This is a genomic window from Streptococcus sp. 596553, assembly GCF_900411395.1.
GTDB classification, from domain to species: Bacteria; Bacillota; Bacilli; order Lactobacillales; family Streptococcaceae; genus Streptococcus; species Streptococcus mitis_BA.
Window position 1 is genome coordinate 114,278 of the sequence record NZ_OXCQ01000001.1, and the last position, 57,303, is coordinate 171,580.

Sequence of the window (57,303 nt, forward strand, 5' to 3'; positions counted from 1 at the left end):
AAATGACGGGATAACGAATTCAGAAATAAATAAAGAGTTGATTTATATTAATCAAACAGGTGCTAACCTACAAAATAAAGTGAATAGAACAAACTATCATCTTTTAGATAATAAAATAGCAACCATCTATATTCCTGAGAAGTGGAAAGAAAACCAGAAATCTATTGAGAATACAGTTGTAGCAGAACAATTTATTGGAACAAACTATACAAAAGAACAGCTTGCAGTACAAATAATTCCTGATGGGGAAAAAATTTTTTATTTTAATGAAGATGCTGATAATAATCTTAAAATGAAAGATATTTTACCGCTGGCAAATGTAGCAGATAGCAAAGATAATATAGTTGTTGTGTTAGATACGGACAAAATGATGGAAAATAATAAGTTTTCTTTGGCTAGTAACATACTATATAAATCTCTTTTTAGTCCTGAAGCGGTAAAAAAAATAAATGAGATGACTGTCCCGTTGAATTTCTCAATGAATCCAGTAGATGTTTACCAAATTGTGAAATTAAAGATTCAATCCTTAGAGCACCAAATTTTACTTTCACAAATCTTGCAGAAGATAATTTACAGTATTGTCTTTATACTCATTTATCAATATGTCCAACTTTTTATTACTCTAAAACAGAATGAATATGTGAAAAAAATCATTTTGGGTCTGTCAAAAACATATATAGCAATTTCAAGTCTCAAATATTTTATGATGACTATTACAATGGTTATTCTATTTACATTTCTTATGACAGGGCAAATAGAGTTGCTATATATTGGAGTGGCTTCTCTGCTAGTTTTGATGTTGTCAATCATAATGAGTTTTAGGAAATTATCTGAAAGCTACACTAAAATTTTAAAAGGAGATGAATCATGACAATTGACCTTTTGAACGTTTCAAAGAGTTTCGGCTCAAAGAAGATCTTTACAGACTTAAATTTAATATTTGAATCTGGAAAAAGCTATGCATTGATTGGAGGTTCTGGCTCCGGTAAAAGTACCCTTCTTAATATTATAGGAAGATTAGAAAAAATTGACAGTGGGAATGTTTTAGTTGATAAACAAGATATTTGGAAGATAAAAGAAAGAACTTTTTTTAAAAATACTGTTGGATATGTATTTCAGAATTATTCTTTAATAGATAACAAAACAGTATATGATAATCTGAGCCTTATCACTAAAGACAAAAAAACAATAACTGACGTACTTGAAAAAGTAGGACTGTCAAGTGACTATTTACATCAAAAAATATACGAATTGTCTGGTGGGCAGGCTCAACGTGTAGCTATTGCCAGAATGTTAATGAAACCACGTAAAATTATTTTAGCAGATGAGCCCACAGGAGCTTTAGATGGTGAGATTGGAAAAGAAATCATTCGTTTGTTATTAAATGAAAAAGATGAAGACAAATATGTTATAATAGCGACGCATGATCCAGCTGTCTATAACGAAGTTGATGTGATAATTGACATGAAAGATATAGGGTATAATGTATGAAAAAGATAATTTATATTGCTTTGATCTTTGTAGCTGGGTTACTTGCCTTCTTCTTTTTTGGAAAACAAATGATTACAAAAGAAAATATCAATAAGCCAACGGTAGAGTTAACAGTCTATACGCTTTCTTCTAGTGATACAGAAAAATGGAATAAAGTGAGACAAGTAGAAACGGAAGAAGCTATATACTTCATAACTGTGAAAGAAGTATCATCTTCAGAAGAAGTATTTTCAAACATCATTGCAAATGGAGCTGCTACGGGGTTCGGAGTTCGTGAAGAAGAAGTGAAGCAATTCAATAATGGTTTAGGAGACACTATAGAGGACTCTAAGCATAATAAACTAATTGAAATAGAATTTTTTACTTTTTCTGATGATGGCGAGGGATTTGTGGTAGCAAACTTTGACTACGGTAAAGAAGAGTTGAATTCTCAGAAAAAAGATATAAAAGAGTTATATAAAAAAATATATGAATCTTTTAAAGAAAAGAATAAATGATTGTATTATAATCCTTGTATTTTGCTATGGTTTGTTAATTGATTTTTGCATATCTTACTTCAACATACTATAAAATAAAACATAAGAAAACGAGTATCTCCAACTACGGAAATACTCGCTTTTTGCTATTTAGAAGTGTTTTTTGCTTTGCTTCTTTTATTTCGATTAACGCATAGTTACAAATTCTTCAGATGCAGTTGGGTGAATCGCCACAGTTGCATCAAAGTCAGCCTTGGTTGCTCCCATTTTGATAGCAACAGCAAATCCTTGAATCATTTCATCAACACCGTATCCAATTCCATGAAGTCCGACAACTTTTTCTTCTGAACCAGCTGTGATCAATTTGAAACGAGTTTCTTGACGGTTGAAAGTGCAAGCAGAGTACATAGACGTAAAGCTTGATTTATAAACCTTGATTTGGTCTTGACCGTATTCTTTAATAGCTTGCTCTTCGGTCAATCCAACCGTTCCGATAGCAGGGTGTGAAAAGACAACAGTTGGAATAGTTGAGTAGTCCATTTTTGCAGTTGTTTTTCCGTTAAAGAGACGTTCAGATAGGGTACGCCCAGCCTTGATAGCTACTGGAGTTAGTTCTTTTTCGCCTGTTACATCACCTAGAGCGTAGATTCCCTCAACAACAGTATTTTGGTATTCATCCACTTGGATAAAGCCACGTTCGTTCAGAGTTACTCCAGCTTTTTCAAGTTGCAAGCCCTTAACGTTTGGACGGCGACCCGTAGCCCAGATAACTTGGCTAGCTGTGTGACTAGTACCATCTTCGAAATGAATGGTAATGCCGTCAGTAGTTTTTTCTAACTTGGCAGGGACTTTGTGAGTATGAAGTGGTAAGTTTGTTCTTTCCATTTCCTTGACCAGACCTTCAACGATGTAAGAATCAAAACCACGTAAAGGACGATCGCGGCGAACAAAGAGGTCTGTCTTGACACCAAAAGTGTGGAGTACGCCAGCCAATTCAACGGCGATATAACCAGCGCCTAGAATAGCAACTGATTCTGGCAATTCTTCCCAGGCAAATACATCATCAGAAGAGCCACCTAGCTCAGCACCAGGAATATTTGGAATACTTGGATGGGCACCTGTAGCAATCACGATATGTTTAGCACGAATCAACTCACCATTTACGCTAACAGTATGAGAATCTACAAATTCAGCATGACCTTCAATCAAGTCTACTCCGTTGCGTTTAAAACTGCCATCATAAGAAGAACGAGCGCGATCGATGTAGGCTTCACGATTGCGACGTAGGGTTGCAAAGTCAAAGTTAAGATCAGTAGTTTTAAAACCATAGTCTTCTCCAAATTGATGGAAAGTCTCAGCGATTTGCGCCCCGTACCACATGATTTTTTTAGGAACACAACCGACATTGACACATGTTCCGCCTAGTTTCTTTTCCTCAATAACGGCCGCTTTGGCTCCGTGTTCACCAGCACGGTTCATGGTAGCAATTCCTCCGCTACCTCCACCGATAGCAATGATATCATATTCTCTCATTGAAAACTCCTTTATACTCTTTTAAATAGTAGAGTGTCATTTTTTGATAGTCATATTCTATCTTTTTTTTGATGTGATTGCAAAAATCTGCTACGTTCAAAAAAATTAAAGAAAAGGCTTGCCAAATAAGTCAAAATAATGTATTATATAACTAGTACAATAGAAAAGGAGAATTTCCGAACGATTGTTTAATCCTGAACTGTCATTATTTCCATCTGAACTGCATTGTTTGCTGGAGGGAAATCTGGTATAATAGCAAAGTATTGTAAAAAAAAAGGAGTTTCATTATGAAGAAAAAGAATGGTAAAGCTAAAAAGTGGCAACTGTATGCAGCAATCGGTGCTGCAAGTGTAGTTGTATTGGGTGCTGGGGGCATTTTGCTCTTTAGACAACCTTCTCAGACTGCTGTAAAAGATGAGGCTACTCATCTTGTTGTTGCCAAGGAAGGAAGCGTGGCATCCTCTGTTTTATTGTCAGGGACAGTAACGGCAAAAAATGAACAATACGTTTATTTTGATGCTAGTAAGGGAGATTTAGATGAAATCCTTGTTTCTGTGGGGGATAAGGTCAGCGAAGGGCAGGCTTTAGTCAAGTACAGTAGTTCAGAAGCGCAGGCGGCCTATGATTCAGCTAGCCGAGCAGTCGCTAAGGCAGATCGTCATATCAATGAACTCAATCAAGCACGAAATGAAGCCGTTTCAGCTCCAGCTCCTCAAGCCTCTGCGCCAGCAGGAGGAGAAGATGCAACGGTGCAAAGCCCAACTCCAGTGGCTGGAAATTCTGTTGCTTCTATTGACGCTCAGTTGGGTGATGCCCGTGATGCGCGTGCAGATGCAGCAGCACAATTAAGTAAGGCTCAAAGTCAGTTAGATGCAATGACGGTTCTCAGTACCCTAGAGGGAACTGTGGTCGAAGTCAACCACAATGTTTCTAAATCTCCAACAGGAGCTAGCCAAGTAGTCGTTCATGTCGTAAGTAATGAAAACTTGCAAGTTAAGGGAGAACTGTCTGAATATAACCTCGCCAACCTATATGTAGGTCAAGAAGTAACTTTTACTTCTAAAGTGTATCCTGATAAAAAATGGACTGGGAAATTAAGCTATATTTCTGACTATCCTAAAAACAATGGTGAAGCAGCAAGTACAGCTGTAGCAGCAGGCGGTAATTCTGGCTCTAAATATCCATATACTATTGATGTTACAAGTGAAATCGGTGATTTGAAACAAGGATTCTCAGTAAGTGTTGAGGTCAAGAATAAGAGTAAAGCCATTTTGGTTCCTCTAACAAGTGTTGTGACTGAAAATGATAAGAATTATGTCTGGGTGCTTGACGAGCAGAAAAAGGCCAAGAAAGTGGAAGTTGGTTTGGGCAATGCTGATGCAGACAACCAAGAAATCACTTCAGGTCTGACAAATGGAGTCAAGGTCATCAGTAATCCAACATCTTCCTTGGAAGAAGGAAAAGAGGTGAAGGCTGATGAAGCAACTAATTAGTCTAAAAAATATCTGCAGAAGTTACCGTAACGGTGACCAAGAACTGCAGGTTCTCAAAAATATCAACCTAGAAGTGAATGAGGGTGAGTTTGTTGCCATTATGGGACCATCCGGTTCTGGTAAGTCTACTCTCATGAATATGATTGGGATGTTGGATACACCAAGTAGTGGAGAGTATTATCTTGAAGGTCAAGAAGTGGCTGGATTGGGTGAAAAACAACTAGCTAAGGTTCGCAACCAACAAATCGGTTTTGTCTTTCAGCAGTTCTTTCTTCTATCGAAACTCAATGCTCTGCAAAATGTAGAATTGCCCTTGATTTACGCAGGAGTTTCGTCTTCAAAACGTCGCAAGTTGGCTGAGGAGTATTTAGACAAGGTTGAATTGACAGAACGTAGTCACCATTTGCCTTCGGAATTATCTGGTGGTCAAAAGCAACGTGTGGCTATTGCGCGTGCCTTGGTAAACAATCCTTCTATTATCTTAGCAGACGAACCGACAGGAGCCTTGGATACCAAAACAGGCAACCAAATCATGCAATTATTGGTTGAATTAAATAAAGAAGGAAAAACTATTATCATGGTAACGCATGAGCCTGAAATCGCTGCTTATGCCAAACGTCAGATTGTCATTCGAGATGGGGTCATTTCGTCTGATAGTGCTCAGTTAGAAAAGGAGGAAAACTAAGATGCAGAATCTGAAATTTGCCTTTTCATCTATCATGGCTCATAAGATGCGTTCTTTGCTTACCATGATTGGGATTATTATCGGTGTTTCATCCGTTGTTGTGATTATGGCTCTAGGTGACTCCCTATCTCGTCAACTCAACAAAGATATGACCAAATCTCAGAAGAATATTAGTGTCTTTTTCTCTTCTAAAAAAAGTAAAGATGGGTCTTTTACTCAGAAACAATCAGCTTTTACGGTTTCTGGAAAAGAAGAGGAAGTTCATGTTGAACCACCAAAACCGCAAGAATCTTGGGTCAAGGAGGCAGCCAAACTCAAGGGAGTGGATAACTACTATGTAACCAACTCAACGAACGCCATTTTGACTTATAAAGATAAAAAGGTTGAAAATGCTAATTTGACAGGTGGAAACAGAACTTATATGGAGGCTGTTAAGAATGAAATTCTTGCGGGACGTAGTCTGAGAGAACAAGATTTCAAAGAATTTGCAAGTGTCATTTTGCTTGATGAAGAATTATCCATTAGTTTATTTGGCTCTCCTCAAGAGGCTATTAACAAGGTTGTAGAAGTTAATGGATTTAGTTACCGGGTCATTGGGGTTTATACTAGTCCAGAGGCTAAACGTTCAAAAATATATGGTTTTGGTGGCTTGCCCATTACTACAAATACTTCCCTTGCTGCGAATTTTAATGTAGATGAAATAGCTAATATTGTCTTTCGAGTGAATGACACAAGCTTGACTCAAACTCTGGGTCCAGAATTAGCACGAAAAATGACAGAGCTTGCTGGCTTGCAACAGGGAGAATATCAAGTATCAGATGAGTCAGCTGCATTTGCAGAAGTTCAACAATCGTTTAGTTTTATGACGACGATTATTAGTGCCATTGCAGGTATTTCCCTCTTTGTTGGAGGAACTGGTGTTATGAACATTATGCTGGTTTCTGTTACAGAGCGTACCCGTGAGATTGGTCTCCGTAAGGCTTTGGGTGCAACACGTGCTAATATTTTAATCCAGTTTTTGATTGAATCCATGATTTTGACCTTGTTAGGTGGCTTGATTGGCTTGACAATTGCAAGTGGTTTAACTGCCTTAGCAGGTTTGTTACTGCAAGGCTTGATTGCGGGTATAGAAGTGGGAGTATCGATCCCAGTTGCCCTATTTAGTCTTGCGGTTTCGGCTAGCGTGGGTATGATCTTTGGAGTCTTGCCAGCCAACAAGGCATCGAAACTTGACCCAATCGAAGCCCTTCGTTATGAATAAGATCAACAAGATGGACACTCGTCTATCTTGTTTTTGTATAGATTTCCCTATCGAAAATCCTTAAAAATGTGATATAATGAAGTGTTAGAAAAACAGGTTTCATTTGCCTGGAAAGGAAAAATTATGTCTGAAAAGAATTTTTATATTACAACGCCGATTTACTATCCATCTGGGAAACTTCATATCGGTTCTGCCTACACAACCATCGCCTGTGATGTCCTAGCCCGTTACAAACGCCTAATGGGCTACGATGTCTTTTATCTGACAGGTCTTGATGAGCATGGTCAAAAGATTCAACAAAAAGCGGAAGAAGCTGGCATTACACCACAAGCCTATGTTGATGGAATGGCAGTTGGAGTTAAAGAACTCTGGCAATTACTAAATATTTCATACGATAAATTTATCCGTACAACTGATTACTACCACGAAAAAGTTGTCGCACAGGTCTTTGAGCGCTTGCTGGCTCAAGATGATATTTACTTGGGTGAATACTCTGGCTGGTATTCAGTATCAGATGAAGAATTCTTTACAGAAAGCCAGCTTGCAGAAGTATTTCGTGATGAAGCTGGAAATGTGACTGGCGGTATTGCTCCATCAGGTCACGAGGTTGAATGGGTATCCGAAGAATCATACTTCCTTCGCCTCAGCAAATACCAAGACCGTTTGGTAGACTTTTTCAAGTCCCATCCTGAATTTATCACTCCAGATGGTCGTCTCAATGAAATGCTACGTAACTTCATCGAGCCAGGTTTGGAAGATTTGGCGGTATCTCGTACAACCTTTACATGGGGAGTGCCTGTCCCATCAAATCCAAAACACGTTGTCTACGTTTGGATTGATGCCCTTCTTAACTATGCGACAGCTCTTGGCTACGGTCAAGACGAACATGGTAACTTTGATAAGTTCTGGAATGGAACAGTCTTCCACATGGTAGGGAAAGACATCCTTCGTTTTCACTCCATCTACTGGCCAATCCTTCTTATGATGTTGGATGTTAAATTACCTGATCGTTTGATTGCCCATGGTTGGTTCGTCATGAAAGACGGCAAGATGTCTAAATCTAAAGGGAATGTGGTTTACCCTGAAATGTTGGTAGAGCGTTATGGACTAGATCCACTTCGTTACTATCTCATGCGTAGCCTTCCAGTTGGTTCAGACGGAACCTTCACTCCAGAAGACTATGTAGGCCGTATCAACTATGAATTGGCCAATGACCTTGGGAATCTCCTTAACCGTACGGTTTCTATGATTAACAAGTATTTTGATGGTCAAATCCCTGCCTATGTAGAAAGTGTGACTAAATTTGACAATGCTCTTGCTCAAGTAGCTGCTGAATCAATTGCTGATTACCATAAATACATGGAAGCAGTTGACTACCCACGTGCCCTTGAAGCAGTCTGGACCCTTATCTCTCGTACTAATAAATACATCGACGAGACAACTCCATGGGTCTTGGCTAAGGATGAAGCACTTCGTGACCAATTAGCAAGTGTCATGAGCCACTTGGCAGCCAGCCTCCGCGTCGTAGCACACTTGATTGAGCCATTTATGATGGAAACCAGTCGTGCAGTTTTGAATCAACTTGGTCTAGCAGAAGTTTCTAGCCTTGAAAACTTAAATCTAGCAGACTTTCCTGCAGGTGTAACAGTAGTTGCTAAAGGAACACCAATCTTCCCACGTCTCGATATGGAAGAAGAAATCGCCTATATCAAGGAACAAATGGAAGGCAACAAGCCAGCTGTCGAAAAAGAATGGAATCCAGATGAAGTTGAACTCAAACTAAACAAGGAAGAAATCAAGTTTGAAGACTTTGATAAGATTGAAATCCGTGTCGCAGAAGTCAAAGAAGTGTCTAAAGTAGAAGGTTCAGATAAGTTGCTTCAATTCCGCTTGGATGCTGGTGATGGTGAAGACCGTCAAATTCTCTCAGGGATTGCTAAGTACTATCCAAATGAACAAGAATTGGTTGGTAAGAAAGTTCAAATCGTTGCTAACCTCAAACCTCGTAAAATGATGAAGAAATATGTCAGTCAAGGGATGATCCTCTCAGCTGAATATGATGGAAAATTAACCCTTCTCACAGTTGATCCAGCTGTACCAAACGGAAGTGTGATTGGGTAAAAGTAGACAGGACTAGTTCATGCTAGTTCTGTTTTTTTATGTACACTCAATGAAAATCAAAGAGCAAACTAGGAAGCTAGCCGCAGGTTTCTCAAAGCACCGTTTTGAGGTTGTAGATAGAACTGACGAAGTCAGCTCAAAACACTGTTTTGAGGTTGTGGATAGAACTGACGAAGTCAGTAACCATATCTACGGTAAGACGACGCTGACTTTGTTTGAAGAGATTTTCTAAGAGTATCAACTATTATGCTTTACAAACTAGTGTGAAGTGGTATATTATAGATGAAGCTACTAGTAAGTATTACAAAATAGATAGAAGGGGGAAGGGATGAAAGAAACTCAACTATTAAAAGGTGTTCTTGAAGGTTGTGTCTTGGATATGATAGGTCAAAAAGAGCGATATGGTTATGAGTTGGTTCAGACTTTGCGAGAGGCTGGATTTGATACTATCGTTCCAGGAACTATTTATCCTTTGTTGCAAAAGTTAGAAAAAAATCAATGGATAAGAGGCGACATGCGCCCGTCGCCAGATGGTCCAGATCGGAAGTATTTTTCATTAACGAAAGAAGGAGAAGAGCGTGTCTCAGTCTTTTGGCAACAATGGGATGATTTGAGTCAAAAAGTAGAAGGAATTAAGAATGGGGATTAAATCATGAAGAAAATGAAGTATTACGAAGAAACAAGCGCTTTGCTACATGAATTTTCTGAGGACAATCAGCAGTATTTTGAGGAACTGTGGGATAGTTTTAATCTTGCTGGATTTCTCTATGATGAAGACTATCTCAGAGAGCAGGTTTATTTGATGATGTTAGATTTCTCAGAAGCAGAACGAGATGGCATGAGTGCAGAGGATTATTTAGGTAAGAATCCTAAAAAAATAATGAAAGAGATTCTCAAGGAAGCACCACGCAGTTCTATCAAGGAGTCCCTTTTAACACCAATTTTTGTCCTAGCGATATTACGTTATTATCAACTACTAAGTGATTTTTCTAAAGGTCCTCTCTTAACAGTCAATTTGCTCACATTTTTAGGGCAACTTCTTCTTTTTTTGATTGGATTTTGGCTTGTAGCCACAATCTTACGATGGAGTTTAGTCCAAGATTCTTCTAAAATGAAAATTGGCACTTATATTGTCGTTGGGATTCTTGTCCTTCTAGTTGTTCTGGGATATGTAGGAATAGGAAGTTTCATACAAGAAGGAGCATTTTATCTTCCTGCTCCCTGGGATAGTTTCCTTGTCTTTACGCTTTCTCTAGTCATCAGTATTTGGAATTGGAAAGAAGCGGTCTTTCGTCCCTTTGTCAGTATGATTGTTGCCCATCTTATTGTAGGCTCTCTGCTCCGTTATTATGCGTGGATGGGCATTTCAAATGTTTTCCTTACAAAATTCATTCCTTTAGCTGTTCTTTTTATTGGCATTTTTCTCTTGTTCCGTGGGTTTAAGAAGATAAAATGGAGTGAAATATAGTCAAAAAGCCGTTGCAAAGCGGTTTTTTGTTATAATGAAGGGAAGAATGTTAGAAATTAAAGGAGAAAAATTTGATGAGATACATAACTCTTGGTCAAGATGACAAAGAATTATCAGAAATTGTTCTCGGAATGATGAGAATAAAAGATAAGTCTGTAAAAGAAGTTGAAGAGCTTGTAGAAACAGCACTTTCTGTTGGAATCAATGCTTTCGACTTGGCTGATATATATGGTCGTGGTCGTTGTGAAGAACTGTTAGGTCTTGTCCTAAAAAATCGTCCAGATTTAAGAGAAAAGATGTGGATTCAGTCCAAATGTGGCATTCGCATAGAAGAATTTACCTATTTTGATTTTTCTAAGGACTATATTATAAAATCAGTAGACGGTATTTTGCAAAGATTGAAGATTGATCATCTGGACAGCTTGCTTCTTCATCGACCAGATGCTTTGATGGAATCTGACCAAGTAGCAGAAGCCTTTGATCTTCTTTATAAACAAGGTAAGGTTCGAGATTTTGGAGTTTCTAATCAAAATCCTATGATGATGGAGTTGCTTAAAAAAGATGTCAAGCAGCCGTTAGCTGTTAATCAGCTACAATTGAGTGCGGCTTTTACTCCAGGATTTGAATCAGGTTTTCATGTTAATATGGAAGATAGTCAAGCAGCTATGCGAGATGGCAGCATTTTTGAATATTGCCAATTACACGATGTGGTCATTCAAGCATGGTCTGTCTTACAATTTGGGTATTTTAAAGGGAATTTTGTTGGAAATGAGAAATTTCAAGCTTTAAATCAAGTACTTGATCGTTTAGCTATTAAATATGGAGTAACCTCTTCAACTATTGCCATTTCTTGGATATTGCGTTATCCAGCAAAAATGCAGGCAGTCGTAGGTACCGCAAATCCTAATCACTTGAGAGAAGTTAGCCAAGCGGCAAACTTTAGCTTAACAAGAAAAGAATGGTATGAAATTTATCTTGCAGCAGGGAATAATTTGCCGTAAGTAGAAGCAGATGTAAATAAATCACAGTCAAAAAGCCGTTGCAAAGCGGTTTTTTTGTTATAATGAAGGGAAGAATTATTGATTTTAAAGGAGAAAAACATGACATTTGAAGAAATTCTACCTGGGTTAAAGGCTAAGAAAAAATATGTACGAACTGGTTGGGGAGGTGCTGAAAACTATGTCCAACTTTTTGACACTATCGAGCAAAATGGGGTTGCACTTGAAGTGACACCTTATTTCCTAATCAACGTTTCTGGGGAGGGAGAAGGTTTTTCCATGTGGAGTCCGACACCTTGTGATGTTTTGGCGACGGATTGGGTAGAAGCGCATGACTAAACGTGTACTCATTACAGGAGTGAGTTCAGGGATTGGTCTGGCTCAAGCTCGACTCTTGTTAGAGAAGGGCTATCAAGTTTATGGAGTTGACCAAGGTGAAAATCCACTCTTAGAGGGTGATTTTCACTTTTTACAGAGAGATTTGACTTTGGACTTGGAGCCTATTTTTGACTGGTGCCCTCAGGTAGATATTTTGTGCAATACTGCTGGAGTGTTGGATGCTTATAAACCCCTATTGGAACAATCAGCGCAGGAAATTCAAGAGATTTTTGAAATCAACTATATGACTCCTGTTGAGTTGACTCGCTATTACTTGACACAAATGCTGGAGAATAAAAAAGGTACCATTATCAATATGTGCTCCATTGCTTCGAGCCTAGCAGGTGGCGGTGGACACGCCTATACTTCTTCGAAGCACGCCTTGGCAGGCTTTACCAAGCAGTTGGCTCTAGACTATGCTGAAACCGGGATTCAGGTATTTGGTATCGCTCCAGGAGCAGTCAAGACAGCTATGACTGCTGCGGACTTTGAGCCAGGTGGATTGGCTACCTGGGTTGCTAGTGAAACACCAATCAAACGCTGGATTGAACCAGAGGAAGTAGCAGAGCTTAGTCTTTTCTTAGCAAGTGGAAAAGCGAGCGCCATGCAAGGACAAATTTTGACAATAGATGGTGGCTGGTCTTTGAAGTAGGAGGATCTGATGGAAATCAAAAGACACTTTGGTGTCTACGCTGTTTGCTTTGAAAATGGGAAGTTACTCTGCATTGAAAAAACGAGAGGCCCTTATCAACATCGGTATGACCTACCTGGAGGCAGTCAGCAACTTGGTGAAGGCCTGACGGAAACGCTGACTAGAGAAGTTATGGAAGAGACGGGATTTACTGTTAGAAGCTACTCTAATCCTCGAATCTACGATGTTTTCGTCAGGGAAGAGTTAAAAAATTTTATGGTTCACCATATCATGGCCTTGTATGATGTTGAAATGAATGAGAGTGCACCTCAAGTTACGATTTCGGAAGCTGTGTCTGATGGTGCGAACGATTCACTTGGATATATTTGGATAGATATTCAAGAGATAACAGAAGAAAATGCATCGCCATTAGTCTTGAAGGTTAAGTCTGAATTATTAGGATTTACAGAACTGGGCAATACTTCTTACATGAATTGGAAGGTGAAGTAGGGGGATAATGGAACTATTTAAAACATGGAAGAAAAATATGGTTCTCTATGGTCTTAAATCTCAAATTGGAACTGTCTACCGAAACAATGATAGGGCAACAAGCTTTTATGATGTTGGGAATTTTCTATACCTAGCAGGGGAGTTGGATTCCAGATTTTGGGAAGATTTTGTTAGAAAATATGGTTTAGATTATAAGATTATTATTTCAGAAAATACTAATTGGCAAGATTTTCTGCATCGGAAAGTGGGGCTAAATTCTTTTACTCGCTATTCTTTTAAAGATAAGGCAAATTTTCAAGTCAAATTTCTAAATGATCTAGTTACTCATTTAGAGGAAGGCTACAATATTGTGCCTATTGATAATCATATTTATAACTGCTTTTCTACGGAAGAATGGTCACAGGATTTACAGGGGGATTTTGAGTCCTATCAGGATTTTGTTTTAAAAGGTGGATTTGGCTTTGTGATTCTTAAAAATAATGAACTGATTGCTGGGATTTCCTCAGGGTTAGTTTACAGTGAAGCAGTTGAAGTGGAAGTTGCAACTAGACCAAACGAACAAGGAAATGGATTTGCTAAAAAGCTTGGTGCTGCAATGATTCTAGAGAGTTTAAATAGAGATATGTTTCCACTTTGGGATGCTCATAACGAGGCTTCCAAAAAAGTAGCAGAATTTTTAGGATATGAGTTAATTGGACCTTATGTAGCTTTTGAACTAGAGAAAAGTGTCATATAATGATAGCTGATATTATATCTTTTAAGATGAGGTGAATGGACATGCAAAATTAACTTGCTCTTAGTGGCGAAAAAATTCTTGAAAAAGTTTATCCTCAACTATTTCACTACATTGGAATGATTCGTGGGGAATACTTGTTGAGAGAGCTTAATCAAAACATCCTATTACCCAGTTGTCAGCAATTTGTAAAAGATTATCTAGAGACTATCTGCTCCCTGTACTCAAATGAAGAAGTTTGGTATCGTTTTTCTGAATTAACGAATATAGAAGCTAATTGTCTAAAGGGGACTAAAGAGTATTTTGATGAACGCCATCCTTTGTTTGGTTATAGAGGGACTAGGCGTTTACTGGCGTGTCTGGATGAATTTCAGGCTGAAGCACATGTCGTTACAGAAGTTTATCAAATCAATCCCAATCTGTCTGTTATCTTTCCTTTTGTCAATGATGCCGATCAATTAAAACAAGCTATTACAGTATTGCGTCGGCATGGCTTTACTGGGAAAATTGCCACGATGATTGAATTACCGTCAGCATATTTTGACTTGGACAGAATAATGGAAACGGGCATTTCAAAGATTGTAGTTGGAATGAATGATTTGACTTCTTTTGTTTTTGCGACTGTGAGAAACAGTCAATGGCATGATATGGAAAATCCAATTATGTTAGATATGTTGAGACAGATGCAGGATAAAGCAAGGACGAAAAAGATTGACTTTGCTGTAGCAGGATATCTGAATGTTTCTTTCATACAAAAAATGAATCAGATGGGTATCGAATGCAATATCCACTATAGTTCTATTCCAGAGATTTTTGATTTAGAGATTGACCATGCAGATCATCTTAAACACATAAAAGAAGAAAGTAAAAAATTACAAAGGAGCGCCCATGACACCGCAAGAAATGTGGAATGCATACAAGAAAATTAACCCCTCTATAGGAGATCAAATCGATGCTTGGGCTTTTGGAGTGGAACCAGACCTTTTAGCAGATTTGGTTTTAAGAGGCGAAAAGACTGCAACAGCATCAGCCTACGACCTCTATGCACTAGAAGCCGAGTCTCTTCCTCAAGAAGGAACTTTTGATGTCATTTTAGATAGTCAAAATCAGGCTGTCTGCATTGTCGAAATTACAAAGGTTTCTGTTAAATCCTTCAATCGAGTATCAGCTGAACATGCCTATAAGGAAGGTGAGGGAGACAAATCACTTACCTATTGGCGTCAGGTTCATGAGGATTTTTTCACAGACTGTTTGGGTGAAGCAGGACTGACTTTTACACCTGAAAGCAAGGTTGTTTTAGAAGAATTTCGCAAGGTCTACCCACTGTAGGCTATTAGAAGGAAGAAAGTTTTGGAAATCGCCGTCCAATCCTTTTTTCTTAAGCAAAACATGATATAATAAGTTTGTTTGAAGAAGAGCTTTAGCTCTTAAACTTAGAATAGGAGAAAACTATGCAAGCAGTTGAACATTTTATTAAGCAATTTGTTCCTGAACATTATGATTTATTTTTAGACTTGAGTCGTGAGACCAAGACGTTTTCTGGAAAGGTGACTATTAGTGGCCAAGCACAGAGTGACCGCATTTCCCTTCATCAAAAAGACTTGGAAATCGCTTCTGTAGAAGTTGCAGGTCAAGCTCGTCCATTTACAGTTGACCATGAAAATGAAGCCCTTCATATCGAATTGGCTGAGGCTGGTCAAGTTGAAGTGGTTATCGCTTTCTCAGGAAAAATTACAGACAACATGACAGGGATTTACCCTTCTTATTACACAGTTGATGGAGTCAAGAAGGAAGTCTTGTCTACTCAGTTCGAGAGTCATTTTGCGCGCGAAGCCTTCCCATGTGTGGATGAGCCAGAAGCCAAAGCAACTTTTGACCTCTCTCTACGTTTTGACCAAGCAGAAGGTGAATTGGCCTTGTCTAACATGCCAGAAATCGATGTTGAAAAACGTAAGGAAACAGGTATCTGGAAGTTTGAGACAACACCTCGCATGTCTTCTTACTTGTTAGCCTTTGTTGCGGGTGATTTGCAAGGTGTGACCGCTAAAACTAAAAATGGTACCCTTGTAGGTGTCTACTCAACCAAAGCTCACCTATTATCTAATCTTGATTTCTCACTGGACATTGCTGTTCGCTCTATTGAGTTTTACGAAGATTACTACGGAGTTAAGTACCCGATCCCTCAATCTCTCCACATCGCCCTTCCTGACTTCTCAGCTGGAGCTATGGAAAACTGGGGTCTTGTGACCTACCGTGAAGTTTACTTGGTTGTGGATGAGAACTCTACCTTTGCCAGCCGTCAACAAGTTGCTCTTGTTGTGGCACATGAGTTGGCTCACCAATGGTTTGGTAACCTCGTTACTATGAAATGGTGGGATGACCTTTGGCTCAATGAAAGCTTCGCTAACATGATGGAGTACGTCTGTGTGGATGCCATTGAGCCAAGCTGGAATATCTTTGAAGATTTCCAAACAGGTGGAGTACCTCTTGCTCTTGAACGTGACGCGACTGATGGTGTTCAGTCTGTTCACGTCGAAGTTAAACACCCAGATGAGATCAATACGCTCTTTGACGGAGCTATCGTCTATGCCAAAGGAAGTCGCCTCATGCACATGCTTCGTCGTTGGCTAGGTGATGCCGATTTTGCCAAAGGTTTGCACGCCTACTTTGAAAAACATCAGTACAGCAATACAATTGGTCGTGACCTTTGGGATGCTCTTGGTCAAGCATCTGGCCGTGATGTTTCAGCCTTCATGGATTCTTGGTTGGAACAACCTGGTTATCCAGTTCTCACTGTCAAAGTTGAAAATGATGTCTTGAAGATTTCACAAAAACAATTCTTCATCGGTGAGCACGAAGATAAGGACCGTCTCTGGGTTGTGCCACTTAATAGCAACTGGAAAGGTTTGCCTGATACACTTGAAACTGAAAGCATCGAAATTCCAGGCTACGCAGCTCTTCTTGCTGAAAACAAAACGGCACTTCGCCTCAACACTGAAAATACAGCCCACTACATTACAGACTATCAAGGAGACTTGTTAGATGCTGTTCTTGCTGACCTAGTTGAGCTTGATAACACAAGTAAACTGCAAATCGTTCAAGAACGTCGTTTGCTTGCTGAGGCAGGGCACATTTCTTATGCTGACTTGCTCCCAGTTCTTGATAAACTTGCTAAGGAAGAATCTTACCTTGTCGTTTCAGCTGTTTCTGAAGTCATTTCTGCCCTTGAGCGCTTTATCGATGAAGGAACAGAAGCTGAAAGAGCCTTCAAAGCCTTGGTTGCTAAATTGGCTCGTCACAACTATGACCGTCTTGGTTTTGAAGCTAAAGACGGAGAATCAGATGAGGATGAATTGGTTCGTCAGTTGGCTGTTTCTATGATGATTCGCTCAAATGATGCAGAAGCTAGTCAAGTCGCTAGCCAAATCTTCGCGGCTCACAAGGAGAATCTTGCAGGACTTCCAGCAGCTATTCGTTCACAAGTCCTTATCAATGAGATGAAACATCATGAGACTAAAGACTTGTTAGAACTTTATCTTGATACTTATACTCACGCAACAGATGCTGTCTTTAAACGTCAGTTGGCAGCTGCTCTTGCTTACAGTACAGATGCGAACAATATCCAAACCTTGATTGCTTCTTGGAAGGACAAATTTGTGGTCAAACCGCAGGACTTGTCTGCTTGGTATTACCAATTCCTAGCTCACCAAGTAACTCAGGAAACAGCATGGTCTTGGGCACGTGAAAACTGGGCTTGGATTAAGGCAGCTCTTGGTGGAGATATGAGCTTTGATAGCTTTGTTATCCTTCCTGCACACGTATTTAAGACTCAGCAACGCTTGGCAGAGTACAAGGAATTCTTTGAACCACAACTTTCTGACCTTGCTCTTAGCCGTAACATCGGTATGGGAATCAAGGAAATTGCAGCGCGTGTTGACTTGATTAACCGTGAAAAAGCTGCAGTGGAAGCAGTCGTTCTTCAATACGGAAATTCATAAATGAGCCTAAAATAAAAAGAAAACTCAGCTATCTCATGTAATACTCTTCGAAAATCAAATTCAAACCACGTCAGCGTCGCCTTACCGTACTCAAGTACAGCCTGCGGCTAGCTTCCTAGTTTGCTCTTTGATTTTCATTGAGTATAAAATGCAGAGAGTTGAGTTTTTTTTAAGGCAAATTTGGTATAATGGTTTTAATAAGGAGGAGTTTCTCATGATAAAAATCTTATTGGTTGAGGATGACCTAGGCCTGTCAAATTCAGTATTTGACTTTTTAGACGATTTTGCGGATGTCATGCAGGTATTTGATGGGGAAGAAGGTCTCTACGAAGCTGAAAGTGGCGTCTATGATTTGATTTTGCTCGATTTGATGTTGCCTGAAAAAAATGGCTTCCAAGTCTTGAAAGAATTGCGTGAAAAGGGGATTACGACTCCAGTTCTGATCATGACTGCCAAGGAAAGTTTGGATGATAAGGGACATGGATTTGAACTGGGAGCGGATGATTATCTGACCAAACCTTTCTACCTCGAAGAACTCAAAATGCGGATTCAAGCCCTTCTCAAACGTTCAGGCAAGTTTAATGAAAACACCTTGACTTATGGAAATATTGTGGTTAATTTGTCAACCAATACCGTTAAAGTCGAAGATACTCCTGTCGAATTGCTAGGTAAAGAGTTTGATTTATTAGTTTATTTCCTTCAAAATCAAAATGTTATTTTGCCTAAGACTCAGATTTTTGATCGTCTATGGGGATTTGATAGTGACACAACGATTTCGGTTGTCGAAGTCTATGTTTCAAAAGTCCGTAAGAAATTAAAAGGAACCACTTTTGCAGAGAATTTGCAAACCTTGCGCAGTGTTGGGTATATTTTAAAAGATGTTCAGTAAACTAAAAAAAACATGGTATGCGGATGATTTTAGTTATTTTATTCGCAACTTTGGTGTCTTCACTCTGATTTTCTCTACAATGACTCTGATTATTTTGCAGGTCATGCATTCGAGTCTCTATACTTCGGTAGATGATAAGCTTCATGGACTGAGTGAAAATCCTCAGGCAGTTATTCAGCTTGCTGTAAATAGGGCAACAGAAGAGATTAAAGATTTAGAGAATGCCGCTACAGATACTAGTAAGACTGAGATAAAACCCAATGTCAGTTCCAATACGGAGGTTATTCTTTTTGATAAGAATTTTACACAGCTCCTTTCTGGAAATCGATTTTTGGGATTGGATAAGATTAAGTTAGAGAAAAAAGAACTAGGCCATATCTATCAGATTCAGGTTTTTAATAGCTATGGACAAGAAGAAATCTATCGCATGATTTTGATGGAAACCAATATCAGTTCGGTTTCAACCAATATCAAGTATGCAGCTATCTTGATTAATACCAGTCAGTTGGAGCAGGCCAGTCAAAAGCACGAACAATTGATTGTGATTGTGATGGCAAGTTTCTGGATTTTGTCTTTACTTGCCAGTCTCTATCTAGCTAGGGTCAGTGTTAGGCCTCTGCTTGAGAGCATGCAGAAGCAACAGTCCTTTGTGGAAAATGCTAGTCATGAGTTACGAACTCCACTCGCAGTTTTGCAAAATCGCTTAGAGACCCTTTTTCGTAAGCCAGAAGCAACCATTATGGATGTAAGCGAAAGCATTGCCTCTAGTTTGGAAGAAGTCCGAAATATGCGTTTTTTGACAACAAACTTGTTGAACTTAGCTCGTAGAGATGATGGCATTAAGCCAGAACTTGCAGAAGTTCCAACTAGTTTTTTCAATACGACTTTCACAAACTATGAGATGATTGCTTCGGAAAATGATCGTGTCTTCCGTTTTGAAAATCGGATCCATCGTCCGATTGTGACGGATCAACTGCTCTTGAAGCAGTTGATGACTATCTTATTTGATAATGCTGTCAAGTATACTGAAGAGGATGGTGAAATTGATTTTCTTATCTCGGCGACCGATCGTAATCTTTATTTGCTAGTTTCCGATAATGGAGTCGGTATTTCGACAGAAGATAAAAAGAAAATTTTTGATCGTTTTTATCGAGTCGACAAGGCTAGAACCCGGCAAAAAGGTGGCTTTGGTTTAGGATTGTCCCTAGCCAAGCAAATTGTAGATGCGCTAAAAGGAACCATTACTGTTAAAGATAATAAGCCAAAGGGAACAATCTTTGAAGTGAAGATTGCCATTCACACACCATCTAAAAAGAAAAAATAAACATATCGCTCCAGACGGGGCGATATGTTTATTTTTTAAGTTTTCGTTTGATAATAGAGCGTTGGACTTTTAAAACAAGTAAGCTGGATACTATTGCTGCAGGTAAGGCGAGCACAGTTGTTAATTTTAATGATAAAAAGATAAAACTAAAGATAGCAATGCAGATACAAAAAACAGCGATATTGACAAAAAATAAAATTTCTTTGAGATTGCTATCAGCTTGTGCTTCAGGTGTATAAGCTTGATAATGAGGAAGTTGCTGGTTTAATTCTTCTTGATAGTCTACTTCATAGGATTGTAATTTTCTTACGGGCATGATTCTCTCCTTAACAGTACATACCTATTTTATCATTTTTTCAGCAGAGAATTATTACAGAAAGGTTACAAAAAGAATAAGGTCCCTTTTCATTTTCAAAGAATAGCTGATTTTGGAGAAATATGGTATAATTTTTCCTATGGAAAAGATTATCATTACAGCAACTGCTGAAAGTATTGAACAAGTTAAACAATTGCTCGAAGCTGGCGTAGACCGTATCTATGTCGGTGAGAAAGATTTTGGCCTTCGTCTACCAACGACCTTTAGTCATGACCAATTGCGTGAAATCGCTAAGCTGGTTCATGATGCTGGTAAGGAATTGATTGTTGCAGTCAATGCCCTCATGCACCAAGATATGATGGACCGTATCAAACCTTTCTTAGACTTTTTGGAAGAAATCAAGACAGACTACATTACGATTGGGGATGCAGGTGTCTTCTACGTAGTCAACCGCGATGGTTATTCATTTAAGACCATTTATGATGCTTCAACTATGGTGACAAGCAGTCGTCAGATTAACTTCTGGGGACAAAAGGCTGGCGCATCTGAGGCTGTTTTGGCGCGTGAAATTCCATCGGCTGAACTCTTCAAAATGCCAGAGATTTTAGAAATTCCTGCTGAAGTTTTGGTGTACGGTGCTAGTGTCATCCATCATTCTAAACGTCCACTTTTGCAAAACTACTATAACTTTACGCATATCGATGATGAAAAGACGCGCAAGCGTGACCTCTTCTTGGCAGAGCCAAGTGACCCAGAGAGCCACTATTCCATTTTTGAAGATAATCATGGTACCCATATCTTTGCCAATAACGACCTTGATTTGATGACTAAATTGACAGAATTGGTGGAGCATGGTTTTACCCATTGGAAATTAGAAGGACTTTATACTCCAGGTCAAAACTTTGTTGAGATTGCAAAACTCTTTATCCAAGTGCGTAGCTTGATTCAAGAGGGCAACTTTAGCCATGACCAAGCCTTCTTGCTGGATGAAGAAGTGCGTAAACTTCACCCTAAAAACCGTTTCCTTGATACAGGATTTTATGACTACGATCCTGACATGGTTAAATAAAGTAAATGATTCGTTGAGAGAAGAAAGATGCAAACATTTCTTCTCTCAATTTTTCTTATTCTCCAATATTTTCAAAAAATAAGTAGGCTAGGATGCTCTATTTATTAGGATTTTTAAGAAAAGTGACCTTCTTGAGTTTGAAAATTATCCTATGTTTGCAGGTGCCAAATGGCCCTTTTTTTGGTATAATTTTTTATAATGAAAACGATTGGTAATCGCTATGTTGTGGTGGATTTAGAGGCAACTAGCACAGGTAGTAAGGCTAAAATTATCCAAGTGGGAATTGTCGTGATTGAGGACGGAAAAATCGTCGATCACTATACGACGGATGTCAATCCACATGAACCCTTGGATGCTCATATCAAAGAACTGACAGGATTGACAGACCAACGTCTGGCGCAAGCACCTGATTTTTCGCAAGTTGCTAGAAAAATCTTTGACTTGGTGGAGGATGGGCTTTTTGTAGCCCATAATGTTCAGTTTGATGCCAATCTTTTGGCGGAAAATTTATTTTTTGAAGGCTATGAACTAAGAAATCCTCGTGTTGACACGGTCGAATTGGCCCAAGTCTTTTTCCCTGAACTGGAAAAATATAGTTTGCCGATATTGTGCCGAGAATTAGGAATTCCTCTAAAACACGCTCACACAGCCCTTTCAGACGCCCAAGCTACAGCGGAATTACTCTTATTTCTACGGGAAAAGATGGCCCAGCTTCCGAAAGGTCTCTTGGAACGCTTGCTGGAAATGGCTGACGCTCTCTTATATGAGTCCTACCTGGTTATTGAGGAAATTTATCGCAACCAATCTATCCTTAGTTCTCCAGACTTGATTGAAGTTCAAGGGCTATATTTCAAGAAAACTGCAGCTCCCAATGAGCCACGAAAACTATCTCAAGATTTTTCTAAAAATATTTCTTTGTTGAACCTTGAAGTGAGGGAGGAACAAGAAAGTTTTGCTAAAGAGGTTGGCTTGCTATTGAAAGATGAGCCTGTCTCTCTGATTCAAGCGCCGACAGGGATTGGGAAAACTTATGGCTATCTCTTACCCGCTTTGTCCCAAGTAAAAGAGCGTCAGATTATCCTTAGCGTTCCGACAAAGATTCTTCAAAATCAAATCATGGAAGAAGAAGGTAAACGCCTCAAGGAAGTATTTCATACATATATTCATTCTTTAAAGGGGCCTCAAAATTATTTGAAGTTGGATGCCTTTTATCGTTCCTTGCAGGAAAATGATGAAAATCGCTTATTTAGACGCTTTAAAATGCAAGTCTTGGTCTGGCTGACTGAGACAGAGACAGGGGATTTGGATGAGATTGGGCAACTCTACCGTTATCAACATTTTCTAACAGATCTTCGTCATGACGGAAAGTTATCTTCTAAAAGTTTATTTGTAACAGAAGATTTTTGGAAACGTAGTCAAGAAAGGGCAGAGACCTGCAAGCTTTTAGTGACCAATCATGCCTATCTTGTAACCAGACTGGAAGATAATCCTGAATTTATCAGTGACCGTTTATTGATTATTGATGAAGTTCAAAAAGTTTTGTTGTCTCTAGAAAATCTGCTTCAAGAGACCTACGATATCCAGTCTATTATCGATTTGCTTGATAAGGCTTTACTGGAGGAGCAAAATAAGGTTCAGCAACGAATACTAGAAAGTATTCGCTTTGAGTGCCTCTACTTGATAGAACAATTTCAGTCTGGCAAATCTAGGAAAAATATCTTAGATTCTCTGGTCAATCTCCATCAGTATTTTTCAGAATTAGAGGTAGAAGGCTTTGAGGAGCTGGTTCGCTATTTTACAGCTGACCGAGATTACTGGCTTGAAGCAACTGAAACGGGTCAAAAGAAAATTCAGATTTCTTCTACGAAATCAGGCCGTATTCTTCTATCTTCTTTAGTGCCTGATTCGTGTCAAGTCTTGGGAGTGTCGGCTACTCTTGAGATTAGTCAGAGAGTTTCTTTGGCAGACCTGTTAGGCTATCCCGAAGCTAAATTTGTTAAGATTGAAGCTGGTAAAAAACAGGATCAAGAAGTGGTCTTGGTCAAGGATTTTCCTCTAGTAACAGAAATTTCCTTAGAAGTCTATGCCAAGGAGGTAGCTGATTTGCTGATGGGAGTTCAAGCTTTCCAACAACCGATTTTGGCTCTCTTTACTGCCAAAGACATGCTTCTAGCAGTATCGGATTTACTTCCAGTTAGCCACTTGGCCCAGTATAAAAATGGTGATGTTCATCAACTGAAGAAACGCTTTGAAAAAGGAGAACAACAAATCTTGCTTGGTGCAGCAAGTTTCTGGGAGGGAGTTGATTTTTCAAGCCATCCTTTTGTGATTCAAGTTGTACCAAGACTTCCTTTCCAAAATCCTCAAGAGCCCTTGACGAAAAAGATTAATCAAGAACTGAATCAAGAAGGGGAAAATGCCTTTTATGATTATCAGTTGCCAATGGCCATTATTCGTTTAAAACAGGCTTTGGGAAGAAGTATGAGACGTGAACACCAACGTTCCTTAACCCTCATTCTGGATAGGAGAATTGTCGGAAAACGATACGGCAAGCAAATAGTGACTTCTCTAGCAAAAGAAGCGAGTGTTACAACGATTGCTCAATCTGAAGTTAATGAGGCTATTGATAGATTTTTAAATGAACTTTGATAAATAGTATTGTATGAAAGTATAAGGTTAGTGTATATGAAACGTTCTCTCGACTCTAGAGTCGATTATAGTTTGCTCTTGCCAGTATTTTTTCTACTGGTTATTGGCGTGGTGGCTATCTATATAGCCGTTAGTCATGATTATCCAAATAATATTCTGCCCATTTTAGGGCAGCAGGTCGCCTGGATTGCCTTGGGGCTTGTGATTGGTTTTATCGTCATGCTCTTCAATACAGAGTTTCTTTGGAAGGTGACCCCCTTTCTATATATTTTAGGCTTGGGACTCATGGTTTTGCCGATCGTCTTTTATAATCCAAGCCTGGTTGCATCAACGGGTGCCAAAAACTGGGTATCAATAAATGGAATTACCCTATTCCAACCGTCAGAATTTATGAAGATATCCTATATTCTCATGTTGGCTCGTGTGATAGTTCAATTTACAAAGAAACATAAGGAATGGAGACGCACGGTTCCGCTGGACTTTTTGTTAATTTTTTGGATGATTCTCTTTACCATTCCAGTCCTAGTTCTTTTGGCACTTCAAAGTGACTTGGGGACGGCTTTGGTTTTTGTAGCCATTTTTTCAGGAATCGTTTTATTATCAGGGGTTTCTTGGAAAATTATTATCCCAGTATTTGTGACTGCTGTAACAGGAGTTGCTGGTTTCTTAGCAATCTTTCTTAGCAAGGACGGACGAGCTTTTCTTCACCAGATTGGAATGCCGACCTACCAAATCAATCGGATTTTGGCTTGGCTCAATCCCTTTGAGTTTGCCCAAACAACGACTTACCAGCAGGCTCAAGGGCAGATTGCCATTGGGAGTGGTGGCTTATTTGGTCAGGGATTTAATGCTTCGAATCTGCTTATCCCAGTTCGAGAGTCGGATATGATTTTCACGGTCATTGCAGAAGATTTTGGCTTTATTGGCTCTGTCCTTGTTATCGCCCTTTATCTCATGTTGATTTATCGTATGTTGAAGATTACTCTGAAATCAAATAACCAATTCTACACCTATATTTCCACTGGCTTGATTATGATGTTACTCTTTCATATCTTTGAGAATATCGGTGCCGTAACAGGTTTGCTTCCTTTGACTGGGATTCCCTTGCCTTTCATTTCTCAAGGGGGATCAGCTATTATCAGTAATTTGATTGGTGTTGGCTTGCTTTTATCGATGAGTTACCAGACTAATCTAGCTGAAGAAAAGAGCGGAAAAGTTCCATTCAAACGGAAAAAGGTTGTATTAAAACAAATCAAATAAGGAGAAAATCATGGTAACAGTAGCAGTTATGTTAGCTCAGGGCTTTGAAGAAATTGAAGCCTTGACAGTTGTAGATGTCTTGCGTCGCGCCAATATCACTTGTCATATGGTAGGATTTGAAGAGCAAGTGACAGGCTCGCACGCAATCCAAGTAAGAGCAGATCGTGTCTTTGATGGTGATTTATCAGACTATGACATGATTGTCCTTCCTGGAGGGATGCCTGGTTCTGCACATTTGCGCGATAATCAGGCTTTGATGCAAGAATTGCAAAGTTTCGAACGAGAAGGGAAGAAACTGGCAGCTATTTGTGCGGCGCCAATTGCCCTCAATCAAGCAGGGCTATTGAAAAACAAGCAGTACACTTGTTATGACGGTGTTCAAGAGCAAATCCTTGATGGTCACTACGTCAAGGAAACAGTAGTGGTAGATGGTCATTTGATAACCAGTCGAGGTCCATCAACAGCCCTTGCCTTTGCCTACGAGTTGGTGGAGCAATTAGGAGGAGACGCAGAGACTTTACGAACAGGAATGCTCTATCGAGATGTCTTTGGTAAAAATCAGTAAAACGGGAGTTATTCTCTCGTTTTTCATGTGGAAAAATCAGGGAAATCATCGCTTTTTTCATAAAAAAATGCTATAATGAAGGGTATGAAATATCACGATTATATCTGGGATTTAGGTGGAACTTTACTGGATAATTATGAAACTTCAACAGCTGCCTTTGTTGAAACATTGGCACTGTATGGCATCACACAAGACCACGATAGTGTCTATCAAGCTTTAAAGGTTTCTACTGATTTTGCGATTGAGACATTCGCTCCCAACTTAGAGCATTTTTTAGAAAAATACAAGGAAAATGAAGCCAGAGAGCTAGAACACCCGATTTTATTTGAAGGAGTTTCTGAACTATTGGAAGACATTTCAAATCAAGGTGGCCGTCATTTTTTGGTCTCTCATCGAAATAATCAGCTCTTAGAAATTTTAGAAAAAACTTCTATAGCAACCTATTTTACGGAAGTAGTGACTTCTAGCTCAGGCTTTAAGAGAAAGCCAAATCCTGAGTCTATGATTTATTTAAGAGAAAAATATCAGATTGGCTCTGGTCTTGTCATTGGTGATCGGCCGATTGATATTGAAGCAGGTCAAGCTGCAGGACTGGATACCCACTTGTTTACCAGTATCGTGAATTTAAGACAAGTATTAGACATGTAAGAAAAAGGAATAAGATGACAGAAGAAATCAAAAATCTGCAGGCACAGGATTATGATGCCAGTCAAATTCAAGTTTTAGAGGGCTTAGAGGCTGTTCGGATGCGTCCAGGGATGTATATCGGGTCAACTTCAAAAGAAGGTCTTCACCATCTAGTCTGGGAAATTGTTGATAACTCAATTGATGAGGCCCTGGCAGGATTTGCCAGTCATATTCAAGTCTTTATTGAGCCAGATGATTCGATTACTGTTGTCGATGATGGGCGTGGTATCCCAGTCGATATTCAGGAAAAAACAGGCCGACCTGCTGTTGAGACAGTCTTTACGGTTCTTCATGCTGGAGGAAAATTCGGCGGTGGCGGCTATAAGGTCTCAGGTGGTCTTCACGGAGTAGGGTCATCAGTAGTTAACGCCCTTTCCACTCAATTAGATGTTCATGTCCACAAAAACGGTAAGATTCATTACCAAGAATACCGTCGTGGTCATGTTGTCGCAGACCTTGAGGTAGTCGGAGATACAGATAGAACTGGAACAACGGTTCACTTCACACCAGACCCAGAAATCTTTACTGAAACAACAACCTTTGATTTTGATAAATTAAATAAACGGATTCAAGAGTTAGCCTTTCTAAATCGCGGTCTTCAAATCTCCATCACAGATAAGCGTGAAGGTTTGGAACAAACCAAGCACTATCATTATGAAGGTGGGATTGCTAGTTACGTTGAATATATCAACGAGAACAAGGATGTTATCTTTGATACACCAATCTACACAGATGGTGAGATGGATGATATCACAGTTGAGGTAGCCATGCAGTACACAACAGGTTACCATGAAAATGTCATGAGTTTCGCCAATAATATTCATACCCATGAAGGTGGAACGCATGAACAAGGTTTCCGTACAGCCTTAACACGTGTCATCAACGATTATGCTCGTAAGAATAAGTTACTAAAAGACAATGAAGACAACCTAACAGGGGAAGATGTTCGTGAAGGATTAACTGCAGTTATCTCAGTTAAACACCCAAATCCACAGTTTGAAGGACAAACTAAGACCAAACTGGGGAATAGCGAAGTGGTCAAGATTACCAATCGCCTCTTCAGTGATGCCTTCTCCGATTTCCTCATGGAAAATCCACAGATTGCCAAACGTATCGTGGAAAAAGGGATTTTAGCTGCTAAGGCTCGTGTGGCTGCCAAGCGTGCGCGTGAAGTCACTCGTAAAAAATCTGGTTTGGAAATTTCCAACCTTCCAGGGAAACTAGCAGACTGCTCTTCTAACAATCCTGCTGAAACAGAACTCTTCATCGTCGAAGGAGACTCAGCTGGTGGATCAGCCAAATCTGGTCGTAACCGTGAGTTTCAGGCTATCCTTCCAATTCGCGGTAAGATTTTGAACGTTGAAAAAGCAAGTATGGATAAGATTCTAGCTAACGAAGAAATTCGTAGTCTTTTCACAGCCATGGGAACAGGATTTGGCGCAGAATTTGATGTTTCGAAAGCCCGTTACCAAAAACTCGTTTTGATGACGGATGCCGATGTCGATGGAGCCCACATTCGTACCCTTCTTTTGACCTTGATTTATCGTTATATGAAACCAATCCTAGAAGCTGGATATGTTTATATCGCCCAACCACCAATCTATGGTGTCAAGGTTGGAAGCGAGATTAAAGAATATATTCAGCCAGGAGCAGATCAAGAAATTAAACTCCAAGAAGCCTTGGCTCGCCATAGTGAAGGACGTGCCAAACCAACCATTCAGCGTTATAAAGGTCTGGGTGAAATGGATGATCACCAATTATGGGAAACAACCATGGATCCCGAACATCGCTTGATGGCCAGAGTTTCTGTGGACGATGCTGCAGAAGCAGATAAAATCTTTGATATGTTGATGGGGGATCGAGTAGAACCTCGTCGTGAGTTTATCGAAGAAAATGCCGTTTATAGTACACTTGATGTCTAAAAAATCGGGAGAAGTAGTTCCCTTGGTCTAAAAAATATGATATAATCATTACGATTGTTTCAAGTAAAAAAGGAGTTTGATATGTCTAATGGACAACTAATTTATTTAATGGTTGCAATTGCAGTCATTTTAGTTCTGGCTTATGTAGTGGCAATCTTTCTACGTAAGCGAAATGAGGGAAGATTAGAGGCGCTAGAAGAAAGAAAAGAAGAACTATACAATCTTCCAGTAAATGATGAAGTAGAAGCTGTAAAAAATATGCACTTGATTGGACAAAGTCAAGTGGCTTTCCGTGAATGGAATCAAAAATGGGTCGATTTATCTCTCAACTCTTTTGCCGATATTGAAAATAATCTCTTTGAAGCAGAAGGCTATAACCATTCATTTCGTTTTCTCAAGGCCAGTCATCAAATTGACCAAATTGAGAGTCAAATTACTTTGATTGAAGAAGATATTGCTGAAATTCGCAATGCTTTGGCAGACTTAGAGAAGCAAGAATCTAAAAATAGTGGTCGTGTTCTTCATGCTTTGGATTTATTTGAGGAACTTCAGCATAGAGTTGCTGAAAATTCAGAACAGTATGGTCAAGCCTTGGATGAAATTGAAAAACAATTAGAAAATATCCAATCTGAATTTTCACAATTTGTAACCTTGAATTCATCGGGTGACCCTGTGGAAGCCGCAGTGATTTTGGATAATGCTGAAAATCATATCTTGGCTTTGACACATATTGTTGATCGTATACCAGCAATTGTAACAACATTATCTAAAGAGCTACCAGATCAACTAGAAGATTTAGAAGATGGTTATCGTAAACTAATTGATGCTAATTATCATTTTGTTGAAACGGATATTGAAGCACGTTTCCACTTGCTTTATGAAGCATTCAAGAAAAACCAAGAGAATATTCGTCAGTTGGAATTGGATAATGCCGAATATGAGAATGGACAGGCACAAGAGGAAATCAATGCCTTGTATGATATTTTTACTCGAGAAATTGCTGCTCAGAAAGTAGTGGAAAATCTACTTGCAACTCTTCCAACTTACCTTCAACATATGAAAGAGAATAATACTTTATTGGGAGAAGATATTGCACGTTTGAGCAAGACCTATTTACTTCCTGAGACAGCTGCAAGCCATGTTCGTCGTATTCAGACAGAATTAGAGAATTTTGAGGCAGCTATTGTTGAGATAACTTCAAATCAAGAAGAACCAACCCAAGCTTATTCAGTTCTTGAAGAAAATCTTGAGGATTTACAAACTCAACTAAAAGATATTGAAGATGAGCAAATTTCAGTTAGTGAGCGCCTGACACAAATTGAGAAAGATGATATCAATGCACGTCAAAAGGCCAATGTTTATGTCAATCGTCTCCATACTATCAAGCGATACATGGAAAAACGCAATCTGCCAGGTATTCCACAAACTTTCTTGAAGTTATTCTTTACGGCAAGCAATAATACCGAGGATTTAATGGTTGAGTTAGAACAGAAAATGATTAACATTGAATCTGTTACCCGAGTTCTTGAAATTGCAACGAATGATATGGAAGCTTTAGAAACGGAAACTTATAATATTGTACAATATGCAACTTTAACAGAGCAACTCTTGCAATATTCTAACCGCTATCGCTCATTTGATGAACGCATTCAAGAAGCATTTAACGAAGCTTTAGAGATTTTTGAAAAAGAATTTGATTATCACGCTTCATTTGACAAGATTTCTCAAGCATTGGAAGTGGCAGAGCCTGGTGTAACCAACCGCTTTGTTACCTCATATGAGAAAACACGTGAAACGATTCGTTTTTAATAAAAGAAAAAGATTTGATTGTGTGAGAAGCAGAATCAAATCTTTTTCTATAGTAGTATCGTGAGCAAAAGGATTCAAAATGATAAAAACGCATAATAGCAGGTGTAGAAACTCTTGCTACTATGCGTTTTATTATGGAAAGACTTATTGGACTTTCTCTCAAATCGAGTTTTTACTCAATTTCCTTACTTGATTGGGATTGAAATTCCAATCAATTTCTCTGAGTAGAGTGTCTTGATATTGGCTTCATCAATAGAGTCCTTATCAATTTTACGTTTCAAGAAAAATTCTTGAATGGTTTCGATTTCAGGCTCACGAATAGCACGGTGTTTATTTGAGATGAGGATTTCATAGTGAAGCGGCGCTTGGGTAAAAATAACATCAGTATTTCCTGCTGAGTAAACCTCAACAAGGGTTGCATCTGTACTTTCTAGCTGGCTTTTTACAAGTTGCGAGTGTGAGTTTGTCGTATTGATAAGCTTCATAATATTTCCTCCGATTTTCTAATTCTATTATAGCACTTTTTGAATAAAGTCGCTTGATTTATACTCAATGAAAATCAAAGAGCAAACTAGGAAGCTAGCCGTAGGCTGCTCAAAACACAGTTTTGAGGTTGTAGATAAGACTGACGAAGTCAGTGACCATATCTACGGTAAGGCGACGCTGACGTGGTTTGAAGAGATTTTCGAAGAGTATTAGCCAATCTTATGCTGTTTTTTCCAAGATTGGATGGCCCATTTATGGCTACCACGTTTAAGATTTTCAATAGCCTCATCAATAGGGAACCAAGCAATATGATTAAAGTCTTCTAGTGGCTTTTGCACTTCTTTGAAAGAAGTCGCTTCATAGAGGTAGGCAGGATTGTAGTAGTAGGTATCACGGTGACGAGAGTAGAAATATTCGTCAGCTTGTCCGTAATAGGTACCAATTTCAGCAGTGAATCCAAGTTCTTCAATCAATTCACGTTTTAGGGCTTCCTGATGATTTTCCCCTGCTTCAATTTCGCCACCTGGTAAGAACCAAGCACCATTAGGAGCTTGAACTAAAACTATTTGTTTTTGTTCAGCGTCAGGAATAACTGCATATACTCCATAGCGTGCAACATAGTCTGTATTCGCTTTTTTTTCTCCGAAAGTTGGGTTTGCCATTGCATTTTCCTCATTATCTAGTATCGTTATTATTATCATAATGGACAAAGGGCAAGCTGTCAAGAAATTACAGTTATTTTAGTAAAAAAGAAGCAGAAAATTTTCATTTTCTACTTATTTTATATAGTATTTATTTTTCTGTTTCAGAAGCTTTCACTTCAGCTTTTTTGGCAGACTTAATTTGAATCTTGCCCTTGCTGGTCATAACTGCCTTGAGGTCTTTTTCGCTTGGATTTTCAAGGTAGTAGTCAGTGATTGCGTCCTCAATATAGTCTTGAATAGTCCGGCGAAGTGGGCGTGCTCCCATTTTTGGATCATAACCGAGGTCAACCAATTTTTCCTTGACTTTGTCTGTCACATCGAGATGGATATTGTTGCTAGAGAGGCGCTTATTAACATCAGCTAGCATAAGCTCGACGATTTGAAGGAGGTTGTCTTTGCTGAGAGCTTTGAACTCGATGATGCCGTCAAAACGATTCATAAATTCTGGGCTAAAGAAGTTGCCGAGTTCACCGAGAACAGAGTTGGTACGTCCTTCGCGCGCTGCCCCAAAACCAACGCTAGCTTCGGCCTTACCTGTACCTGCATTTGAAGTCATGATGATGATGGCATCCTTAAAGCTGACGGTACGTCCTTGCCCATCTGTCAAACGACCATCATCCAAGACCTGGAGGAACATGTGCATAACATCAGGGTGAGCTTTTTCCACTTCATCGAGAAGGATGAGAGAATATGGATTGCGGCGAACTTTTTCAGTTAATTGACCAGCCTCATCATAGCCAACATAACCTGGAGGAGCGCCGACCAACTTAGCCACACTATGTTTTTCCATGTATTCACTCATATCAAAGCGAATCATACTGTCAGCAGAACCAAAGAGTTCGATAGCTAGTTGTTTGGAAAGTTCTGTCTTACCGACACCAGTTGGTCCGACGAAGAGGAAGCTTCCGATTGGGCGGTTAGGTGTACCGAGACCGACACGATTACGGCGAATAGCCTTGGCAATCTTATCGACAGCATCATCTTGTCCAATAACATGAGACTTGAGATCTTCGGCTAGATGGATGAGTTGAGATTGTTCTTTCTCTTTCAAATCACCAACAGGGATATTGGTTTTCTGCTCAATAATGTGCTCAATAGTTTTCTCGCTGATGATAGGAGTATCTTGGTCTGTGACCTTTTTCTTTTGCATTTCTTTATACTTGGCAATCTGGTCGCGGAAATAGGCAGCCTTCTCAAAATCTTCTTCTCGTGTAGCTTGAGATTTGAGATTTTCAGCCTCAATCAAGCGCTGATCAATGACTTTAGGATCCACAAAATTCAAGGTCAAGTTCATCTTAGAACCTGCTTCATCTAGGAGGTCAATGGCCTTGTCAGGTAAGAAGCGGTCTTGAATATAACGATTGGAAAGAGTTGCAGCTGCTTCAATTGCAGCATCGGTATATTGAACGTGGTGATAGTCTTCGTATTTCTTTTGAATTCCTTTGAGGATAATGATTGTTTCGTCCACCGTTGGTTCATCGACTTTGACAGGCTGCATACGACGCTCTAAGGCAGCATCCTTTTCAATGATACGGTATTCATTGAGGGTAGTAGCGCCGACAAGTTGCAGTTCTCCACGAGCAAGGGCTGGCTTGAGGATATTTCCAGCATCCATATTACCATCGCTCGCAGAACCTGCACCGACAATTTCATGGATTTCATCGATAAAGAGGATAATATCCTCACGTTTGCGAATTTCTTCCATGAGTTTTTGCATGCGTTCTTCAAATTGTCCTCGGATACCTGTTCCTTGAACCAAGCTAACCACATCCAAGCGGATGACTTGTTTGCCTTGGAGTTTATGTGGAACATCGCCATCAACGATTTTCTGAGCTAGACCTTCGACAACGGCCGTTTTTCCGACACCTGGTTCACCGATAAGGACAGGATTATTCTTGGTTCTACGATTGAGAATCTCGATGACACGGATAATCTCATCGTCGCGCCCGATAACGGGGTCAATGTCTCCACGACGGGCAATCTCAGTTACGTTGATACCAAATTCTTCTAGCAGGCCTTTTTCTTGGCTTGGGGGCGGAGTTTGAGCAGATCCACGATTTTGGGAACCATAACCGCCGTTTCCACCGTAACCTCCACCTGATTGGGTTGGGGGAATAGGAGGAGTATTGCTAGAAGGTCTGAAATTGTTTAGATCATTGAAGAAATCACCAAAAGGATCGAAATCACGATTGTTCAAATCTGTCATTCCTTTAAAGAGACTGTTATTAGGATCTGTTTTGATAATCTTGTAGCAGTTTTGACAGAGGTCAATTTGTTTTTGTTTTCCATTGAGATTGGTGTAAAGATGAATTGTTGAGTCGTTGATTTTACAGTTTTGACAAAGCATACATCTACCTCATTTCTTTCTTTAGCCTGACCTGTTCAAAGGTCAAAAATAGTCAAATTCCTATACTCTCATTATAACAGGATTGGGGTGTAAAGCAAGTAAAAAGATTGAAGCTTTGAGAAGTTGTTACAATGAAAATTTTTGTGAATTTGGACTAAAAAAAATCCTATTTGTGAGACAAAAAGGATTTTGGTTAGACATGCAGGGGCAATCCCAGCTTGCTTTAGATTAGTAGAGGAGTTCGTAAATCTCCATTGCAATTAAGTCAATGCTATCAAAAGTATAAGTTTCGCGAGCTTCTACATCACGAAGGGTAAAGATTGATCCGTTTTCTTCGTCGTGGCTGTATGCAACTTCTGCAACAACAACTCCTTCGCGTTCAAAATTACGTTTTAAATTTCCGCCATCGTTTGCCATTGCTTCAAGGCGGTTGATGATTCTAACCAAATGTGATTCCATTTTGATTCTCCTTCATTTCTTATCGTTACTATTTTACCATAAAGGAGGCCAACTTGACTAGAAAAAACTAAGATTTCTCGCTAATTCTGCTAGTTTAAAGATTTTTAAATAAATTGGATAAAAGATTTGAATTTTAATTCAATGCATGTTATAATCATACAGTACTCTATTTTAGAAAGCAGTGTGACTATGAATTTTTCTTTTTTACCTAAGTATTTACCTTATTTTAACTATGGGGCTGTTGTGACGGTTCTCATTTCTATCTGTGTTGTCTTTTTGGGAACTATTTTGGGTGTTGTCTTGGCTTTTGGGCAACGTTCAAAGTTTAAACCGCTTGTTTGGCTGGCCAACTTGTACGTTTGGATTTTCCGCGGGACACCGATGATGGTTCAGATTATGATTGCCTTTGCTCTAATGCATATCAATGCTCCGACTATTCAGGTTGGAATTTTGGGTGTTGACCTTTCTCGTCTGATTCCAGGGATTTTGATTATTTCTATGAACAGTGGTGCTTATGTTTCTGAGACTGTTCGTGCCGGAATCAATGCAGTTCCAAAAGGTCAGCTAGAAGCGGCTTATTCGCTAGGGATTCGTCCTAAAAATGCGATGCGGTATGTGATTTTGCCACAAGCAATCAAAAATATTTTGCCAGCATTGGGGAACGAATTTATCACCATTATCAAGGACAGCTCCCTCTTATCAGCTATTGGGGTTATGGAGTTGTGGAACGGTGCTACAACAGTTTCTACAACAACCTATCTACCTTTAACACCACTTTTATTTGCAGCCTTTTATTACTTGATTATGACTTCTATTTTGACAGTAGCCTTGAAAGCTTTTGAAAAACGTATGGGACAAGGAGATAAGAAATAATGACAGAAACCTTGATAAAAATTGAAAATTTACATAAATCCTTTGGAAAGAATGAAGTATTGAAGGGCATCAACCTCGAGATTAAAAGAGGAGAAGTTGTTGTTATCATCGGTCCTTCGGGGAGCGGGAAATCTACCTTGCTTCGCTCTATGAATTTGTTGGAAGAAGCAACAAAGGGGAAGGTTATCTTTGAGGGAGTCGATATTACGGACAAGAAGAATGACCTGTTTGCCATGCGTGAGAAGATGGGCATGGTTTTCCAACAATTTAATCTCTTTCCTAATATGACTGTGATGGAAAATATCACCTTGTCACCTATCAAGACCAAAGGTGAGAGCAAGACAGTGGCTGAGAAGAGAGCCCAAGAGCTTTTGGAAAAAGTTGGTTTGCCAGATAAGGCAGACGCTTATCCACAGAGTTTGTCAGGTGGTCAGCAACAACGGATTGCCATCGCGCGTGGTTTGGCTATGGAACCAGATGTTTTGCTCTTTGACGAACCAACTTCAGCCTTGGATCCTGAGATGGTAGGTGAGGTATTGGCTGTTATGCAAGACCTTGCCAAGTCAGGAATGACCATGGTTATCGTAACACATGAGATGGGATTTGCCCGCGAGGTGGCAGATCGTGTTATCTTTATGGCAGACGGTGTGGTTGTTGAAGACGGAACACCTGAACAGATTTTTGAACAAACCCAAGAACAACGGACTAAGGACTTCTTGAGTAAGGTTTTATAATCTATTTTAAAATTTCAAGACAAGATTAGTGAAAAGCTCAACCAGAGCTTTTTCTTATAGTTTGAAACTATAGGATTGCCTAGGAAAGAAGTGTTAGAGGGTACTAGCAGTTTTTGGTATAATGGAAGATATTTGAAAGAAAAGAAAAGAGAAGTGATATGACACAGATTATTGATGGGAAAGCTTTAGCTGCCAAATTGCAGGGGCAGTTGGCTGAAAAGACTGCAAAATTAAAGGAAGAAACAGGTCTAGTGCCTGGTTTGGTAGTGATTTTGGTTGGGGACAATCCAGCCAGCCAAGTCTACGTTCGCAACAAGGAGAGGTCAGCTCTTGCGGCTGGTTTCCGTAGCGAAGTAGTGCGAGTTCCAGAGACCATTACTCAAGAGGAATTGTTAGACTTGATTGCCAAATACAATCAAGATCCAGCTTGGCATGGGATTTTGGTTCAGTTGCCATTACCAAAACATATCGATGAAGAGGCGGTTCTATTGGCTATTGACCCAGAAAAGGATGTGGATGGTTTCCATCCTCTAAATATGGGACGCCTTTGGTCTGGACATCCAGTTATGATTCCATCAACACCTGCAGGAATTATGGAAATGTTTCATGAATATGGGATTGACTTGGAAGGTAAAAATGCGGTCGTCATCGGTCGTTCTAATATCGTTGGAAAACCCATGGCCCAGCTTCTTTTGGCAAAGAATGCTACAGTGACCTTGACTCACTCACGCACCCATAATCTCGCTAAGGTGGCTGCAAAAGCGGATATTCTTGTAGTAGCAATCGGTCGCGCCAAGTTTGTTACTGCTGACTTTGTGAAACCCGGTGCGGTAGTCATTGACGTTGGGATGAACCGAGATGAAAATGGTAAGCTCTGTGGGGATGTGGATTATGAGGCAGTTGCCCCACTTGCTAGCCATATTACGCCAGTCCCTGGAGGTGTCGGTCCTATGACCATTACTATGCTGATGGAGCAAACTTATCAAGCAGCACTTCGGACATTGGATAGAAAATAAGAGAAAAATCGCTGAAGAGAGTGTATTTTCTATAGCTATATCTGAAATGGCAGAAATGAGTATTAAATTTTAGAAATAAGTTTATAAAAGGAGGTCTGCGCCTCCTTTTTGTTGTATAATGGAGTGAGGTGATTAGATGATATTAAAAATTTATAATGGGGAATATAGTTTACAATGGGATGGAATATACTACTTAGCACTAATTGATTATCCAAATATTCAAGAATGGGAATTAGAAAAAATTGCTAAATTTATAGCTTACGAAAAACTTCATAAACGTCAAACAAGTATTGAGTGTGCTGATTCTTGTTTAAAAAAAGAGATTTTAGATTACATCTTTCAGAATCCCTTTCTGCCACCATTTATCCCTACAAATAAAATAGTAGCCTCGACTTATGATCTACATAAGAGGTTAGTGACTTCAGACTACTGTAGTCATACTACGACTATAGATGCAGCGATTTCTATCTTTAAAACAGGTCAGCTCTTATCTGCTGTGAAAGCCTTTGGGCGAGATGCTGAGGAGTTGGTTTTGGATAGTAGAAATGCTGCATCGGATCCGATAGATTATTTTGACTATGTCATGTTAGGGTGGTCAAATACAAGTTCTGGTTATCGATTAGCGATGGAGCGTTTATTAGGTCGAGCTCCTTCAGAGAAAGAATTACAAGACAAGTTTATTCCTGGAGTGAGTTTTCATTTTATCTATACAGATTTGATTAAAGTTACTGGTTATATTTTTGATGGCTACCATGTTGCAAAAATTAAGGACATGTTGAATTTATTTAGTGAGTTGTATATTTGTATTATTCCAACTCATAATAAGAGCCAATTTGAAAATATTATTCCAACTAAAATACAAGATAGGGTGCATTATCTTGACTATGCTGGAGAAGACTTAGAAGAGTGGACTAAGAAAGTCTATCAAGTTGTTTTAAAACAATCAGATAAAGGATAGTTGAGGAAAAAACGATGAAAGTGATTGATCAAACCTTACTAGAAAAAGTCATTATTGAACGTTCTCGTACAAGTCATAAAGGAGACTACGGTCGTCTGCTGTTGCTGGGTGGGACTTATCCTTATGGTGGTGCCATCATCATGGCTGCCTTGGCAGCTGTAAAAAGCGGTGCAGGATTGGTGACCGTTGGAACGGACAGGGAAAATATCCCTGCTCTACACAGCCATTTACCTGAGGCTATGGCCTTTTCTCTTCAAGACCAGCAGTTGTTAAAAGAGCAATTGGAGAAGGCAGAAGTTGTCTTGCTGGGGCCTGGTTTAGGAGACAATGCTTTTGGAGAAAATCTAGTAAAACAAGTCTTTGCTAGCTTAAAAAAGAATCAAATTTTGATTGTAGACGGAGGTGCCCTGACCATTCTTGCTAGGACAAGTTTGTCGTTTCCGTCTAACCAGCTTATCCTAACTCCCCACCAAAAAGAATGGGAAAAATTATCTGGAATTACGATTGAAAAGCAAAAGGAAGATGCAACGGCTAGTGCCCTGACTTCCTTTCCTCAAGGAACAATTTTGGTGGAGAAAGGCCCAGCTACTCGTATTTGGCAAGTTGGCCAGTCTGATTATTACCAGTTACAGGTTGGTGGTCCCTATCAGGCGACTGGGGGAATGGGAGATACTCTGGCTGGGATGATTGCAGGATTTGCAGGCCAGTTTAAACAAGCCAGTCTCTACGAGAGTGTGGCAGTAGCGACTCATCTTCATTCAGCTATAGCCCAAGAACTATCTCAAGAACAGTATGTGGTCTTGCCGACGGGAATTAGTAATTGTCTTCCTAAAGTAATGAAAATTATTTGTCAACAAGAGAGGGTAAGCAAAGATAAACTTGTTTAAAATAGATAGATAAACCTACTTCCTTCTCTTAATTTATGATTCTTGAAATGCGCCTGCTTTAATGCTAAACTAGACGTATCAAAGTTAAGGTCTTATTTTTGGAACTGGAAAGAGATGAACAAATCAAATACATAAAAGATAAACTCATTTTTATTCGTTTGGTAAAAAGAAAATGCATATTTTTAAAGAAAGATTGATGAAAAATGTAAATTTGATCTTTTCACTTGAATAAAAAGCGGTTTCATAGTAAAATAAGAACTGAGAATGATGGAGGTAAATCGGTGGAAAATCTGAAGAAAATGGCAGGTATCAAGGCTGCTGAGTTCGTGAGCGATGGAATGGTCGTTGGACTTGGAACAGGCTCGACTGCCTATTATTTTGTCGAAGAAATCGGTCGTCGTATCAAGGAAGAAGGATTGCAGATTACAGCTGTAACAACTTCTAGTGTGACTAGTAAACAGGCTGAAGGTCTTAACATCCCGCTCAAGTCTATTGACCAAGTAGACTTGGTTGATGTGACGGTTGACGGGGCGGATGAAGTGGATAGCCAGTTTAACGGAATCAAAGGCGGTGGTGGTGCCCTTCTGATGGAGAAGGTTGTAGCAACGCCCTCAAAAGAATATATTTGGGTGGTGGATGAAAGCAAGCTGGTAGACAAACTAGGTGCTTTTAAATTGCCAGTAGAAGTGGTTCAGTATGGTGCAGAGCAGGTCTTTCGTCGTTTTGAACGAGCTGGCTACAAACCAAGTTTCCGTGAAAAAGATGGCCAACGTTTTGTGACCGATATGCAGAACTTTATCATTGACCTTGCCTTGGATGTCATTGAAGATCCAATTGCTTTCGGACAAGAATTGGACCATGTCGTTGGTGTCGTGGAGCACGGCTTATTCAACCAAATGGTGGATAAGGTAATCGTTGCTGGACAAGATGGCGTTCAGATTTTAACCTCAAGAAAAGAAAAATAGAAGGGGGCATAAGATGTCTAAATTTAATCGTATTCACTTGGTAGTACTGGATTCTGTAGGAATCGGAGCTGCACCAGATGCCAATAACTTTGTCAATGCAGGGGTTCCAGATGGTGCCTCTGACACACTGGGACACATTTCAAAAACAGTTGGTTTGAATGTCCCAAACATGGCTAAAATAGGTCTTGGAAATATTCCTCGTGAAACTCCTCTTAAGACGGTACCAGCTGAAAGCAATCCAACAGGATATGCGACGAAATTGGAAGAAGTATCTCTTGGTAAGGATACCATGACTGGTCACTGGGAAATCATGGGACTCAATATTACTGAACCTTTCGATACTTTTTGGAACGGATTCCCAGAAGAAATCTTGACAAAAATCGAAGATTTCTCAGGACGCAAGGTTATTCGTGAAGCCAACAAACCTTACTCAGGAACGGCTGTTATCGATGATTTTGGACCACGTCAGATGGAAACTGGAGAGTTGATTATCTATACTTCAGCTGACCCAGTCTTGCAAATTGCTGCCCACGAAGACATCATTCCTCTTGATGAATTGTACCGTATCTGTGAATACGCTCGTTCGATTACCCTTGAGCGCCCTGCCCTTCTAGGTCGTATCATTGCTCGCCCTTATGTAGGTGAACCAGGTAACTTCACTCGTACGGCAAACCGTCGTGACTTGGCGGTATCTCCATTTGCCCCAACTGTTTTGGATAAATTGAACGAAGCTGGTATCGATACTTATGCTGTGGGTAAAATCAACGATATCTTTAACGGTGCTGGTATCAACCATGACATGGGCCACAACAAGTCAAACAGCCATGGAATTGATACACTATTGAAGACCATGGGCCTTGCTGAATTTGAAAAAGGATTCTCATTCACAAACTTGGTTGACTTTGATGCCCTTTACGGCCACCGTCGTAATGCTCACGGCTACCGTGATTGTTTGCATGAGTTTGATGAGCGCTTGCCTGAAATTATCGCAGCCATGAGAGAGAACGACCTTCTCTTGATTACTGCGGATCACGGGAACGACCCAACTTACGCAGGAACAGACCACACTCGCGAATATATCCCACTTTTGGCTTACAGTCCTGCCTTTAAAGGAAATGGCGTCATTCCAGTCGGACATTTCGCAGATATTTCAGCGACTGTTGCCGATAACTTTGGTGTGGAAACTGCTATGATTGGGGAAAGTTTCTTAGATAAATTGGTATAAGATGACGAGATATGCTTTACTTGTTCGGGGCATTAATGTAGGTGGGAAAAATAAAGTTGTTATGGCGCAGCTTCGGCAAGAATTGACAGAGTTGGGAATTGAAAAGGTTGAAAGCTACATCAACAGTGGCAATATTTTCTTTACTTCGACAGAACCAAAAGCTCGATTGGTTGAAAAATTAGAGACTTTCTTTGCAGTCAATTATCCATTTATTCAAAGCTTTTCTTTACTGAGTCAAGAAGACTATGAAGACGAACTTGAGAGTCTACCAGCTTGGTGGAATGAAGACTTGGCAAGAAAAGACGTTCTCTTTTACACGGAGGGTTTGGATGTGGAGCAAGTCATCACGACAGTTGAGAGTTTAGAGATGAAAGATGAGGTCGTTCATTTTGGAAAACTTGGTATTTTCTGGGGGAAATTCTCTGAGGAAACCTACTCTAAGACTGCCTATCACAAGTACTTGCTCAAGATGCCTTTCTACCGCCACATTACTATTCGCAATGCTAAAACTTTTGACAAAATCGGTCAAATGCTAAAAAATAATAGAGGAGACACACAATGACATTTTTAGATAAGATCAAGGAAACAGCTACTTTCCTGAAAGAAAAAGGAATCCAAGCGCCTGAGTTTGGTTTAATCCTTGGATCAGGGCTTGGAGAATTGGCAGAAGAAATCGAAAATCCAGTTGTAGTAGACTATGCTGAGATTCCAAACTGGGGCCGCTCTACAGTAGTTGGTCACGCTGGGAAATTGGTATATGGTGAACTGGCAGGTCGCAAGGTCTTGGCTCTTCAAGGTCGCTTCCATTTCTACGAAGGGAACCCTCTGGAAGTGGTGACTTTCCCAGTTCGTGTCATGAAAGTTCTTGGATGTGAAGGTGTCATTGTAACCAATGCAGCTGGTGGTATTGGTTATGGCCCTGGTACTTTGATGGCTATCTCAGACCATATCAATATGACGGGGCAAAATCCATTGATGGGTGAAAACTTGGATGACTTTGGTCCACGTTTTCCAGATATGTCTAAGGCCTACACACCAGAATACCGTGCTACTGCCCATGAAGTGGCCCAAAAACTTGGTATCAAGCTTGATGAAGGTGTCTATATCGGCGTTACTGGTCCAACTTATGAAACACCAGCAGAGATTCGTGCCTATAAGACACTGGGAGCAGATGCAGTTGGTATGTCTACGGTTCCTGAAGTGATCGTGGCAGCCCACTCAGGCTTGAAAGTTCTAGGAATTTCATGTATTACTAACTTTGCGGCTGGTTTCCAAGAAGAACTCAACCACGAAGAAGTTGTAGAAGTAACCGAACGTGTCAAAGGTGATTTCAAAGGCTTGCTTAAAGCTATTCTTGCTGAATTGTAAGAAAAAAGATTTAAAAGGGGGAATACCTCTACCTTTTCATAATTGACTATTCGGAACAAAGAAGAAACATAGGTAGACTATGGGTTTCTTCCTACTCTTGTAACTGAAAGAGTCTGATAGTTAGCATTGTGAAAGACAAGATTCTAGGATACTAGCATTAGCTTCCTAGCCAAGCAGACTAGTATGATAAGAAGAGATAAGAATGAATTTACTTTCTGAATTTCTCAGTCTTATCATATATAGCACAATGAGATTTTGCTTGAGTCTGCTTACAAATAAACGAAAAGAAAGATAAGAAATAATGAAAATTGGTCAACGAATTATGCGCTTTGGCATAAAAAAATTAAGTATCGGAGTTGTATCTGTTGCAGTCGGCTTCGCATTTCTAGCTCCAGCTGGAATTTCAGCCAATGAACTAAAACAAGATGTAACATCTGAAGTGGCAACAAGAGTGCTAGATTCTAAGGAGGAATTGAGAGAGCCGGAAAATGTTGCTCCAAAACTAGAAACTCCTCTTAGAGAGGAGCCAAGACTAACTCCTCAAACGCTTCCAGAAGCAAGTGAAGTTCTTGAAAACAAAAGGGAAGAGTCAAAAGTAGAGATAACAGAGCCAGCTCAAGACTCACCTATTCATGCTCCTGTAGAAGAAACTAAAGAAGAAGTTGTGACAGAAAAACCAACAAATACTCGTTCTTTAACAGCAGAAGATTTGGTGAAGATTTCCAAAGGGGAATTGCATTTAGAAAATGATTTGATTGATGAATCTCTCTATGGTGAAAAAGTTCTTGATTTGGAAGGGGATGATGACCAAGATGGCATCAAAAACAAAGATGAACTTTATGTGTACAACAAAGATGGTAAGGATTATCTAGGATATAACAGTCATCCCTTGCTAGCAGACAGTGATGGGGATGGTTTGTCAGATGGAGAAGATGACAATAAGAAAGAATGGTATGTCACAGACCGTGATTCTCTTCTCTTTATGGAGTTAGCCTATCGAGACGATGATTATATTGAGAAAATTTTAGATCATAAGAATCCTTTCCCTAGTCTCTATCTTGACCGTCAAGAATACAAACTCATGCACAATGAATTGGCTCCTTTCTGGAAGATGAAAAAAGCCTACCATACAGATAGTGGTCTGGATGCTTTCTTATTTGAGACCAAGAGCGACCTTCCTTATCTCAAAGATGGAACGGTGCACATGTTGGCTATTCGTGGAACGCGAGTTAATGACGCCAAGGACTTAAGTGCAGATTTGGTTTTATTAGGTGGAAATAAACCAGCTCAAGCGGATGATATCCGCAAGGTTGTTGGGGAATTAGCTAAGGATACAAGTATTACCAAGTTGTATATGACAGGTCATTCTCTTGGAGGCTACCTAGCTCAGATTGCAGCGGTTGAAGCTTACCAAAAATATCCTGACTTTTATAACCATGTATTGAGGAAAGTGACGACTTTCAGTGCGCCTAAAGTGATTACTTCCAGAACTGTTTGGAATGCTAAGAATGGTTTCTGGGATGTTGGTTTGGAAAGCCGTAAATTAGCTGTTAGTGGAAAAATTAAGCATTATGTAGTTGATAATGATAATGTTGTGACTCCATTGATTCATAATGATCGTGATATTGTTACATTTACAGGTAATTCACGCTTTAAACACCGTTCTCGTGGCTATTTTGAAAGTCGAATGAATGATATTCCTAACTTTAATATTGGTAAACGAGCTACCTTAGACAAACATGGTTATCGTGATCCGAAATTGGATAAAGTGCGATTCTTTAAGAAACAGGCTCTGCCTCAATCTTCTAGTCAACCAAGCGCTGAACCAATGGAAAATATTGCCTTAGGAAAACAGGTTAGTCAAAGTTCGACAGCTTTCGGAGGAGATGCTAGAAGAGCTGTGGATGGCAAAGTTGATGGTAACTATGGTCACAATTCTGTCACTCATACCAACTTCCAATCCAAGCCTTGGTGGCAAGTAGATTTGGCTAAAGAAGAAACCATTCGCCAAATCAATATTTACAACCGAACAGACACTGCCCAGGATAGATTGGCAAACTTTGATGTCATTCTTTTAGACAGTTCTGGTAAAGAAATTGAGAGAAAACGCATAACATCTCTTAAAGATGTATCAGCACAAATTGCGATTAACCATAAAAAAGCGCGCTATGTTCGAATTGAGCTAGAAGGCTATAATGCCCTCAGTCTTGCAGAAGTCCAAGTATATCGTGCTGAGAATATTGCTTGGAAAAAACAAGCTAAGCAAAGTTCTACTGATTTTGGTGGAGATGCTAGTCGTGCCTTGGATGGTAATACCAATAGTAGTTATAGCCAGCAATCAATTACCCATACAAAATTTGAAAACCAGCCTTGGTGGGAAGTTGATTTAGGTCGTACAGAACAGGTAGGACTTGTTCGCCTTCATAACCGTGGGGATGGAGAACTTTCTAAACGTCTGTCAGACTTTGATGTGATTTTATATGATGAAAAAGGGAAAGAAGTTGCTAGACAGTATGTTTCTAAACTTGACGGAACGAGCTTGGATGTTCAATTAAATGGGAAATTGGGACGCCGTGTTCGTGTGCAACTACGTAAGAACAATCAAGCCCTCAGTCTTGCAGAAGTAGAAGTTTTCCGCTTTATCGCTACGAATGGTGAGACAGCGACACAAGTTTCTAAGCCAGTTCAACCAATCAGTCAGACTCCTGTGAAGGATAAAACATTGACAATTCAACATAGTGGAGCTTACATTGCCCGCTACTCTATCACTTGGGAAGAAGTTACAGTAGATAAAGATGGAAACCAAGTTGTTCGTAGTCGTTCTTGGGAAGGAAACGGTCGCAACCAGACTGCAGGTTTTGTCCTCAACCTCCCAATCAAAGAAAATATGAGAAATCTGCGAATTAAGATTGAGAAAAAGACAGGTCTACTATGGAATAGATGGCAAACAATCTATGAAAACAGACCAATTTTAGCTCAACCCCATCGTAAAATTACCCATTGGGGCACGACATTAAATTCTAAGATTTCTGATGACGATGTCTTGTAAAAAATCCTACTATTTAATAATGAGATGATTTAGTTTATAAGAGAAGTACTACCTGAGCTTGAATAGAACTCAGGTAGCTCTCTATGAAAGAACAAAATTAAACAGAAAGGTAGAGTGAGGTGTTCTAATTTGAACACGAGTGGAAATTCGTACCTATAAGATGCTTGAAACAGATGTGGTCGGAATGTCAACTGCTCCTGAAGTTATTGTTGTAGCCTACTCAGCTTTGAAACTTCTAGGAATTTTATGTATTACTAACTATACTACTGGTTTCAAAGAAGAGATTAACCACGAAGAGGTTATAGAAGTGACTGAGTGTGTTAAAGGTAATTTTAAAGGCTTACTTAAAGCCGTTTTTGCTGAATTATTACTATGTTAAAAGAATTGAGGAGTATTTTTCAGAAAATCCCTTATAATCTTAAATTATTCCTAGCAGTCATTTTGCAAGGAATAGTTTCAGGTTTATTTGGTATTTTTCTACATTATCTTTTAAAGATAATAGAGGGGATAGCTTTTGGTCAATCAGAGCATCAAACTGTATTCTTGACAGATGGAGTTTCCTCATCGCGGATAGGATTAAGTTTAATAATCGTGGGTGTCAGCTCATCCTTGGTTTGGTATTTCTTGCAAAAAAAATCACAGATTTTTTCCATTAAAGCACAGATGAAAGATGAGACTTCACAATACAAACTTCATTTTTTAAAACAGCTATTTCATTCAATTTGGCAGATTATTGCAGTTGGAGGGGGAGCACCTATTGGTAAAGAAGCTGCGCCACGAGAGATTGGAACTCTATTTGCAGGACCAATTGGAAAAATATGTTCTCTCTCTAAGAAGGATCAAATCTTTCTCCTTGCTTGTGGTGCTGGTGCTGGTTTAGCAGCTGTCTACCAGGTTCCATTAACAAGTGTCTTCTTTGTTTTTGAAACTCTAGGAATTGCTCTATCTATTAAACGATTTGTCTTAGTCGGTTTGACTACCTATGTGTCAACCTATACAGCAGGCTTGGTTATTTCAGATCAGGCTCTCTACCAGATTCCAGCTATCGCATGGTCATTAAAGGAAATGTGGATTATTCCCTTATTACTTCTTTTCTTAACCCCACTAGCTTGGCTTTTTGGTGGCTTGAGTAAAGAAGTGTCTTCAAACAGGATAAAAGATAAACGAGTACTTCTCACATTGCCTACAGCTTTTCTTTTTCTTGCTGGGTTGGCAAGTTATTTTCCACATCTACTTGGAAATGGACGTATGATGGCTCAGGAAGTATTGAATGGTAGCAACGGCAAAACAGTATTCCTCTTGTTTATCCTAAAAGCACTGGTCGTTCTTATTACTCTATGGGCAGGGGCCTATGGTGGTACACTTACGCCATCTTTTGCCTTGGGGATGGCTGGAGCTGCTCTCTTTGGAATGATTCTAGGTGGGGATAGCCAGCCAAGCATTTTGCTTTTGGGATCGGTTTGCTTTTTGTCTGTGACTTTGAGGGCTCCCTGGTCAGCAACTGGATTAGTAATAGGTTTCACTGGGCTAGCTTTAGATTCTCTTCCGTATCTCTTAGTAACAGCTGTTTTAGCCTATGAATTTGCAAAAATATTAGATCGTTTTTCTTGGGCTAACATACTGTGTCAGAAGTCAAAGAATAGAGTAATAAGATAGAGAATGACCGTTTCTTCTAATCAAAGATTTATCTTAAAAGATTAAAAACTATTGTCAATTTATCAATAACTGTTTGAAATAAAAAAGAAGTAGGCTTATCGGAGTCATGATTGAATCCGATTTTTCCTAGCTATGAAATATAAAAAAAGAAAGGTAGAGCGTGTGTTTTGATTTGAACACGAGCGGAAAACTTTTCATAACAATAAAAGAAAGGATGGGTTAACTGTATTCATTGAACTGAATACGGGCGGAGAACTGTGTAAAAAAGATAAACTGTCTAGCATCTGAGATGCTTCGTCAGTTTCCTATTTTTACTTTGTTCTCTGTCGCCCTTTATATCTTAATTATGTCTATCCATATTGCTGCTCAGCAGGGTGAAATTGCTGATAAAATTCTTCTTCCTGGGGATCCTCTTCGTGCCAAGTTTATTGCGGAGAATTTCCTTGAAGATGCTGTTTGTTTTAACGAAGTGCGTAACATGTTTGGTTACACTGGTACTTACAAGGGTCACCGTGTATCTGTAATGGGAACTGGGATGGGAATGCCATCGATTTCGATTTATGCGCGTGAGTTGATTGTGGACTACGGTGTGAAGAAATTGATTCGTGTGGGAACTGCTGGTTCTTTGAATGAAGATGTTCACGTCCGTGAATTGGTTTTGGCGCAGGCAGCTGCAACCAACTCAAACATTGTCCGTAATGACTGGCCACAGTATGATTTCCCACAAATCGCTAGCTTTGATTTGCTGGATAAGGCCTACCATATTGCTAAAGAACTTGGTATGACCACCCACGTTGGGAACGTTTTGTCTTCTGATGTTTTTTATTCAAACTACTTTGAAAAGAACATCGAACTTGGTAAATGGGGAGTCAAGGCTGTGGAAATGGAAGCAGCAGCCCTTTACTATCTTGCTGCCCAACACCATGTTGACGCGCTTGCTATCATGACCATCTCTGATAGCTTGGTCAATCCAGACGAAGACACAACTGCAGAAGAACGCCAAAATACCTTCACTGATATGATGAAGGTCGGTTTGGAAACATTGATTGCAGACTAAAGGTAGGCTATATTCAGAATGATTTCTCTTGTTCTCAAAATGATAACTATCAACAATGAATCGATCCTGAAATAGGTAAGAATAAGGAAATTGAAGGAAGCCTAATTGTGTCAAAGGACCGAGACTAGTCAGTTTAATATCTAAATCATAATCAAATAAAGTTGGAAGCCAAGTTGACAAGAAGTCAAGACTTTCAACTTTTTAACTTGAAAATTCCTAGGAGTACAAAATGGATAAGATTGAACAATTACAAGGTATTATTGATCAAAGTCAGAGCATTGTCTTTTTCGGTGGTGCAGGGGTTTCTACAGAGTCTAATATTCCAGATTTTCGTAGTTCAGATGGTATATATAGTCTGAAACTGGGTCGCCATTTTACTGCCGAGCAACTGGTTTCACGCACTATGTTTGAGCGCTATCCAGAGGATTTTTTTGATTTCTACAAAAAGTATCTGGTCTATCCTGATGCCAAGCCGAATTTAGCACATGATTATCTAGCGTCGTTGGAAAAAACAGGTAAATTAAAGGCGATTGTGACGCAAAATATCGATAGTCTCCATGAAATGGCAGGATCTCAGAAAGTTTTGAAACTGCATGGTAGTGCAGATTGTAATTATTGTTTGGGCTGTCATCGCTTTTATGATTTGACTGCCTTTTTGGAACTTGAAGGTCCAGTTCCCTACTGCTTAGATTGTCGCAAGGTGGTCAAACCTGACGTGACCCTTTATGAGGAAGCGCTAGATATGGATGTATTTAGTCGCGCAGCTCGAGCCATTCAGCAAGCAGATTTGTTGATCATTGGTGGAACTTCCTTAGTTGTTTACCCTGCAGCTAGTCTAGTCAATTATTTTTCAGGGTCAAATCTTGTTGTTATCAACAAGTCCAGCACTCCTCAAGACAGCCAAGCTGATTTAGTTATCGAAGGTAAGATTGGAGAAGTTTTTTCTAAATTGAGACAATAAAAAACTGAAAGAAGTAGGATTATACTTCCTTCAGTTTTTTTGTATCACGAACTCAGAAACTATGAACAAGATTCTCTTCATTTCTAGGGGAATTTTATTGTTGATTTATAAATTGCTCGAGTTATTTTTAATTGTTGAATAAAAGGAAAAAAGATGACTTCTGGATGAAAAACTTCCTTTTTTAGTCAATCAGTACATGCTGATTTTAATGAAATGCTACTATATTGTTTACTTTTTTAAAGATCGCAAAAAACAATCAATCTCTGCTTGAGAATGGAGAATATGCATCTTTTCTGGGTAAGTATTGTTTAAGTATTGGTATCTATCCTTAGCATTTTTTGTTCGACCATCCCAGAGAATCCATCTGATAAACTCCCAATTAAATTGTTCTTGACAACCAGCTGCCATACTTTCTCTGACTTTTCCCCGGTATTTAAGATAACGCTTAAAGGCCCGAAAGAGACAGGTAAATGGTGAAAAATTGAGAAAGATGATTTGGTCAGCTTCCTGCATTCTTTCCTCATAGAAACACCAAGAATAATTACCATCGATGACCCAAGCTTCATGCTTGGTGAGAAAATTTTTCATCTCGGTTAACATCCAATCACGGTCACTGTCTTGCCAACCAGGTTGAAATTGGAGTGTGTCCATATGAAGTTTTGGGATGGAGTAGTAGAGAGATAACTTTTCAGCTAGCGTTGACTTACCAGCACCAGAATATCCGATAATTGCAATTTTCATTTTCTACCTTTTCCTATTTGGAGACAAAAAAACAGCCTCTATGGACTGTTTCTTATTTAGCAAGTTTAGCTGAAAGACGAGCTTTGTCGCGGCTTGCTTTGTTTTTGTGAATCAAACCTTTAGTTTCTGCTTTATCGATAGCTGAGCTAGCAGCACGGAAAAGTTCTTCAGATGGGTTTGCTTCGAAAGCTTTGATAGCAGTACGCATAGCTGATTTTTGAGCTGAGTTCTTTTCGTTTTGTTTAACGTTCAATTCAGCGCGTTTGATAGCTGATTTAATGTTTGCCAATGTTCTTACCTCCATATTTACTAACTATACCATTATATCTGAAAACTTACGTTTTGACAAGGGAAAATTATTTTTTTAAGTAAATTTCATCGATTTCATGGTTCTTGCTTTTATGAAGAATCACTTCTGCACGATTTCTAGTTGGTTCAATATAATTTTGTAGATTTGTGAGATTGATACTGGTCCAGACTTGATGAGCAAAGGATTCCACTTCCCCAATTGGCATTTGAGTAAAACGATAGTAGTAGCTTTCAGGGTCGTTTTGGGCTAGGCTCAGCATTTTCAAGAAACGGTCCAGATACCAACTCTCAATATCATCCACTCCAGCATCAACATAGATGGAAAAGTCAAAGAAGTCGGTGATATAGAGACGCTCGTTTTGTGGATTTTGAAAGACATTTATTCCCTCAACAATGACAAAATCAGCAGCTTTGACGCTTTGCTTTTCCTCGGGTACGATGTCGTAGACTTCATGAGAATAGACAGGAATATCTACATCTTGTCCATTTTTGATGCGATCCAGGAAGTTGAGAAGAGCTTCCATATCATAGCTTTCAGGAAATCCCTTACGATTTAGAATCCCCTGCTCAATCAAGGTTTGATTGGGATAGAGGAAACCATCAGTTGTAACCAACTCAACACTAGCATCAGTTACAGTTCTAGAAAGCAGGGTTTGCAATAGTCGGCTGGTTGTTGATTTTCCAACGGCAACACTCCCAGAAACCCCAATAATAAAAGGCTGAGATTTACTTTCACGTTGGAGGAAAATTCCTTTTGAAAAGGCCAAATCTTCCTTAGTTCGCTTGTAAATCTGAATCAGATGAGCCAAGGGGAGATAGATATCTGTAACGTCTTGAAGACTGATTTGGTCATTAAAACTCTTGATAGATTCCAATTCTTCTTCTGTCAAAGGAGGTGTTGTCTTTCGATGTAAAGATTGCCAAGTCTGGCGGCTGATTTTTTCAAAATGTAAAAATTCGTTGGTCATTTGTTTTCCCCTAGATATTTTGTCTATCATACCATAAAAAGCTAAAAAAATAAAGCGGTTTCTTGATAATAGTAAGCCAATATCGTATAATAGAAGTAGATAGAAGTAGATAGAAGTAGATAGAAGTAGATAGAAGTAGATAGAAGTAGATAGAAGTAGATAGAAGTAGATAGAAGTAGATAGAGGATGAACAATTTATTGATGAAGTAGGAGGAGCCGCTTTCTACTGACTTATCAGCTATAAAGGGGGCTTTTGGGTTTATAACTTATAGGAGGTGTGTCATGAAAATCTTAAAAAGTTATATATTGGAACTCTGTTTTATTTTAAGTTTTGCTCTACCTTTTATAAAAGGAGTCAATGCGGATAATGGTAGACGCTTTGTGGAAATCTATTACGGTTTTACTTTTTTGATGGAACATGCCATTGTAACAGTTGTTTTTATCTGTTCACTCTTGATTGCTTGCCTACTAAAAAAACGGTGGACGAAATGGCTTGTTGCGGGTAGTTATCTATTTTTGATTTTGTGGATTGCGACAGAGGGTTATTTCTTCCGCATGTCACTAGAAGATTTGATACGACTTTGGACAAGTTTGGAATTCCTGACAAAAACGTATCAGTTGGGCTTTTATCTAAACATCTTATTGGGAATCCTGTTGATAATAAAGTATTTTAAGGTTAAGCAATAGTCATAAAAATGCGCTTGATTATAGACAATAAATTTGTTGTTTTATCATGTCAATGATAGCTGTAGTCCTAGATGAAATACTATTTGCTTATAAAGGTTGAAAGAGATTGAAGGGGAGCTATTGTAAAGCAACTTCCTTCAATCTTTTTGTCTCATTCTGGATATGTAAACGATTTACAATTTAAGTCAAATTATGGTAAAATAGTTTCATGAGTAAAATGTATTATGCAGAAAATCCTGACGCTGCTCACGACATTCATGAGTTGAGAGTGGACTTGTTGGGAGAAAAAATGACCTTTTTGACGGATGCGGGTGTTTTTAGCAAGAAAATGGTTGACTTCGGAAGTCAACTCTTGCTCAAGTGTCTAGAGGTCAACCAAGGAGAAACTGTCCTTGATGTAGGCTGTGGTTACGGACCTTTGGGCTTGTCTTTAGCTAAGGCTTATGGAGTTCAGGCGACCATGGTCGATATCAATAATCGTGCCTTGGATTTGGCGCGACAAAATGCTGAACGAAATAAAGTAGAAGCGACGATTTTCCAGTCCAACATCTATGAACAAGTTGAAGGTACATTTGACCATGTTATTTCCAATCCTCCTATCCGTGCAGGCAAGCAAGTAGTTCATGAAATCATTGAGAAAAGTAAAGATTTCTTGGAAACTGGTGGGGATTTGACTATCGTTATCCAGAAAAAACAAGGGGCTCCAAGTGCTAAGTCCAAGATGGAAGATGTATTTGGTAATTGTGAAATCGTCAAAAAAGATAAGGGATACTATATCCTTAGAAGTGTGAACGAATGAGAGCAGTTGATTTAATCCAAAAGAAACGAGACGGTCAAGAACTGACTTCGAGTGAAATTGAATGGCTGGTAGAAGGCTATGTATCAGGAACTGTTCCTGATTATCAGATGTCTGCCTTTGCTATGGCTGTTTATTTCAAAGGAATGACGACACGAGAAATCTCTGACCTAACTATGAAGATGGTCAAGACTGGGCAAGAGTTTGACCTGTCTGCCATTGATGGTGTGAAAGTTGACAAGCATTCTACTGGTGGTGTCGGCGATAAGGTAACCTTGATTTTGGCTCCTCTTGTTGCAAGCTTTGGTGTTCCTGTGGCAAAAATGAGTGGTCGTGGTCTCGGCCATACTGGTGGGACAATTGATAAATTGGAGTCCATTAAGGGCTATCAAGTGGAACGCAGTCAAGAAGATTTCATTCGTCAAGTTCAGGATATTGGTGTATCTGTCATTGGGCAATCAGACCAGCTGGTCAAAGCAGATAAGCTTCTCTACGCTCTCCGTGATGTGACCGCAACTGTTGACACGATTCCTTTGATTGCGAGTTCGGTGATGAGCAAGAAAATCGCTGCAGGAGCGGATGCTATTTTACTAGATGTGACTGTCGGTGAGGGCGCCTTCATGAAGACGGTTGATGAGGCGCGTGAGTTGGCTCAAACTATGGTGGAACTTGGTAAGGCAGTTGGTAGAAAAACGGTAGCAGTGATTACCGATATGAGTCAGCCCTTGGGACGAGCGATTGGAAATCGTCTAGAAATTCTTGAAGCACTTGAGATTTTACAAGGTCAAGGACGTCAGGATATTACCCACTTCATCTGTGAATTGGCTCAAATTATGCTTGGCCTGGCAAATGTAAACAAGACAGTTGAAGAAGTTCGTCAACATCTTGAAAATGGCCAAGCGCTTGCTAAGTTTGAGGAGATGGTCCAAGCCCAAGGTGGAGACTTAGAAGACCTCTATCGTTCTGTAAATGTAGCCCATGTGGTGGAAATACCTGCTCAGGAAACGGGTGTCATTTCAGCTCTTCCAGCTATGGAATTTGGGCTTTATGCTATGAGACTGGGGGCAGGCCGTGCAGTCAAGTCTGATGCCTTGGACTATGAAACAGGAATTGTTTTTGAAAAGAAAGTTGGAGATTCCGTTCAAAAGGGAGAAATTGTTGCAAAAGTATACACAAATGGAAAAATTTTTCCTCAGCTAGTTACAGATTTTCAAAAATATGTTAAAATAAATGATAGGGTGCAAAGTTTACGAGAAATTATAGAAATTATCTCATAAACTGCAGGAGAATCCGAATATGAAATTAAATAAATATATCGATCATACGCTTTTAAAACAAGATGCAACAGAAAATCAAATTGATTGTTTGTTGTCTGAGGCTAGGGAGTATGATTTTGCCAGTGTTTGCGTTAATCCGACCTGGGTTGAACATGCCAAAAAAGGGCTTGAAGGCACAGATGTCAAGGTCTGCACAGTAGTAGGTTTCCCCTTGGGAGCAACAACTTCAACTGTGAAAGCTTTTGAGACAAAAGAAGCTATCCAAAATGGGGCTGATGAGATTGACATGGTAATCAATGTTGGGGCTCTCAAATCAGGCAATTTAGCCTTGGTAGAGTCAGATATTCGCGCAGTCGTGGAAGCAAGTGGTGACAAGTTAGTGAAAGTCATTATTGAAGCTTGCCTTCTGACAGATCAAGAAAAAGTTGTGGCTTGTCAATTAGCCCAAAAAGCAGGAGCTGATTTTGTTAAAACATCTACTGGCTTTTCAACTGGTGGCGCTACGATAGCAGATGTTCAATTGATGCGTGAAACAGTTGGGCCTGATATGGGTGTCAAGGCTGCTGGTGGAGCTCGTTCTTATGCAGATGCTCTTGCCTTTGTGGAAGCAGGGGCGACCCGTATCGGAACGTCAGCTGGAGTAGCAATTCTAAAAGGAGAATTGGCAGATGGCGACTACTGAGTTGATTGAACTGGCAATTGAAACCAGCAAACGTGCCTATGTCCCCTATTCTCACTTTCCTATCGGAGCAGTTTTAGTGGCAAAAGACGGAAGTGTTTACACGGGAGTGAATATCGAAAATGCTAGCTATCCTTTGACCAATTGCGGTGAGAGAACAGCCATTTTTAAGGCTGTATCTGAAGGGCAAAGAGAGTTTTCAGAGCTGATTGTTTATGGTCAAACTGAAAAACCAATTTCACCATGTGGTGCTTGTCGCCAAGTAATGGTCGAATTTTTTGAACAAGATCTAAAAGTGACCTTAGTCGCAAAAGATAAATCGACGGTCGAGATGACGGTCGGGGAATTACTTCCATATTCTTTTACAGACTTAAACTAGTCTGAGTCGCTCTTTGAGTGGCACGGTCCTTGTGGCCAACCAATCCATACTTGCAACATCGTTGCACATCTTATTTAGGAGGTTCAGTAATGAACAAGAAACAATGGCTAGGTCTTGGCCTAGTAGCAGTGGCAGCAGTTGGACTTGCTGCATGTGGTAACCGCTCTTCTCGTAAGGCAGATTCATCTTCTGATGTGAAGACAAAAGCAGCAATCGTCACTGATACTGGTGGTGTTGATGACAAATCATTCAACCAATCAGCTTGGGAAGGTTTGCAAGACTGGGGTAAAGAACACAATCTTTCAAAAGATAAAGGTTTCACTTACTTCCAATCAACAAGTGAAGCTGACTACGCTAACAACTTGCAACAAGCGGCTGGAAGTTACAACCTAATCTTCGGAGTTGGTTTTGCCCTTCACAATGCAGTTAAAGATGCAGCTGAAGAGCACACTGATTTGAACTATGTCTTGATTGATGATGTGATTAAAGATAAAAAGAATGTTGCTAGCGTAACGTTTGCTGATAACGAAGCTGCTTACCTTGCGGGTGTTGCAGCGGCTAAAACAACTAAAACAAAACAAGTTGGTTTTGTAGGTGGTATTGAGTCTGAAGTTATCTCACGTTTTGCAGCTGGATTTAAAGCTGGTGTTGAGTCAGTAGATCCATCTATCAAAGTACAAGTTGACTATGCTGGTTCATTTGGTGATGCTGCTAAAGGTAAAACAATTGCAGCAGCACAATACGCAGCTGGTGCAGACGTTGTTTATCAAGCAGCAGGTGGAACAGGTGCTGGTGTCTTTGCAGAAGCAAAATCACTTAACGAAAGTCGTCCTGAAAATGAAAAAGTTTGGGTTATCGGTGTTGACCGTGACCAAGAAGCAGAAGGTAAATACACTTCTAAAGATGGCAAAGAATCAAACTTTGTTCTTGTATCTACTTTGAAACAAGTTGGTACAACTGTAAAAGATATTTCTAACAAGGCAGAAAAAGGTGAATTCCCTGGCGGTCAAGTGATCGTTTACTCATTGAAGGATAAAGGGGTTGACTTGGTAACAACTAACCTTTCTGAAGAAGGTAAAAAAGCTGTCGAAGATGCAAAAGCTAAAATCCTTGATGGAAGCGTAAAAGTTCCTGAAAAATAATGGATGGAAGTCATTTCTTAGGAAGCGGCCATCGGCCGCTTTTTAAGAGTTGAGACAAAGTCATTTTGTCTCAGTAAAGCTTGCTACTAGACAAACTAGCAAGTTTTATTGAAATAAAATAAGACTCTGAAAGGAAGAGCACATGGCACACGAAAATGTCATTGAGATGCGTGATATTACCAAGGTGTTTGGTGAATTTGTTGCCAACGACAAAATCAACCTGCACCTACGAAAAGGTGAAATTCATGCACTTTTAGGAGAAAATGGGGCTGGTAAGTCCACGCTCATGAACATGTTAGCAGGGCTTCTTGAACCAACTAGTGGTGAAATCGCGGTCAACGGTCAAGTTGTCAACCTCGACTCCCCATCTAAAGCAGCTAGCTTGGGAATCGGAATGGTTCACCAGCACTTTATGTTGGTAGAGGCTTTCACGGTGGCTGAAAACATTATTTTAGGAAGTGAATTGACTAAAAATGGTGTGCTAGATATCGCTGGAGCTAGCAAAGAAATCAAGGCTCTTTCTGAACGTTATGGCTTAGCTGTGGACCCTTCTGCCAAGGTAGCAGACATCTCAGTTGGAGCCCAACAACGTGTAGAAATTTTAAAAACCCTTTATCGGGGAGCTGATATCCTTATCTTTGACGAACCAACGGCCGTTTTGACTCCATCAGAAATTGATGAGTTGATGGCTATTATGAAAAATCTTGTCAAAGAAGGGAAATCAATTATCTTGATCACCCATAAGTTGGACGAGATTCGCGCAGTTTCTGACCGTGTTACAGTTATCCGTCGTGGGAAATCAATTGAAACAGTCGAAATTGCAGGAGCTACCAATGCTGATTTAGCAGAAATGATGGTAGGACGTTCTGTTTCCTTTAAAACAGAGAAACAAGCCTCTCAACCAAAAGAAGTTGTCTTGTCAATCAAAGATTTGGTGGTCAATGAAAACCGCGGTGTTCCAGCTGTGAAAAATCTGTCCTTGGATGTTCGTTCTGGAGAGATTGTTGGTATTGCGGGGATTGATGGAAATGGTCAGTCTGAACTGATTCAAGCCATTACAGGTCTTCGTAAGGTTGAATCTGGTAGCATTGAGCTAAAAGGAGATTCAATTGTAGGCTTGCACCCACGACAAATTACAGAGCTAAGTGTTGGGCACGTTCCAGAAGACCGTCACCGTGATGGTTTGATTTTGGAAATGATGATCTCTGAAAATATTGCCCTTCAAACCTACTACAAAGAACCACATAGTAAAAATGGAATTTTGAACTATTCAAATATTACTTCTTATGCTAAAAAGCTAATGGAAGAGTTTGA

The 57,303-nt window shown here is 39.6% G+C and carries 57 protein-coding genes and 1 pseudogene (2 of these 58 only partly in view); 49 read left to right on the forward strand and 9 right to left on the reverse strand.

Features of this window, described 5'->3' with window-relative positions; genetic code table 11:
* The 3 genes in view from DSY56_RS00580 to DSY56_RS00590 are tightly spaced (each overlapping or abutting the next) and all read left to right on the forward strand, a layout consistent with a single transcriptional unit that may run on beyond the window.
* Positions 1-871 carry the end of an ABC transporter permease gene (locus DSY56_RS00580; RefSeq protein ID WP_112443491.1) on the forward strand. Its footprint begins 1,112 nt before the window's first position, so the window shows 871 of its 1,983 coding nt (coding positions 1,113-1,983); its start codon lies beyond the left edge, outside the window; its stop codon occupies positions 869-871.
* Entirely contained in the window at positions 868-1,491 is a 624-nt protein-coding gene (locus tag DSY56_RS00585; protein ID WP_000151028.1) for an ATP-binding cassette domain-containing protein, read from the forward strand. Before DSY56_RS00580 ends, DSY56_RS00585 begins: the two co-directional genes overlap by 4 nt.
* On the forward strand, positions 1,488-1,988 hold the full coding sequence (locus DSY56_RS00590) for a hypothetical protein (RefSeq protein ID WP_112443492.1): 501 nt from the start codon (positions 1,488-1,490) through the stop codon (positions 1,986-1,988). Before DSY56_RS00585 ends, DSY56_RS00590 begins: the two co-directional genes overlap by 4 nt.
* A 165-nt stretch (positions 1,989-2,153) precedes the next feature.
* Here DSY56_RS00590 and gor read toward each other — a convergent pair whose 3' ends face one another.
* Complete coding sequence (gene gor, locus DSY56_RS00595) at positions 2,154-3,500, reverse strand: glutathione-disulfide reductase (protein WP_112443493.1); 1,347 nt, start codon at positions 3,498-3,500, stop codon at positions 2,154-2,156.
* Positions 3,501-3,787: 287 nt separating this feature from the next.
* On the opposite strand from gor, the gene DSY56_RS00600 reads away from it, so the two are divergent.
* The 17 genes from DSY56_RS00600 (at position 3,788) to ciaH (ending at position 19,989) form a co-directional block, all read left to right on the forward strand.
* Positions 3,788-4,993 (forward strand): efflux RND transporter periplasmic adaptor subunit, encoded by a 1,206-nt coding sequence (locus tag DSY56_RS00600; RefSeq protein WP_112443494.1) that lies wholly within the window; start codon positions 3,788-3,790, stop codon positions 4,991-4,993.
* Complete coding sequence (locus DSY56_RS00605; RefSeq protein ID WP_112443495.1) at positions 4,977-5,678, forward strand: ABC transporter ATP-binding protein; 702 nt, start codon at positions 4,977-4,979, stop codon at positions 5,676-5,678. Before DSY56_RS00600 ends, DSY56_RS00605 begins: the two co-directional genes overlap by 17 nt.
* A 1-nt stretch (position 5,679) precedes the next feature.
* On the forward strand, positions 5,680-6,939 hold the full coding sequence (locus DSY56_RS00610; protein ID WP_112443496.1) for an ABC transporter permease: 1,260 nt from the start codon (positions 5,680-5,682) through the stop codon (positions 6,937-6,939).
* Positions 6,940-7,062: 123 nt separating this feature from the next.
* Positions 7,063-9,060 (forward strand): methionine--tRNA ligase, encoded by a 1,998-nt coding sequence (gene metG / locus DSY56_RS00615; RefSeq protein WP_112443497.1) that lies wholly within the window; start codon positions 7,063-7,065, stop codon positions 9,058-9,060.
* A 49-nt stretch (positions 9,061-9,109) separates the two neighbouring features.
* Complete coding sequence (locus tag DSY56_RS12160) at positions 9,110-9,292, forward strand: hypothetical protein (RefSeq protein WP_112443779.1); 183 nt, start codon at positions 9,110-9,112, stop codon at positions 9,290-9,292.
* Positions 9,293-9,388: 96 nt separating this feature from the next.
* On the forward strand, positions 9,389-9,709 hold the full coding sequence (locus DSY56_RS00625; protein WP_112443498.1) for a PadR family transcriptional regulator: 321 nt from the start codon (positions 9,389-9,391) through the stop codon (positions 9,707-9,709).
* 3 nt (positions 9,710-9,712) lie between these two features.
* Positions 9,713-10,528, forward strand: coding sequence for a hypothetical protein (locus DSY56_RS00630; protein WP_112443499.1), 816 nt, complete (start codon positions 9,713-9,715; stop codon positions 10,526-10,528).
* 74 nt (positions 10,529-10,602) lie between these two features.
* Positions 10,603-11,529, forward strand: a complete 927-nt coding sequence (locus tag DSY56_RS00635; protein WP_112443500.1) for an aldo/keto reductase — start codon at positions 10,603-10,605, stop codon at positions 11,527-11,529.
* A 99-nt stretch (positions 11,530-11,628) separates the two neighbouring features.
* Positions 11,629-11,865 carry a DUF2829 domain-containing protein gene (locus tag DSY56_RS00640; protein ID WP_000141912.1) on the forward strand — a complete coding sequence of 79 codons (237 nt, stop codon included), beginning with the start codon at positions 11,629-11,631 and terminating at the stop codon, positions 11,863-11,865.
* Positions 11,858-12,556 carry a 3-oxoacyl-ACP reductase gene (locus DSY56_RS00645; RefSeq protein WP_112443501.1) on the forward strand — a complete coding sequence of 233 codons (699 nt, stop codon included), beginning with the start codon at positions 11,858-11,860 and terminating at the stop codon, positions 12,554-12,556. Before DSY56_RS00640 ends, DSY56_RS00645 begins: the two co-directional genes overlap by 8 nt.
* A gap of 9 nt (positions 12,557-12,565) precedes the next feature.
* Complete coding sequence (locus tag DSY56_RS00650) at positions 12,566-13,045, forward strand: NUDIX hydrolase (protein WP_112443502.1); 480 nt, start codon at positions 12,566-12,568, stop codon at positions 13,043-13,045.
* Between the two features lie 7 nt (positions 13,046-13,052).
* Positions 13,053-13,781 (forward strand): GNAT family N-acetyltransferase, encoded by a 729-nt coding sequence (locus tag DSY56_RS00655; RefSeq protein ID WP_112443503.1) that lies wholly within the window; start codon positions 13,053-13,055, stop codon positions 13,779-13,781.
* Between the two features lie 74 nt (positions 13,782-13,855).
* Entirely contained in the window at positions 13,856-14,707 is an 852-nt protein-coding gene (locus tag DSY56_RS00660; protein ID WP_234990545.1) for a putative PEP-binding protein, read from the forward strand.
* Positions 14,667-15,107 carry an ASCH domain-containing protein gene (locus tag DSY56_RS00665; RefSeq protein WP_112443504.1) on the forward strand — a complete coding sequence of 147 codons (441 nt, stop codon included), beginning with the start codon at positions 14,667-14,669 and terminating at the stop codon, positions 15,105-15,107. Before DSY56_RS00660 ends, DSY56_RS00665 begins: the two co-directional genes overlap by 41 nt.
* Positions 15,108-15,229: 122 nt before the next feature.
* A complete protein-coding gene (locus tag DSY56_RS00670; RefSeq protein WP_112443505.1) occupies positions 15,230-17,776 on the forward strand; it encodes a M1 family metallopeptidase in 2,547 nt (848 codons plus the stop codon).
* 214 nt (positions 17,777-17,990) lie between these two features.
* The gene (ciaR, locus tag DSY56_RS00680; protein ID WP_000590639.1) at positions 17,991-18,665 is read left to right on the forward strand and encodes a two-component system response regulator CiaR; all 675 of its coding nucleotides are present in this window, start codon (positions 17,991-17,993) and stop codon (positions 18,663-18,665) included.
* Positions 18,655-19,989, forward strand: a complete 1,335-nt coding sequence (gene ciaH, locus DSY56_RS00685; protein WP_112443506.1) for a two-component system sensor histidine kinase CiaH — start codon at positions 18,655-18,657, stop codon at positions 19,987-19,989. The genes ciaR and ciaH overlap by 11 nt, the downstream gene beginning before the upstream one ends.
* Positions 19,990-20,017: 28 nt before the next feature.
* Here the strand turns inward: ciaH and DSY56_RS00690 are convergent, their stop codons facing one another.
* Positions 20,018-20,305, reverse strand: coding sequence for a DUF3270 domain-containing protein (locus tag DSY56_RS00690; protein ID WP_112443507.1), 288 nt, complete (start codon positions 20,303-20,305; stop codon positions 20,018-20,020).
* A gap of 139 nt (positions 20,306-20,444) precedes the next feature.
* Here DSY56_RS00690 and DSY56_RS00695 point away from each other — a divergent pair, with 139 nt between their 5' ends.
* From DSY56_RS00695 to ezrA, 7 genes are all read left to right on the forward strand, one after another.
* Positions 20,445-21,374, forward strand: coding sequence for a peptidase U32 family protein (locus tag DSY56_RS00695; RefSeq protein ID WP_112443508.1), 930 nt, complete (start codon positions 20,445-20,447; stop codon positions 21,372-21,374).
* A 198-nt stretch (positions 21,375-21,572) separates the two neighbouring features.
* Positions 21,573-24,023, forward strand: coding sequence for a bifunctional DnaQ family exonuclease/ATP-dependent helicase (locus DSY56_RS00700; RefSeq protein WP_112443509.1), 2,451 nt, complete (start codon positions 21,573-21,575; stop codon positions 24,021-24,023).
* Between the two features lie 36 nt (positions 24,024-24,059).
* A complete protein-coding gene (locus DSY56_RS00705) occupies positions 24,060-25,283 on the forward strand; it encodes an FtsW/RodA/SpoVE family cell cycle protein (RefSeq protein WP_112443510.1) in 1,224 nt (407 codons plus the stop codon).
* Positions 25,284-25,293: 10 nt separating this feature from the next.
* Positions 25,294-25,848 carry a DJ-1 family glyoxalase III gene (locus DSY56_RS00710; RefSeq protein ID WP_112443511.1) on the forward strand — a complete coding sequence of 185 codons (555 nt, stop codon included), beginning with the start codon at positions 25,294-25,296 and terminating at the stop codon, positions 25,846-25,848.
* Positions 25,849-25,932: 84 nt separating this feature from the next.
* Positions 25,933-26,496, forward strand: coding sequence for an HAD family hydrolase (locus tag DSY56_RS00715; RefSeq protein WP_200832311.1), 564 nt, complete (start codon positions 25,933-25,935; stop codon positions 26,494-26,496).
* 14 nt (positions 26,497-26,510) lie between these two features.
* Entirely contained in the window at positions 26,511-28,457 is a 1,947-nt protein-coding gene (gene gyrB / locus DSY56_RS00720; protein ID WP_023942865.1) for a DNA topoisomerase (ATP-hydrolyzing) subunit B, read from the forward strand.
* A gap of 81 nt (positions 28,458-28,538) precedes the next feature.
* Positions 28,539-30,266, forward strand: coding sequence for a septation ring formation regulator EzrA (gene ezrA, locus DSY56_RS00725; protein ID WP_112443513.1), 1,728 nt, complete (start codon positions 28,539-28,541; stop codon positions 30,264-30,266).
* 185 nt (positions 30,267-30,451) lie between these two features.
* Here ezrA and DSY56_RS00730 read toward each other — a convergent pair whose 3' ends face one another.
* Positions 30,452-30,751, reverse strand: a complete 300-nt coding sequence (locus tag DSY56_RS00730; RefSeq protein ID WP_000767194.1) for a DUF1827 family protein — start codon at positions 30,749-30,751, stop codon at positions 30,452-30,454.
* A gap of 67 nt (positions 30,752-30,818) precedes the next feature.
* On the opposite strand from DSY56_RS00730, the gene DSY56_RS12165 reads away from it, so the two are divergent.
* Positions 30,819-30,965 carry a hypothetical protein gene (locus DSY56_RS12165; RefSeq protein WP_000693452.1) on the forward strand — a complete coding sequence of 49 codons (147 nt, stop codon included), beginning with the start codon at positions 30,819-30,821 and terminating at the stop codon, positions 30,963-30,965.
* On the opposite strand, the gene DSY56_RS00735 is transcribed toward DSY56_RS12165, so the two are convergent.
* From DSY56_RS00735 to DSY56_RS00745, 3 genes are all read right to left on the reverse strand, one after another.
* Positions 30,962-31,414 (reverse strand): NUDIX hydrolase, encoded by a 453-nt coding sequence (locus DSY56_RS00735; RefSeq protein ID WP_112443514.1) that lies wholly within the window; start codon positions 31,412-31,414, stop codon positions 30,962-30,964. The genes DSY56_RS12165 and DSY56_RS00735 overlap by 4 nt on opposite strands.
* A gap of 130 nt (positions 31,415-31,544) precedes the next feature.
* Positions 31,545-33,803, reverse strand: coding sequence for an ATP-dependent Clp protease ATP-binding subunit (locus DSY56_RS00740; RefSeq protein WP_112443515.1), 2,259 nt, complete (start codon positions 33,801-33,803; stop codon positions 31,545-31,547).
* Positions 33,804-34,031: 228 nt separating this feature from the next.
* Positions 34,032-34,262, reverse strand: coding sequence for a DUF1797 family protein (locus DSY56_RS00745; protein WP_000443574.1), 231 nt, complete (start codon positions 34,260-34,262; stop codon positions 34,032-34,034).
* A 189-nt stretch (positions 34,263-34,451) separates the two neighbouring features.
* Between DSY56_RS00745 and DSY56_RS00750 the strand changes: the two genes are divergently transcribed.
* The 14 genes and pseudogenes from DSY56_RS00750 to DSY56_RS00815 all read left to right on the forward strand — a co-directional run bounded on the left by DSY56_RS00750 (position 34,452) and on the right by DSY56_RS00815 (position 49,011).
* On the forward strand, positions 34,452-35,135 hold the full coding sequence (locus DSY56_RS00750; protein WP_001011642.1) for an amino acid ABC transporter permease: 684 nt from the start codon (positions 34,452-34,454) through the stop codon (positions 35,133-35,135).
* Entirely contained in the window at positions 35,135-35,869 is a 735-nt protein-coding gene (locus DSY56_RS00755) for an amino acid ABC transporter ATP-binding protein (RefSeq protein WP_112443516.1), read from the forward strand. The genes DSY56_RS00750 and DSY56_RS00755 overlap by 1 nt, the downstream gene beginning before the upstream one ends.
* Positions 35,870-36,027: 158 nt before the next feature.
* A complete protein-coding gene (locus DSY56_RS00760) occupies positions 36,028-36,885 on the forward strand; it encodes a bifunctional methylenetetrahydrofolate dehydrogenase/methenyltetrahydrofolate cyclohydrolase (RefSeq protein WP_000192089.1) in 858 nt (285 codons plus the stop codon).
* A gap of 136 nt (positions 36,886-37,021) precedes the next feature.
* Entirely contained in the window at positions 37,022-37,843 is an 822-nt protein-coding gene (locus tag DSY56_RS00765) for a phosphate ABC transporter ATPase (protein WP_112443517.1), read from the forward strand.
* A gap of 14 nt (positions 37,844-37,857) precedes the next feature.
* Positions 37,858-38,730, forward strand: a complete 873-nt coding sequence (locus tag DSY56_RS00770; RefSeq protein WP_112443518.1) for an NAD(P)H-hydrate dehydratase — start codon at positions 37,858-37,860, stop codon at positions 38,728-38,730.
* Positions 38,731-39,011: 281 nt separating this feature from the next.
* The gene (gene rpiA, locus DSY56_RS00775) at positions 39,012-39,695 is read left to right on the forward strand and encodes a ribose-5-phosphate isomerase RpiA (protein ID WP_112443519.1); all 684 of its coding nucleotides are present in this window, start codon (positions 39,012-39,014) and stop codon (positions 39,693-39,695) included.
* A gap of 13 nt (positions 39,696-39,708) precedes the next feature.
* Positions 39,709-40,920: a phosphopentomutase gene (locus DSY56_RS00780; RefSeq protein WP_112443520.1), complete on the forward strand. Its 1,212-nt coding sequence runs from the start codon at positions 39,709-39,711 to the stop codon at positions 40,918-40,920.
* Between the two features lies 1 nt (position 40,921).
* Positions 40,922-41,482 carry a DUF1697 domain-containing protein gene (locus DSY56_RS00785; RefSeq protein WP_112443521.1) on the forward strand — a complete coding sequence of 187 codons (561 nt, stop codon included), beginning with the start codon at positions 40,922-40,924 and terminating at the stop codon, positions 41,480-41,482.
* Positions 41,479-42,288 (forward strand): purine-nucleoside phosphorylase, encoded by an 810-nt coding sequence (locus tag DSY56_RS00790; RefSeq protein WP_112443522.1) that lies wholly within the window; start codon positions 41,479-41,481, stop codon positions 42,286-42,288. Before DSY56_RS00785 ends, DSY56_RS00790 begins: the two co-directional genes overlap by 4 nt.
* A 301-nt stretch (positions 42,289-42,589) precedes the next feature.
* Entirely contained in the window at positions 42,590-45,337 is a 2,748-nt protein-coding gene (locus DSY56_RS12700; protein ID WP_112443523.1) for a galactose-binding domain-containing protein, read from the forward strand.
* Positions 45,338-45,470: 133 nt separating this feature from the next.
* Positions 45,471-45,716, forward strand: a pseudogene (locus DSY56_RS00800) (phosphorylase family protein); the annotation flags it as partial.
* Positions 45,710-46,993 (forward strand): chloride channel protein, encoded by a 1,284-nt coding sequence (locus DSY56_RS00805; RefSeq protein WP_112443525.1) that lies wholly within the window; start codon positions 45,710-45,712, stop codon positions 46,991-46,993. The pseudogene DSY56_RS00800 and the gene DSY56_RS00805, both read left to right, overlap by 7 nt.
* Positions 46,994-47,339: 346 nt before the next feature.
* Positions 47,340-48,050, forward strand: coding sequence for a purine-nucleoside phosphorylase (gene deoD, locus DSY56_RS00810; RefSeq protein ID WP_000022096.1), 711 nt, complete (start codon positions 47,340-47,342; stop codon positions 48,048-48,050).
* 229 nt (positions 48,051-48,279) lie between these two features.
* Positions 48,280-49,011, forward strand: coding sequence for an NAD-dependent protein deacylase (locus DSY56_RS00815; RefSeq protein WP_112443526.1), 732 nt, complete (start codon positions 48,280-48,282; stop codon positions 49,009-49,011).
* 228 nt (positions 49,012-49,239) lie between these two features.
* Here the strand turns inward: DSY56_RS00815 and DSY56_RS00820 are convergent, their stop codons facing one another.
* The 3 genes from DSY56_RS00820 to coaA form a co-directional block, all read right to left on the reverse strand.
* A complete protein-coding gene (locus tag DSY56_RS00820) occupies positions 49,240-49,752 on the reverse strand; it encodes a DNA topology modulation protein (RefSeq protein ID WP_112443527.1) in 513 nt (170 codons plus the stop codon).
* Positions 49,753-49,804: 52 nt separating this feature from the next.
* Positions 49,805-50,041, reverse strand: a complete 237-nt coding sequence (gene rpsT, locus DSY56_RS00825) for a 30S ribosomal protein S20 (RefSeq protein WP_001274000.1) — start codon at positions 50,039-50,041, stop codon at positions 49,805-49,807.
* 67 nt (positions 50,042-50,108) lie between these two features.
* Positions 50,109-51,029 (reverse strand): type I pantothenate kinase, encoded by a 921-nt coding sequence (gene coaA, locus DSY56_RS00830; protein WP_000180505.1) that lies wholly within the window; start codon positions 51,027-51,029, stop codon positions 50,109-50,111.
* A 282-nt stretch (positions 51,030-51,311) separates the two neighbouring features.
* Between coaA and DSY56_RS00835 the strand changes: the two genes are divergently transcribed.
* From DSY56_RS00835 to DSY56_RS00865, 7 genes are all read left to right on the forward strand, one after another.
* Complete coding sequence (locus DSY56_RS00835; protein ID WP_112443528.1) at positions 51,312-51,716, forward strand: hypothetical protein; 405 nt, start codon at positions 51,312-51,314, stop codon at positions 51,714-51,716.
* Positions 51,717-51,924: 208 nt separating this feature from the next.
* The gene (locus DSY56_RS00840; RefSeq protein WP_112443529.1) at positions 51,925-52,515 is read left to right on the forward strand and encodes a methyltransferase; all 591 of its coding nucleotides are present in this window, start codon (positions 51,925-51,927) and stop codon (positions 52,513-52,515) included.
* Positions 52,512-53,789, forward strand: coding sequence for a pyrimidine-nucleoside phosphorylase (locus tag DSY56_RS00845; RefSeq protein ID WP_112443530.1), 1,278 nt, complete (start codon positions 52,512-52,514; stop codon positions 53,787-53,789). Before DSY56_RS00840 ends, DSY56_RS00845 begins: the two co-directional genes overlap by 4 nt.
* 19 nt (positions 53,790-53,808) lie before the next feature.
* Positions 53,809-54,471 (forward strand): deoxyribose-phosphate aldolase, encoded by a 663-nt coding sequence (gene deoC, locus DSY56_RS00850; RefSeq protein WP_112443531.1) that lies wholly within the window; start codon positions 53,809-53,811, stop codon positions 54,469-54,471.
* The gene (locus DSY56_RS00855) at positions 54,458-54,847 is read left to right on the forward strand and encodes a cytidine deaminase (RefSeq protein WP_112443532.1); all 390 of its coding nucleotides are present in this window, start codon (positions 54,458-54,460) and stop codon (positions 54,845-54,847) included. Before deoC ends, DSY56_RS00855 begins: the two co-directional genes overlap by 14 nt.
* Before the next feature lie 89 nt (positions 54,848-54,936).
* Positions 54,937-55,989: a BMP family lipoprotein gene (locus tag DSY56_RS00860; protein WP_112443533.1), complete on the forward strand. Its 1,053-nt coding sequence runs from the start codon at positions 54,937-54,939 to the stop codon at positions 55,987-55,989.
* Positions 55,990-56,131: 142 nt separating this feature from the next.
* Positions 56,132-57,303 carry the 5' portion of an ABC transporter ATP-binding protein gene (locus tag DSY56_RS00865; protein WP_112443534.1) on the forward strand. Its footprint extends 364 nt past the window's final position, so 1,172 of the gene's 1,536 nt are visible here — the first part of the coding sequence; the start codon lies at positions 56,132-56,134; its stop codon lies off the right edge, out of view.

What these genes read in the sequence shown, in the direction of transcription:
- DSY56_RS00590 (WP_112443492.1), top strand. Translation starts at nt 1,488, where the DNA reads ATGAAAAAGATAATTTATATTGCTTTGATCTTTGTAGCTGGGTTACTT.
- DSY56_RS00600 (WP_112443494.1), top strand. Translation starts at nt 3,788, where the DNA reads ATGAAGAAAAAGAATGGTAAAGCTAAAAAGTGGCAACTGTATGCAGCA.
- DSY56_RS00845 (WP_112443530.1), top strand. Translation starts at nt 52,512, where the DNA reads ATGAGAGCAGTTGATTTAATCCAAAAGAAACGAGACGGTCAAGAACTG.
- DSY56_RS00665 (WP_112443504.1), top strand. Translation starts at nt 14,667, where the DNA reads ATGACACCGCAAGAAATGTGGAATGCATACAAGAAAATTAACCCCTCT.
- DSY56_RS00755 (WP_112443516.1), top strand. Translation starts at nt 35,135, where the DNA reads ATGACAGAAACCTTGATAAAAATTGAAAATTTACATAAATCCTTTGGA.
- DSY56_RS00695 (WP_112443508.1), top strand. Translation starts at nt 20,445, where the DNA reads ATGGAAAAGATTATCATTACAGCAACTGCTGAAAGTATTGAACAAGTT.
- DSY56_RS00730 (WP_000767194.1), bottom strand. Translation starts at nt 30,751, where the DNA reads ATGAAGCTTATCAATACGACAAACTCACACTCGCAACTTGTAAAAAGC.
- DSY56_RS00585 (WP_000151028.1), top strand. Translation starts at nt 868, where the DNA reads ATGACAATTGACCTTTTGAACGTTTCAAAGAGTTTCGGCTCAAAGAAG.
- gyrB (WP_023942865.1), top strand. Translation starts at nt 26,511, where the DNA reads ATGACAGAAGAAATCAAAAATCTGCAGGCACAGGATTATGATGCCAGT.
- DSY56_RS00605 (WP_112443495.1), top strand. Translation starts at nt 4,977, where the DNA reads ATGAAGCAACTAATTAGTCTAAAAAATATCTGCAGAAGTTACCGTAAC.
- DSY56_RS00625 (WP_112443498.1), top strand. Translation starts at nt 9,389, where the DNA reads ATGAAAGAAACTCAACTATTAAAAGGTGTTCTTGAAGGTTGTGTCTTG.
- DSY56_RS00710 (WP_112443511.1), top strand. Translation starts at nt 25,294, where the DNA reads ATGGTAACAGTAGCAGTTATGTTAGCTCAGGGCTTTGAAGAAATTGAA.
- DSY56_RS00700 (WP_112443509.1), top strand. Translation starts at nt 21,573, where the DNA reads ATGAAAACGATTGGTAATCGCTATGTTGTGGTGGATTTAGAGGCAACT.
- DSY56_RS00630 (WP_112443499.1), top strand. Translation starts at nt 9,713, where the DNA reads ATGAAGAAAATGAAGTATTACGAAGAAACAAGCGCTTTGCTACATGAA.
- coaA (WP_000180505.1), bottom strand. Translation starts at nt 51,029, where the DNA reads ATGACCAACGAATTTTTACATTTTGAAAAAATCAGCCGCCAGACTTGG.
- DSY56_RS00765 (WP_112443517.1), top strand. Translation starts at nt 37,022, where the DNA reads ATGATATTAAAAATTTATAATGGGGAATATAGTTTACAATGGGATGGA.
- DSY56_RS00750 (WP_001011642.1), top strand. Translation starts at nt 34,452, where the DNA reads ATGAATTTTTCTTTTTTACCTAAGTATTTACCTTATTTTAACTATGGG.
- DSY56_RS00760 (WP_000192089.1), top strand. Translation starts at nt 36,028, where the DNA reads ATGACACAGATTATTGATGGGAAAGCTTTAGCTGCCAAATTGCAGGGG.
- DSY56_RS00790 (WP_112443522.1), top strand. Translation starts at nt 41,479, where the DNA reads ATGACATTTTTAGATAAGATCAAGGAAACAGCTACTTTCCTGAAAGAA.
- DSY56_RS00635 (WP_112443500.1), top strand. Translation starts at nt 10,603, where the DNA reads ATGAGATACATAACTCTTGGTCAAGATGACAAAGAATTATCAGAAATT.
- deoD (WP_000022096.1), top strand. Translation starts at nt 47,340, where the DNA reads ATGTCTATCCATATTGCTGCTCAGCAGGGTGAAATTGCTGATAAAATT.
- DSY56_RS00745 (WP_000443574.1), bottom strand. Translation starts at nt 34,262, where the DNA reads ATGGAATCACATTTGGTTAGAATCATCAACCGCCTTGAAGCAATGGCA.
- DSY56_RS00815 (WP_112443526.1), top strand. Translation starts at nt 48,280, where the DNA reads ATGGATAAGATTGAACAATTACAAGGTATTATTGATCAAAGTCAGAGC.
- DSY56_RS00740 (WP_112443515.1), bottom strand. Translation starts at nt 33,803, where the DNA reads ATGCTTTGTCAAAACTGTAAAATCAACGACTCAACAATTCATCTTTAC.
- DSY56_RS00840 (WP_112443529.1), top strand. Translation starts at nt 51,925, where the DNA reads ATGAGTAAAATGTATTATGCAGAAAATCCTGACGCTGCTCACGACATT.
- DSY56_RS00640 (WP_000141912.1), top strand. Translation starts at nt 11,629, where the DNA reads ATGACATTTGAAGAAATTCTACCTGGGTTAAAGGCTAAGAAAAAATAT.
- ciaH (WP_112443506.1), top strand. Translation starts at nt 18,655, where the DNA reads ATGTTCAGTAAACTAAAAAAAACATGGTATGCGGATGATTTTAGTTAT.
- DSY56_RS12160 (WP_112443779.1), top strand. Translation starts at nt 9,110, where the DNA reads ATGAAAATCAAAGAGCAAACTAGGAAGCTAGCCGCAGGTTTCTCAAAG.
- DSY56_RS00735 (WP_112443514.1), bottom strand. Translation starts at nt 31,414, where the DNA reads ATGGCAAACCCAACTTTCGGAGAAAAAAAAGCGAATACAGACTATGTT.
- DSY56_RS00705 (WP_112443510.1), top strand. Translation starts at nt 24,060, where the DNA reads ATGAAACGTTCTCTCGACTCTAGAGTCGATTATAGTTTGCTCTTGCCA.
- DSY56_RS12165 (WP_000693452.1), top strand. Translation starts at nt 30,819, where the DNA reads ATGAAAATCAAAGAGCAAACTAGGAAGCTAGCCGTAGGCTGCTCAAAA.
- DSY56_RS00650 (WP_112443502.1), top strand. Translation starts at nt 12,566, where the DNA reads ATGGAAATCAAAAGACACTTTGGTGTCTACGCTGTTTGCTTTGAAAAT.
- DSY56_RS00855 (WP_112443532.1), top strand. Translation starts at nt 54,458, where the DNA reads ATGGCGACTACTGAGTTGATTGAACTGGCAATTGAAACCAGCAAACGT.
- DSY56_RS00770 (WP_112443518.1), top strand. Translation starts at nt 37,858, where the DNA reads ATGAAAGTGATTGATCAAACCTTACTAGAAAAAGTCATTATTGAACGT.
- gor (WP_112443493.1), bottom strand. Translation starts at nt 3,500, where the DNA reads ATGAGAGAATATGATATCATTGCTATCGGTGGAGGTAGCGGAGGAATT.
- ciaR (WP_000590639.1), top strand. Translation starts at nt 17,991, where the DNA reads ATGATAAAAATCTTATTGGTTGAGGATGACCTAGGCCTGTCAAATTCA.
- DSY56_RS00780 (WP_112443520.1), top strand. Translation starts at nt 39,709, where the DNA reads ATGTCTAAATTTAATCGTATTCACTTGGTAGTACTGGATTCTGTAGGA.
- DSY56_RS00690 (WP_112443507.1), bottom strand. Translation starts at nt 20,305, where the DNA reads ATGCCCGTAAGAAAATTACAATCCTATGAAGTAGACTATCAAGAAGAA.
- DSY56_RS00835 (WP_112443528.1), top strand. Translation starts at nt 51,312, where the DNA reads ATGAAAATCTTAAAAAGTTATATATTGGAACTCTGTTTTATTTTAAGT.
- deoC (WP_112443531.1), top strand. Translation starts at nt 53,809, where the DNA reads ATGAAATTAAATAAATATATCGATCATACGCTTTTAAAACAAGATGCA.
- DSY56_RS00645 (WP_112443501.1), top strand. Translation starts at nt 11,858, where the DNA reads ATGACTAAACGTGTACTCATTACAGGAGTGAGTTCAGGGATTGGTCTG.
- ezrA (WP_112443513.1), top strand. Translation starts at nt 28,539, where the DNA reads ATGTCTAATGGACAACTAATTTATTTAATGGTTGCAATTGCAGTCATT.
- DSY56_RS00655 (WP_112443503.1), top strand. Translation starts at nt 13,053, where the DNA reads ATGGAACTATTTAAAACATGGAAGAAAAATATGGTTCTCTATGGTCTT.
- DSY56_RS00860 (WP_112443533.1), top strand. Translation starts at nt 54,937, where the DNA reads ATGAACAAGAAACAATGGCTAGGTCTTGGCCTAGTAGCAGTGGCAGCA.
- DSY56_RS12700 (WP_112443523.1), top strand. Translation starts at nt 42,590, where the DNA reads ATGAAAATTGGTCAACGAATTATGCGCTTTGGCATAAAAAAATTAAGT.
- DSY56_RS00610 (WP_112443496.1), top strand. Translation starts at nt 5,680, where the DNA reads ATGCAGAATCTGAAATTTGCCTTTTCATCTATCATGGCTCATAAGATG.
- DSY56_RS00715 (WP_200832311.1), top strand. Translation starts at nt 25,933, where the DNA reads ATGAAATATCACGATTATATCTGGGATTTAGGTGGAACTTTACTGGAT.
- metG (WP_112443497.1), top strand. Translation starts at nt 7,063, where the DNA reads ATGTCTGAAAAGAATTTTTATATTACAACGCCGATTTACTATCCATCT.
- DSY56_RS00805 (WP_112443525.1), top strand. Translation starts at nt 45,710, where the DNA reads ATGTTAAAAGAATTGAGGAGTATTTTTCAGAAAATCCCTTATAATCTT.
- DSY56_RS00820 (WP_112443527.1), bottom strand. Translation starts at nt 49,752, where the DNA reads ATGAAAATTGCAATTATCGGATATTCTGGTGCTGGTAAGTCAACGCTA.
- DSY56_RS00785 (WP_112443521.1), top strand. Translation starts at nt 40,922, where the DNA reads ATGACGAGATATGCTTTACTTGTTCGGGGCATTAATGTAGGTGGGAAA.
- DSY56_RS00670 (WP_112443505.1), top strand. Translation starts at nt 15,230, where the DNA reads ATGCAAGCAGTTGAACATTTTATTAAGCAATTTGTTCCTGAACATTAT.